45 protein-coding genes (2 of these 45 running past the window's edge) are annotated in these 57,671 nt (G+C 66.6%); 21 read left to right on the top strand and 24 right to left on the bottom strand.

All coding sequences use genetic code 11. The annotated features are described in order from the left end of the window. Together CEY09_RS17700 and CEY09_RS17705 are read right to left on the bottom strand one after the other, a co-directional pair. Positions 1-927, bottom strand: partial view of an NAD(P)/FAD-dependent oxidoreductase gene (locus CEY09_RS17700; RefSeq protein ID WP_158218677.1) — the 5' portion only. The gene continues 429 nt to the left of window position 1, outside the view; the window shows 927 of its 1,356 coding nt (coding positions 1-927); it begins with the start codon at positions 925-927; its stop codon lies off the left edge, out of view. Then, positions 914-1,327 carry a Rid family hydrolase gene (locus tag CEY09_RS17705; protein ID WP_158218678.1) on the bottom strand — a complete coding sequence of 138 codons (414 nt, stop codon included), beginning with the start codon at positions 1,325-1,327 and terminating at the stop codon, positions 914-916. The genes CEY09_RS17700 and CEY09_RS17705 overlap by 14 nt, the downstream gene beginning before the upstream one ends. A gap of 347 nt (positions 1,328-1,674) precedes the next feature. Here CEY09_RS17705 and CEY09_RS17710 point away from each other — a divergent pair, with 347 nt between their 5' ends. The 7 genes from CEY09_RS17710 (at position 1,675) to CEY09_RS17740 (ending at position 10,046) form a co-directional block, all read left to right on the top strand. After that, entirely contained in the window at positions 1,675-2,802 is a 1,128-nt protein-coding gene (locus tag CEY09_RS17710; RefSeq protein ID WP_208625068.1) for an NAD(P)/FAD-dependent oxidoreductase, read from the top strand. Between the two features lie 47 nt (positions 2,803-2,849). Then, positions 2,850-4,493, top strand: coding sequence for a peptide ABC transporter substrate-binding protein (locus tag CEY09_RS17715; protein ID WP_088589670.1), 1,644 nt, complete (start codon positions 2,850-2,852; stop codon positions 4,491-4,493). Positions 4,494-4,510: 17 nt separating this feature from the next. After that, positions 4,511-5,461 carry an ABC transporter permease gene (locus CEY09_RS17720; protein ID WP_088589915.1) on the top strand — a complete coding sequence of 317 codons (951 nt, stop codon included), beginning with the start codon at positions 4,511-4,513 and terminating at the stop codon, positions 5,459-5,461. Positions 5,462-5,463: 2 nt separating this feature from the next. Beyond that, positions 5,464-6,360, top strand: coding sequence for an ABC transporter permease (locus CEY09_RS17725; protein WP_208625069.1), 897 nt, complete (start codon positions 5,464-5,466; stop codon positions 6,358-6,360). 73 nt (positions 6,361-6,433) lie between these two features. Then, the gene (locus tag CEY09_RS17730; protein ID WP_088589671.1) at positions 6,434-7,330 is read left to right on the top strand and encodes a LysR substrate-binding domain-containing protein; all 897 of its coding nucleotides are present in this window, start codon (positions 6,434-6,436) and stop codon (positions 7,328-7,330) included. A gap of 213 nt (positions 7,331-7,543) precedes the next feature. Beyond that, the gene (locus CEY09_RS17735; RefSeq protein WP_088589672.1) at positions 7,544-9,628 is read left to right on the top strand and encodes a putative bifunctional diguanylate cyclase/phosphodiesterase; all 2,085 of its coding nucleotides are present in this window, start codon (positions 7,544-7,546) and stop codon (positions 9,626-9,628) included. A 205-nt stretch (positions 9,629-9,833) separates the two neighbouring features. Next, on the top strand, positions 9,834-10,046 hold the full coding sequence (locus CEY09_RS17740; protein WP_006226768.1) for a DUF1059 domain-containing protein: 213 nt from the start codon (positions 9,834-9,836) through the stop codon (positions 10,044-10,046). Between the two features lie 11 nt (positions 10,047-10,057). Here the strand turns inward: CEY09_RS17740 and CEY09_RS17745 are convergent, their stop codons facing one another. The 3 genes from CEY09_RS17745 to CEY09_RS17755 form a co-directional block, all read right to left on the bottom strand. After that, positions 10,058-11,938, bottom strand: a complete 1,881-nt coding sequence (locus CEY09_RS17745; protein WP_113914602.1) for a hypothetical protein — start codon at positions 11,936-11,938, stop codon at positions 10,058-10,060. A gap of 36 nt (positions 11,939-11,974) precedes the next feature. Continuing rightward, a complete protein-coding gene (locus CEY09_RS17750; protein ID WP_088589674.1) occupies positions 11,975-13,465 on the bottom strand; it encodes an EAL domain-containing protein in 1,491 nt (496 codons plus the stop codon). A 175-nt stretch (positions 13,466-13,640) separates the two neighbouring features. After that, the gene (locus CEY09_RS17755) at positions 13,641-14,693 is read right to left on the bottom strand and encodes an ornithine cyclodeaminase (protein WP_088589675.1); all 1,053 of its coding nucleotides are present in this window, start codon (positions 14,691-14,693) and stop codon (positions 13,641-13,643) included. A 124-nt stretch (positions 14,694-14,817) separates the two neighbouring features. Here CEY09_RS17755 and CEY09_RS17760 point away from each other — a divergent pair, with 124 nt between their 5' ends. The 3 genes from CEY09_RS17760 (at position 14,818) to CEY09_RS17770 (ending at position 18,019) form a co-directional block, all read left to right on the top strand. Continuing rightward, positions 14,818-15,243 carry an Lrp/AsnC family transcriptional regulator gene (locus CEY09_RS17760; protein WP_006226764.1) on the top strand — a complete coding sequence of 142 codons (426 nt, stop codon included), beginning with the start codon at positions 14,818-14,820 and terminating at the stop codon, positions 15,241-15,243. A gap of 289 nt (positions 15,244-15,532) precedes the next feature. Next, positions 15,533-17,002 (top strand): dihydropyrimidinase, encoded by a 1,470-nt coding sequence (gene hydA, locus CEY09_RS17765; protein WP_088589676.1) that lies wholly within the window; start codon positions 15,533-15,535, stop codon positions 17,000-17,002. Positions 17,003-17,086: 84 nt separating this feature from the next. Next, positions 17,087-18,019: an N-carbamoyl-D-amino-acid hydrolase gene (locus tag CEY09_RS17770; RefSeq protein ID WP_006226762.1), complete on the top strand. Its 933-nt coding sequence runs from the start codon at positions 17,087-17,089 to the stop codon at positions 18,017-18,019. Here CEY09_RS17770 and CEY09_RS17775 read toward each other — a convergent pair. Further along, the gene (locus CEY09_RS17775; protein ID WP_088589677.1) at positions 18,016-18,972 is read right to left on the bottom strand and encodes a LysR family transcriptional regulator; all 957 of its coding nucleotides are present in this window, start codon (positions 18,970-18,972) and stop codon (positions 18,016-18,018) included. The genes CEY09_RS17770 and CEY09_RS17775 overlap by 4 nt on opposite strands. Positions 18,973-19,050: 78 nt before the next feature. Here CEY09_RS17775 and CEY09_RS17780 point away from each other — a divergent pair, with 78 nt between their 5' ends. Then, complete coding sequence (locus tag CEY09_RS17780; protein ID WP_167390109.1) at positions 19,051-19,707, top strand: aspartate/glutamate racemase family protein; 657 nt, start codon at positions 19,051-19,053, stop codon at positions 19,705-19,707. 81 nt (positions 19,708-19,788) lie between these two features. Here CEY09_RS17780 and CEY09_RS17785 read toward each other — a convergent pair whose 3' ends face one another. The 5 genes from CEY09_RS17785 to CEY09_RS17805 all read right to left on the bottom strand — a co-directional run bounded on the left by CEY09_RS17785 (position 19,789) and on the right by CEY09_RS17805 (position 26,552). Continuing rightward, complete coding sequence (locus CEY09_RS17785; RefSeq protein WP_088589679.1) at positions 19,789-21,549, bottom strand: ABC transporter ATP-binding protein; 1,761 nt, start codon at positions 21,547-21,549, stop codon at positions 19,789-19,791. A gap of 12 nt (positions 21,550-21,561) precedes the next feature. Beyond that, positions 21,562-23,016: an amidohydrolase family protein gene (locus CEY09_RS17790; protein WP_088589680.1), complete on the bottom strand. Its 1,455-nt coding sequence runs from the start codon at positions 23,014-23,016 to the stop codon at positions 21,562-21,564. A 71-nt stretch (positions 23,017-23,087) separates the two neighbouring features. After that, a complete protein-coding gene (locus CEY09_RS17795) occupies positions 23,088-24,665 on the bottom strand; it encodes an ABC transporter substrate-binding protein (RefSeq protein WP_088589681.1) in 1,578 nt (525 codons plus the stop codon). 46 nt (positions 24,666-24,711) lie between these two features. Continuing rightward, positions 24,712-25,617, bottom strand: coding sequence for an ABC transporter permease (locus tag CEY09_RS17800; protein WP_234704841.1), 906 nt, complete (start codon positions 25,615-25,617; stop codon positions 24,712-24,714). Continuing rightward, a complete protein-coding gene (locus CEY09_RS17805) occupies positions 25,614-26,552 on the bottom strand; it encodes an ABC transporter permease (protein WP_006226754.1) in 939 nt (312 codons plus the stop codon). Before CEY09_RS17805 ends, CEY09_RS17800 begins: the two co-directional genes overlap by 4 nt. Before the next feature lie 402 nt (positions 26,553-26,954). On the opposite strand from CEY09_RS17805, the gene lhpI reads away from it, so the two are divergent. Next, positions 26,955-27,911 carry a bifunctional Delta(1)-pyrroline-2-carboxylate/Delta(1)-piperideine-2-carboxylate reductase gene (gene lhpI / locus CEY09_RS17810; protein WP_088589682.1) on the top strand — a complete coding sequence of 319 codons (957 nt, stop codon included), beginning with the start codon at positions 26,955-26,957 and terminating at the stop codon, positions 27,909-27,911. A 208-nt stretch (positions 27,912-28,119) separates the two neighbouring features. Here lhpI and CEY09_RS17815 read toward each other — a convergent pair whose 3' ends face one another. Both CEY09_RS17815 and CEY09_RS17820 read right to left on the bottom strand, forming a co-directional pair. Then, the gene (locus CEY09_RS17815; RefSeq protein WP_088589683.1) at positions 28,120-28,794 is read right to left on the bottom strand and encodes a hypothetical protein; all 675 of its coding nucleotides are present in this window, start codon (positions 28,792-28,794) and stop codon (positions 28,120-28,122) included. Between the two features lie 21 nt (positions 28,795-28,815). After that, positions 28,816-29,751: a LysR family transcriptional regulator gene (locus CEY09_RS17820; RefSeq protein WP_088589684.1), complete on the bottom strand. Its 936-nt coding sequence runs from the start codon at positions 29,749-29,751 to the stop codon at positions 28,816-28,818. A 97-nt stretch (positions 29,752-29,848) separates the two neighbouring features. Here CEY09_RS17820 and CEY09_RS17825 point away from each other — a divergent pair, with 97 nt between their 5' ends. Beyond that, entirely contained in the window at positions 29,849-31,069 is a 1,221-nt protein-coding gene (locus CEY09_RS17825) for an MFS transporter (protein WP_088589685.1), read from the top strand. 30 nt (positions 31,070-31,099) lie between these two features. Here CEY09_RS17825 and CEY09_RS17830 read toward each other — a convergent pair whose 3' ends face one another. Together CEY09_RS17830 and CEY09_RS17835 are read right to left on the bottom strand one after the other, a co-directional pair. After that, complete coding sequence (locus CEY09_RS17830; RefSeq protein ID WP_088589686.1) at positions 31,100-31,993, bottom strand: DUF4261 domain-containing protein; 894 nt, start codon at positions 31,991-31,993, stop codon at positions 31,100-31,102. Between the two features lie 84 nt (positions 31,994-32,077). Then, positions 32,078-32,992 (bottom strand): LysR substrate-binding domain-containing protein, encoded by a 915-nt coding sequence (locus CEY09_RS17835; RefSeq protein ID WP_035213910.1) that lies wholly within the window; start codon positions 32,990-32,992, stop codon positions 32,078-32,080. A gap of 123 nt (positions 32,993-33,115) precedes the next feature. Between CEY09_RS17835 and dkgB the strand changes: the two genes are divergently transcribed. The 6 genes from dkgB (at position 33,116) to CEY09_RS17865 (ending at position 40,646) form a co-directional block, all read left to right on the top strand. After that, positions 33,116-33,919: a 2,5-didehydrogluconate reductase DkgB gene (dkgB, locus tag CEY09_RS17840; RefSeq protein WP_088589687.1), complete on the top strand. Its 804-nt coding sequence runs from the start codon at positions 33,116-33,118 to the stop codon at positions 33,917-33,919. Positions 33,920-33,931: 12 nt separating this feature from the next. Continuing rightward, entirely contained in the window at positions 33,932-34,900 is a 969-nt protein-coding gene (locus tag CEY09_RS17845) for a TIGR03571 family LLM class oxidoreductase (RefSeq protein WP_088589688.1), read from the top strand. Continuing rightward, complete coding sequence (locus CEY09_RS17850; protein WP_088589689.1) at positions 34,875-35,999, top strand: alkene reductase; 1,125 nt, start codon at positions 34,875-34,877, stop codon at positions 35,997-35,999. The genes CEY09_RS17845 and CEY09_RS17850 overlap by 26 nt, the downstream gene beginning before the upstream one ends. Then, the gene (locus CEY09_RS17855; RefSeq protein WP_088589690.1) at positions 35,996-36,889 is read left to right on the top strand and encodes an NAD-dependent epimerase/dehydratase family protein; all 894 of its coding nucleotides are present in this window, start codon (positions 35,996-35,998) and stop codon (positions 36,887-36,889) included. The genes CEY09_RS17850 and CEY09_RS17855 overlap by 4 nt, the downstream gene beginning before the upstream one ends. 171 nt (positions 36,890-37,060) lie before the next feature. After that, entirely contained in the window at positions 37,061-38,368 is a 1,308-nt protein-coding gene (locus CEY09_RS17860) for a chloride channel protein (protein WP_088589691.1), read from the top strand. A gap of 7 nt (positions 38,369-38,375) precedes the next feature. Next, complete coding sequence (locus CEY09_RS17865; protein ID WP_088589917.1) at positions 38,376-40,646, top strand: FdhF/YdeP family oxidoreductase; 2,271 nt, start codon at positions 38,376-38,378, stop codon at positions 40,644-40,646. Positions 40,647-40,665: 19 nt separating this feature from the next. Here CEY09_RS17865 and CEY09_RS17870 read toward each other — a convergent pair whose 3' ends face one another. Next, positions 40,666-41,442 (bottom strand): fused MFS/spermidine synthase, encoded by a 777-nt coding sequence (locus tag CEY09_RS17870; RefSeq protein ID WP_088589692.1) that lies wholly within the window; start codon positions 41,440-41,442, stop codon positions 40,666-40,668. A 185-nt stretch (positions 41,443-41,627) separates the two neighbouring features. On the opposite strand from CEY09_RS17870, the gene CEY09_RS17875 reads away from it, so the two are divergent. Continuing rightward, positions 41,628-47,801 carry an autotransporter outer membrane beta-barrel domain-containing protein gene (locus CEY09_RS17875; protein ID WP_088589693.1) on the top strand — a complete coding sequence of 2,058 codons (6,174 nt, stop codon included), beginning with the start codon at positions 41,628-41,630 and terminating at the stop codon, positions 47,799-47,801. A 23-nt stretch (positions 47,802-47,824) separates the two neighbouring features. Here the strand turns inward: CEY09_RS17875 and CEY09_RS17880 are convergent, their stop codons facing one another. From CEY09_RS17880 to CEY09_RS17905, 6 genes are all read right to left on the bottom strand, one after another. Beyond that, positions 47,825-49,345, bottom strand: coding sequence for a serine hydrolase (locus CEY09_RS17880; protein WP_234818337.1), 1,521 nt, complete (start codon positions 49,343-49,345; stop codon positions 47,825-47,827). 64 nt (positions 49,346-49,409) lie between these two features. Beyond that, a complete protein-coding gene (locus tag CEY09_RS17885) occupies positions 49,410-50,579 on the bottom strand; it encodes a hypothetical protein (RefSeq protein ID WP_088589695.1) in 1,170 nt (389 codons plus the stop codon). Positions 50,580-50,602: 23 nt separating this feature from the next. Beyond that, a complete protein-coding gene (ampH, locus tag CEY09_RS17890; RefSeq protein WP_088589696.1) occupies positions 50,603-51,748 on the bottom strand; it encodes a D-alanyl-D-alanine-carboxypeptidase/endopeptidase AmpH in 1,146 nt (381 codons plus the stop codon). 140 nt (positions 51,749-51,888) lie between these two features. Beyond that, positions 51,889-52,806, bottom strand: a complete 918-nt coding sequence (locus tag CEY09_RS17895) for a GAF domain-containing DNA-binding protein (protein ID WP_234818338.1) — start codon at positions 52,804-52,806, stop codon at positions 51,889-51,891. A gap of 220 nt (positions 52,807-53,026) precedes the next feature. After that, a complete protein-coding gene (locus CEY09_RS17900) occupies positions 53,027-53,494 on the bottom strand; it encodes a bleomycin resistance protein (RefSeq protein WP_088589698.1) in 468 nt (155 codons plus the stop codon). Positions 53,495-53,520: 26 nt separating this feature from the next. Further along, the gene (locus CEY09_RS17905) at positions 53,521-54,477 is read right to left on the bottom strand and encodes an AraC family transcriptional regulator (protein ID WP_088589699.1); all 957 of its coding nucleotides are present in this window, start codon (positions 54,475-54,477) and stop codon (positions 53,521-53,523) included. 101 nt (positions 54,478-54,578) lie between these two features. Here CEY09_RS17905 and CEY09_RS17910 point away from each other — a divergent pair, with 101 nt between their 5' ends. Further along, positions 54,579-55,829, top strand: coding sequence for an MFS transporter (locus tag CEY09_RS17910; protein WP_088589700.1), 1,251 nt, complete (start codon positions 54,579-54,581; stop codon positions 55,827-55,829). 18 nt (positions 55,830-55,847) lie between these two features. Here CEY09_RS17910 and CEY09_RS17915 read toward each other — a convergent pair whose 3' ends face one another. Further along, on the bottom strand, positions 55,848-57,038 hold the full coding sequence (locus tag CEY09_RS17915) for a pectate lyase family protein (RefSeq protein ID WP_377785556.1): 1,191 nt from the start codon (positions 57,036-57,038) through the stop codon (positions 55,848-55,850). Between the two features lie 28 nt (positions 57,039-57,066). Beyond that, positions 57,067-57,671: the final stretch of a tetratricopeptide repeat protein gene (locus tag CEY09_RS17920; protein ID WP_088589702.1), read on the bottom strand. It continues 1,297 nt past the right edge of the window; only the last 605 of its 1,902 coding nucleotides appear in the window; its start codon lies off the right edge, out of view; its stop codon occupies positions 57,067-57,069.

The raw sequence follows: 57,671 nt of genomic DNA on the forward strand, positions 1-57,671 counted from the left end.
GCGGTTGCGGACCACTTCGCGCACGAAATACCGCGACGCGCGCAGGGAATCCAGCGTCAGGTCGATGTCCGTACCAGCATCGGTGGCGATGATGCAGGAACCATCGGGACGCTGGCGCAGGCCCAGCCCGTAGCCGACAAAACAAGGCAGGCCCATGGGAGGCAGGGGCGCAGTCAGCGATACCGTGCTGCGCACGACCTTTTGCGGCAATTGCACATCCAGGCCCTGCAACAGGCGGAAGGTTTGCGCGCCGGCCGCGCAGATGACGATGGGCGCGCGTACCGGGCCGTGCTCGGTCTGCACGCCGCGAATGCTGCCGCCCGCGACGTCCAGCGCGCTGACGCCGCAATCCTCCAGCACCACCGCGCCGGCGCCGACGGCCGCACGGGCGAACGCCAAGGTCGCCAGCGTGGGTTCGGCCTGCCCGTCCGATTCAGCGATGATGCCGCCTTCCGTGCGCGGCGACACCAGCGGAAACCTGGCCGCCACCTCGTCGGCGCTCAGCATCCGCGTGTCGCTGACGCGGCCGCCTGCCTCGGCCAGCCATGCCTGGTAGGAACGGCGCTCGGCCTCGTCCGCACACAGGAACAGGCAACCGCTGCGCCGCCAGCCTGTCTCGTGGCCCAGCTCTGCCCGCAGTCCGGGCCACAGCGACAGGGCCTGGGCAGCCAAGGCAAGCTCAGCGGGATCGCGGTACAGCGAGCGCACGAACCCCCAATTGCGTCCCGACTGCTGCGAGGCGATCCGGTTTTTTTCCAGCAGCACCACTTTCAAGTTGGCGCGGGACAGATACCAGGCGGCGCTGCAGCCCATGATGCCGCCGCCGATGATGACGACATCGGCGCTCGCGGGCAGCGGCTCGGTCCTGTCCAGCAGGCGCGACACCGCGTCCGCCGGCGCATGGCGCAACAGGTTAAGCGGCGGCATCGACGATGGCGTCCATATCGATCTCGACCCGGATTGCGGGATCGAACAACCCCGCCTGCACGGTCGTGCACGCGGGATCCACTCCACGGAACGCTTCCGCGTACACATCCATGACGGCGTCGTAGTCTTCGGCCCGGGCGATATAGATGCGCACCCGCACCACATCGCGCAGCGACGCGCCCGCCTGCTGGAACGCCGACTGGGCGTTGCGGAAGATCTGCTCGGTCTGCGCGCGGGCGCCGTCGGCCAGCACGTCGGCGACATAGTCGTAGCCCGTCGTCCCGGACAGGCGGACGTGGCCATTCAGCGCGACGGCGCGCGCATAGCTGTAAGTGCGTTCATACTCGCTACCCGAGTAGATGGCTTGCCGGCCGCCGCGTTGGCGCGTGTTGTCGTTCATGTCGGTTTTCATCCAGGAGTGCTTCATTGGCAGGCAGGATCGCGCAAAAGGCACGGCCCCGTCGATGTCAAAAAATCGAGGGCTGGATGCAATTAATAGAACGACTGATGGCCAGCGGTCGGGTGCGTCACAAGGAATTCCTCGCGGCCGATCATGGTTTTCCCGTAGCGCATTTCGCCGCGCCCAAGCGAACTCCGACACGGTGCAGATTATTGCGGTTTCGATTCCATTTATTCGACTCGACACTGCCGAACGCGTTGGGATTCAATCGGGTCATTCCGGGAACAGCCCGGCGCCGCGTCACAGAACCGGCGGCCTTCCAGATGACAGGGGAACACAGGATGCACGTGGATTTTGCAATCGTCGGCGGCGGAATTTCAGGCGCGGCGGCCGCCTACTTTCTTTCCCAGGCCGGAAAAGTGGCGTTGATCGAACAAGAGCCGCATTTCGGATTCCATAGCTCGGGCCGCACGGCGGGCCAGTTCACCGTCGGCATTTCCGCCGACCAGATGCGCGCCATGGCTGCGGCCAGCCGGGCGTTCTTCCAGGCGCCGCCGGCGGGTTTCGCCGAACTGCCCCTGATCGAGCAGCGCGGCAGCCTGACGCTCGGCCGCCATAGCCAGAAGGCCGTGCTGGACAAGCTGCACGAACGCATCGGGCAAGCGGGCGGCGCCGCCGAATGGGTGGATCGCGAACAGGCCATGGCCCTGTTCCCCGCGCTGCTGGCCGACAAATTCGACCTGGGCGTCCACGAGACCGACGCCCAGGACATCGACGTCAACACCTTGCTTCAGGCCTACCTCAAGGGCGCCAAGCGAAACGGCGTGGTGCTGGCGACAAATACGCCAGTGCTGGCCATCGAACGGCAGGAAGGCAAATGGCGCATCCGCACCCAGGACGAGGACTACACCGCCAGCGTGATGGTCAACGCCTCGGGCGGCTGGGCCGACGCCGTCGCCCACATGGCGGGCGTGGCGCCCATCGGCATCACGCCGTACAAGCGCACCGCCTTCACCTTCCCGTTGCTGCCAGGCGCCGAAGGCGCCCGCTGGCCGCATGTGTGCAATGCGGATTACCAGTGGTATGTGAAACCGGAACATGGTTGCTTCATGGGTTCGCCCGCCGATGCGCAGCCGGTTGCGCCCGGCGAGGTTTATCCGGACGAGCTGGATGTGGCCCAGGGTATCTACAACATCGAACAGGAAACGACGTTGCGAGTTCCGCGGCCCATCAGTGTCTGGGCCGGCGTGCGCAGCTACGTGCGTGACCGCAATCCGGTCTGCGGCGCGCGCAGCGACAGCCCCGATTTCATCTGGTACGCGGCGCTGGGCGGCTGCGGCGTGCTGACCTCGCCCGCGATGGGGCAGGCCGTGGCGGCATTGGCCCAGCGCAAGGCGCTGCCCGATGCGTTGCGCGCGCAGGGCTTGACGCCCGAGGCCTTGTCGCCAGACCGCGCCACGCTCAGATCCGCCTGATTGCCGCAACGAACAAGCAAGCAAACCATAACGGGGAAACGGACGCCATGATCCACCATAAGCTCTCCAAACGGGATTTCCTGAAACTGTCGGCCACCGCCGGCACGCTGCTGGTCGCGCCAGCGTGGGCGCAACCGGCGCCGACGCCGCCCGCCGCCCCGCGCGGCCAGGTGATCGCCGGCATTTCGCAGGAACCCACGGTATTCAACCCGCTGATGCCGGGCAGCGAAGTCGACCAGGGCGTCTGGTGGCAACTGTTCAGCACCCTGTGGTTCATCGACGCGCAGGGCAATACCGTGGCGGACCTGGCGCGCGAGGTGCCGTCGGTCGCCAATGGCGGGCTGTCGGCGGACGGCCTGACCTGGAAGGTGAAGCTGAAGACGAACGCCACGTGGCACGACGGCAAGCCGTTCACGGCGCGCGACGTCAAGTACACGCTGGAACTGATCAACAACCCGGCGTTCCGGGCCCGCAACCGCGTGGGCCATGCGCTGGTGCGCGACATCACCGTGGTGGCGGACGACGAGATCCACTGGCGCATGGAAAGCAGCTTCACGCCCTACATGTCGGTGCTGTCCCAGACCTTCATGGTCCCCGAGCACCTGCTTGCCACGGCCGCCGACCCCAACACCGCGCCCTACAACCAGGCCCCGGTCGGGACCGGCCCCTTCCGCTGGGGCGCCCGCCGCGCCGGCGACCACATCCAGCTGGAACGCAACCCGGCCTACCACGGCCAGGGCCCCTATCTGCTGCGCGTCATCTTCAAGTACATCCCCGACCAGACCATGCTGTACACGCAGTTCCGCAGCGGTCAGATCGATTACCTGGGGCTGTCGGGCATCCAGCCCAGTTTCGAGCAGGAAGCCGCCAAGCTGCGCGGTGCGCGCATCATGCCCGTGCCCACCCCCTTTATCGAACACGTGGCGCTGAACCTGGGTTTCGCCCCCTTCGCAGACAAGTCCGTGCGCGAAGCGTTGTATCTGGGCATGAACAAGGAAGCCCGCATCCAGGCCATCTATCAGGGCCGTCCGCTACCGACCGAGTCTTATGTCCCCAAAGGCCATTGGGCGTACAACGATGCGCTGCCGGCGCACCGGTATGACCCGCAGGCCGCGCGCGCCCTGCTGGACGCGGCGGGTTGGGTGCCGGGCAGCGACGGCATACGCGTGAAGAACGGCCAGCGCCTGGCGTTCTCCAATTCCACGACGGCGGGCGCGCAAGCGCGCGAGCAGTCCCAGCAGCTGTTGATGCAGGACTGGCGGCAGATTGGGGTGGAGATGACCATCGAGAACATGCCGGCGGCCGTCATCTGGGGCAATTTCTGGCAGAAGTCGCAATACCAGTCGGTGATGGTGGCCTCCAACTTCCTCCAGGGCAGCGACCCCGACGTGACCGCGCGTTTTTCCAGCGCGTCGATTCCCGCCAAGGGCGGCAGCGGCCTGAATACCTACCAGTACCAGAACCCCGAAATGGATCAGCTTCTGGTGCAGGGCACCCGGGAATTCAACCTGGATGAGCGCAAGCGCATCTATCATCGGATCCAGGAAATCGTCCGAACCGACCTGGTGCTGTTGCCCGTGTCCCAGACCGTCATCATCGAAGCCGTGAAGGAAAAGCTCGTCGGCTACGAAAACAACATCAACAGCTCGTCCAACTGCTGGAACATGCGCAGTTGGTATTGGGCAAGCTGACGGGCCGGAGCCTCCTGATGACCCAGTATCTGCTCAAGCGCGGCGGCCAGTCCCTGGTGCTGCTGTTGCTGGTTTCCCTGATCGGATTCGGCATCCTCTACCTGTCGCCGGGCGGCCCGCTGTCCCAGCTGGCGCAGTCGTCGAACATGGCGCAAGAGGATATCGACCGCTTGACCCGCAGCATGGGCCTGGACCGCCCGTTCCTCATCCAATACGGAGACTGGCTACTGCGCATGGTGCGCGGTGACTGGGGCGCATCCTACCGTGACGGCATCGGCGTGCTGGCCACCATCGGTTCGCATATCGGGGCGACCTTGTCGCTGATGGCCGTGTCCACCGTCATCGCCGCGCTGCTGGGCGGCATGATCGGCATCTGGGGCGCGGTCCGCCGGCATTCGCTGATGGACGCGCTGTCGTCGGTGGGCGCGATGATCGCGCTGTCCATCCCGACCTTCTGGTTCGGGCTGATGGCGATCTACCTGTTCTCCATCAAGCTGGGCTGGCTGCCCGCGGGCAACCAGCAGACGTTCGGCGACGGCTCGTTCCTGGATCTGGCGCACCACATGATCGCGCCGGTCATGGTGCTGGCGCTGGTCGAGACCGCGGTGTGGGCGCGCTTCATGCGGTCGTCCATGATCGAGACCCTGGAGCAGGACTACATCCGCACCGCGCGCGCCAAGGGCGCGGGCGGGCGCGCCATCATCCTGTCGCATGCGCTGCGCAATGCGCTGCTGCCCATGATCACCCTCGTGGGCCTGCAGTTCCCGACCTTGCTGGGCGGCGCGCTGATCACCGAGACGGTCTTCAGCTGGCCCGGCATGGGCCGCTTGTTCTTCGATTCGCTGGAGTACCGCGACTACCCCGTAGTCATGGGCATTCTGATGCTGTCCGCCATCATGGTGATGCTGGGCTCGCTGTTGGCCGATGTGCTGTACGCCATCGCCGATCCTCGTATTCGGATGGACTGAGCATGATGAAAGCTCCTGGAATCTCTGATCCGGCCACGGCCGCCGGTCCGTACTGTCCGCCCGGCCCGCTGCGTGCCGGCTGGCGCCGCCTGACCCGCAACAAGCTGGCGACCGCCGGCGTCGTGACCATCGCGCTGATGGTGCTTCTGTGCTTTGCGGGGCCGCTGGTCTTGCGCCTGGACGCCAGCTATATCGACGTGCTGAACCGTTTTGCGCCCCCGCTGACCGGCGGCCACCTGCTGGGCACGGACGAACTGGGCCGCGACGTGCTGGCCCGTCTGATGGCCGGCGGGCGGATTTCGCTGACGATCGGTTTCGCAGCGATGCTGATATCGGTAGTGATCGGCACCATCGTGGGCATGATCGCCGGCTACCGGCGCGGCTTCGTGGGCGCCCTGCTGATGCGCTTCGTCGACGCCATGCTGGCGTTCCCGACCATCTTCCTGATCCTGGCCCTGGCCATGCTGGTCAAGCCGGGCATCGTGTCGACCACCATCCTGATCTCGGCCACCTGCTGGATGGAAGTCGCGCGCCTGGTCGAAGGCCAGTACCGGTCGCTGCGCAACACCGAGTATGTCGCAGCGGCGCGGACGGCCGGCGCCTCCGGGCTGCGCATCATGGTCGTCGAACTGCTGCCCAACGCCATGGGGCCCATCATCATCGTCGCCACGCTGAACGTGGCCCGCGCCATCCTGCTTGAATCCTATGTCAGCTACCTGGGCTACGGCATCCAGCCGCCGGTGGCCAGCCTGGGCAATATGCTGAACAACGCGCAGATCTACCTGACGTCTGCGCCGTGGCTGGCCATCGTGCCCGGCGTCGCCATTGCGCTGACCGTGACCAGCGTGAATTTCATCGGCGAAGGGCTGCGCAATATACTCGAGCCGCGCAGCCAGTGAATGATCCCGCCGGCGCGCCCGCCGGTGCCCCTTGATCCGAGCCGAGCCTAACCCCAACGCCCTGGAGAACGGGATGCAACGACGCCTGCCCTCGCTGAACGCGCTACGCTGCTTTGAAGTCGTGGCGGCCCACACCAGCGTCAAGAAGGCCGCGCAGATCCTGAACGTCAGCGAAAGCGCGGTCAGCCGCCAGGTCCGCATCCTGGAGGAGCAACTGGGGCAGACGCTGTTCCTGCGCACCCACAGCGGCCTGGAGATCACCGAGGCCGGGCGCAAGCTGGCCACGACCGTCAAGGAAGCGTTCGACCATATCGCCAACGCTCTCGACCCCACGCACACCGACCAGGACATCGTCACGCTGCGGGTGATTCCCACCTTCGCGCTGCGTTGGCTTTTCCCCCGGCTGCGGCGCTTCCATGAGCAATACCCCATGATCAAGGTCGTGGTCCGCACGCGGCTCAACGACATGACGGCCGACGAGACCGACTCCGACCTGGGCATCCGCTACGCGCTGGGCAATTTTTCGCACGAAGACGCCACCGAGCTCTACGCCGAGTGGATCGTCCCGGTGTGCGCACCGGGCCATATCGATGCAACCGACCCCGAACGCGGCCTGCGCGAGTCCACGCTGCTGCACCCCTTGCCGGACCATCAGGACTGGATCACGTGGTCAGAGAAGACCGGCATCGAACTCTTCACCCGGGGCGGCCTCGATTTCGACGCGCTGGACATGGCCTTGAGCGCCGCCGAGGCCGGCCTGGGCGTGGCCATCGCGGACGTCGTGCTGGCCGATCAGGCCATCCAGGATGGCCGGGTCGTCGTCCCGCTGCGCCGGGCAGTGCCTACCGGCGTGTCGTATTACCTGGTGCGCCGTCCCGCTCTGCGCCACCGCCGGCAGGTCAAGCTGGTGGAAGACTGGATCGTCAGCGAACTGGTGGAATCCAAGGCGATCATCGCGTCCTACGCCTAGCCTGAAGGCGGTGCAAATCGGGGCGGCGGCGGGCTCCGCAGTGCAACGAAATGAGTTTCTGCGACAACATTCGCAAGATTCGCGTTTTTTGCGCTGACGCGTTAAATATTGCGAACCGTCCGACGTAAAGCCGTATATCCACAGCCTTTTCCGCGGGACTGCCCTCGCGCGCGCTCACATGCATGCGGCGGGCACGCCTGCCCGCCACATCCAATGATCATCGACAACTCCGACGTCATGTACCGGCACCTTGTGCAGGGTGTCGTCGACTATGCCATTTATATGCTTCATCCGGATGGCACGGTCGCCAACTGGAATGCCGGCGCGCAGCGCGCCAAGGGTTACTCGCAGGAAGAAATCGTAGGCCGGCACTTCTCGTGCTTCTACACGCCCGGCGACCAGGACGCGGGGCTGCCGCAGCGGGGGCTGGCCCGCGCCCGCGAACAGGGTCGCTTCGAAGCCGAGGGATGGCGCGTGCGCAAGGACGGCACGCTGTTCTGGGCGCACGTGGTGATCGACGCGATCCATGACGACCAGGGCGACCTGATCGGCTTCGCGAAAGTCACGCGCGACAACACCGAGCGGCGCGAACGCGAACAGCAGGTGCTGCGCGCCAAGGAACTGGCCGAACACTACAACACCGAACTGACCTCGCTATCGAGCTTCCTGGACGCCGTGGTGTCGCACATCCCGTCTTGCGTGCTGGTGCAGGACGCCGTGTCGCGCACCATCCTGCTGGCCAACCGGCAGGCCGAAGCGACCTTCGGCGCCGACCGCACCGCCATGATCGGCAAGACCGCGCAGCAATGCCTGCCGGCGGCCGTCTGCGAATTCTTCGACCGCCTGACCAACGAGGCGCTGCGCTCGGACGGCGCCCTGCGCGAAGCGGAAGAGGAACTGGCCACGGCGCGCGGCACGCGCACCTTGCGCACCAAGACCCTGGTTTTCCACAGCAACGATCCGCGGTCGCGCTACGTGCTGCTGATCTCGGATGACGTCACGGACGAAAACGCGGCCCATGCGCAGGTGCGCTACATGGCGCATCACGACACCCTGACCGGCATGCCCAACCGGCGGCTGTTCCGCGAACAGCTGCTCAAGGCGCTGAACAGCCGCAGTGCCGACCGCACAGCGGCGGTGCTGTGCCTGGACCTGGATAACTTCAAGAGCGTGAACGACACGCTGGGCCACCCGTACGGCGACGAACTGCTGCGCCTGCTGGCCAAGCGCCTGCCCAAAAGCCTGCGCGAGCAGGACACCCTGGCCCGGCTGGGCGGCGATGAATTCGCCATCGTGCTGCCCAATATCGGCCAACAGGAAGACGTACGCAGGATGGCGGAACGCCTGCTCGAAACCGTGCGCCAACCCTTCGAGATCGACGGCCATACCGTGCCCATCAGCGTCAGCATCGGCATCGCGCTGGCAGATACGCCCGACTGCTCGGCCGACCACCTGCTGCGCTACGCCGACATGGCCCTGTACGAGGCCAAGCGCAACGGTCGCAATTGCCTGGCCTTCTTCAAGCCGGAAATGGAGACTGCGGCGCTCAAGCGCCATGAAGTCGAGATGGACCTGCGCCAGGCCATCATGGGGCAGCAGCTGCAACTGCACTACCAGCCCATCATGGATGTCAGCCACGTGCGCGTGGTGGGCCGCGAGGCCCTGATGCGCTGGCAGCATCCGGTCAAGGGCCTGATCATGCCCAACGACTTCATCCCCATTGCCGAAGAGACCGGACTGATCCATGAACTGGGCGCCTTCACCTTGCACGAAGCGTGCGCGGAGGCCATGCGCTGGGACGACCACGAGACCGTGGCCGTCAACCTGTCGGCCAGCCAGTTCACCAACAGCGCGCTGGTGTCGCTGGTGGAATCCGCCTTGTCCAAGTCGGGGCTGCCGGCGCGGCGGCTGGAGCTGGAGATCACGGAATCGGTGCTGCTGGCAAATTCGGCCGCCAACCTGAATACGCTGAACCAGTTGAAAGCGCTGGGCGTGAAAGTGGCGCTGGACGATTTCGGCACCGGCTATTCCTCGCTGGGCTATCTGCGCTCGTTCGAATTCGACAAGATCAAGATCGACAAGTCATTCACGCAAGACGTCGAATCCAGCAAGGAAGCGCTTGCCATCATCCGCGCCATCAACGGCATCGGGCGCAGCCTGGACATTCCCACCACCGCCGAAGGGGTGGAGACCGCGGCGCAGCTGGACCGTCTGACCGAAGAAGGGTGCTCGCACTTCCAGGGCTATCTGCTGGGGCGGCCGGTGTCGCACGAGACGCCTGCAGACGGCGCCGAATAGCCACCATCAATAGCCATCTTCCACAGACGCTTTCAAACAGGGGCCGACCCCGCATTCCAGGCCCCGTTCCTGCCCGCGCAGACCTATACTTTCTGCATCATCGGGTGCGCTGCGACGCGCCACCGGACCCGATGCCTTCCGCCCCGCGCGTCGAAGGTTCCATCACGCCAGCCGCCCCCAAAGCGCGCGGCGCAGGGAGAACGCCATGACCCGTAAATACATCGATTGCCGCGAATACCCGAGCGAGATGAATTGCTCGGTGGCGTTGGCGGCGGACACTGACGACGAACTGCTGGAAGCCGCCGTGCAGCACGCCACCACGGTGCACAAGCACACGGACTCGCCGGAGCTGCGCACGCAGCTCAAGGGCATGTTCCATGACGGCTCGCCGCCGGCGGAGGCGCCGCCTCGGGCGTGAGGGCGCAGCCACTACCAGGCCAGCGTCTGCGCGAATTGCGCTGCGCCCGAAGCCGCCCCATTGGCCGGCAACGGGGCGCGCAGGATGGTCCGGCTGTTGCCGCGGTCCACCACCCAGAACACCATCTGGGCGGGCGGCGCGGCGGCCGGGCCACCCAGGTCGATCGTGCGGCCGTCGTCCGGCTTGGCCTCGACCCGGAATGTCCACTTGCGCCCTTGCGGTTCGCCGTTCATGCCCGCCTGCGCAACGGGAGAAAACGCCTCCGTCTCCAGGTCCAGAATGCGCAGCCCCAGCTTGTCTGCGATGAATGCCCGCATGGATGCCTCTAGCGTTTCGTCCGGCAGCGCGGCGTTCTGGTCCACCGCCAGACCCAGCTGTTCGCCGGTCTTCAGATTGCGGTAGTAGAAGCGATTCGGGTCGATGGGTTCCAGGCGGAAATCGCCCAAGCGCAGCGGCAACGACATGCCGGACTCGGCATTACGCAGCGCCGCGCCGTCCGCCGGCATCGACCAGGCCGGCCCGAGGCTGCCCACCCAATCCACGAACTGCCGGCTCAACGCCACCGCGTCCTGCGTGCGGCCGTGGCGGTAGGCGATGTCGGCCGCGACATCCAGCGCCGTCTGGTACAGCGTTTCGTCGTGATACGCCTTGCCGGCGTGCGCCCAGGCGGCCAGCGCCACATCCAGATCGCGGCGCGCGGTCGCCAGGTCATCGCGCCCGTAGGCCGCGCGGCCCGTCACGGTGTTCAACCGGGCGATCTCCAGCGGGAACGCCGCATCCGGCAGCGCGGCCTGTGCAAGCTTGGCCGCTTGCGGCCAGTCGCGCGCCATCGACCAATAGGACTCGATCTCGCGGCTTTGCTCGGCCATGGGCTTGTCGCGGAACAGGCGCACATCGCGATCCCACGCCATGGCGTCGAACAACGCGCGCAACTGCGCGACGGCCTCAGCCTGCTTGTCCTTCGCGAACGACGCCCGCACCTCCACTTGCCAGTCGCCACGCACCGCGATCCACTGCGCTTCGACGCCCACGCCGCGCGGATACTCTGCCTGCTGCGCGCGCTTGGACGCGATCGCGTCCTTGAATGGCAGATCCGGCAACGCGGGTTCCACGTCCGGCGCGGGCGTCTGGTCGCCGTCCGGCGTCTCCATCCGTTTGGCCAGGGCCTCGCGCCGCGCTGGCGCGTCCTTGGCGCGCAGGTCTTCGCGATAGGCGATCCACACGCGGGCGGTCACCGCGCGCCCGTCATCCAGCGTCTGCACGTAGTCCAGTTGCGCGCGCTCGCCGCGCTGGTCCGCCGGCCTGAAACTGACCAGCGCCCAGCGGCCTACCGTCAGGGGCAGTCTCATGCCGGCCAGCGCATAGTCCAGCCGGTGCGCGTCGGCCTCGCGCGTCCACTGCCCGGGGTAGGCGTTGCCTTGCGCATAGACCCTTTCCTGCAAGCGCGCCACATCGGCGGCTTCGCCCGCTGCCGCGCCCTCGCGAATGGCCATGACCAGCAACTGCGAGATCGCATCCTGGCTGGCGTCGCGTTTGTCGAAGATGGCAATCTGCGCTTCGGCGGCGCGGCGCGCCTCGGCATAGCGCTGCTGCCGGCGCAGCAGGCTGACCACGGTGGCGACCGCATCAAATTCTTCATAGCTGTTCGCGTTCGCCCGGGCGGCCTCCAGTGCGTGGCCTGCCGCGACATCGGCGGCGGGCCAGTCCTTTTCCGCCATCAGGCGGTGCGCTTCCTGCATGTGGTGCAGGAACGGCGAGAGGGTTTCGGGGGAGGTTTCGGCAGGGGCTTCGGCTGCGGCGGCGGGCGTGGCCGCGACGCCCGTGGCGGGCCATAAGGCGGCCGTAGCAGACAGCAGCGAAACAGCCAGCAAAGTACGGGTCAGTGGCTTCATGGCGCCAGTATACGGGGCCGGATTGGCACCCCGCTGTCACGCCAAGGGGATGTCTTCCGCCCGCACCGCCCGCCCCAGCAGCCATCCCTGACCCACGGCGGCGGGCTGGCGCGACGTCAGGTATTGCGCCTGGTCTTCGGTTTCGATGCCTTCGACGATCAGCCCCACGCCCAGCGCGCGCGAGATATCGATGACGTGGTCGATGATGAGCGTGCCCGCCGGTTCCGCGCCGATGGCCTGCGTGAATCGGCGGTCCAGCTTGATGGTGTCGGCCTGCATTTCAGCCAGGTAGTTCAGATTGGAATTGCCCGTGCCGAAATCGTCGATCAGGATCCGGAACCCCTGGGTGCGCAACGTGCGGATGATGCCGCGCACGTGGCCGTCCGACAGCGGCGAGCCTTCGGTGATCTCCAGCGCCACGCGCGGCGGCGCAATGCCCTGCTCGTTCACCGTGCGCAGCAGGAAGTCGGGGTAGGCGTCGTCCTGAAGATCTTCCGCCGACACGTTGATGCTGACGTAGAAACCGGTGGCGTCGCGCAGCCGGCCCGCCAGATCGTGCAGGGCGATCTGCGTCACCACGCGGGACAATTCGCGGCCCAGCCCCATCTCTTCGGCCAGCGGCACGAACAGCGCCGGCGGCACCGCCGACCCGTCGCGCCCGCGCCAGCGCGCCAGGGCCTCGACACCGACCAGGCGGCGCGTGGACAGCTCCCGCAGCGGCTGGTAGCGGACCTGCACGCCGCCGCGGCGGATGGCTTTGCGCAACGCGGCCCGCTCGCTCTTGGATTGCTGGTGCCACAGCACGCACAGGCCCGCCAGCAGGCCGCCCACGAGCGCGCCCGTGCCTGCCAGGATCAGCGCCGGCAGCGTGAACCAGTCATGCGAGCTGACGCGCGACACCGCGCAGATGTCGGGCGCCGTGGGCGGGGCGCATTCCGCCACCAGGCGCTCGGCCCGCAGATTGTTCTCGGAAGGGCTGGCGCCCTCGTAAAACACCAGGCCGTCCGTGCGGCCGAAACGGCGGAAGACGTGCGCGCCATCGCGGGTTACCAGTTGGGAATCGATGCCTGAACCAGGTTCTGGAAACCCGTCGAAGGCCCCCGGCGCGGTGAACACCACCACGTTGTTGCGCGCCGCCATGTCGCCGATGATCCGGCGATCGATGATGTTGGCCGCCCCCACCCACAAGGTGGTGCCATGGCGCGTCGTGAAGGAGGCGGGCGGCAGGGGGTGGGGAAACGCCAGCACGCCCCAGGCCGCGGAACACACCAGCATGCCGTCGCGCAGGCGGCCGATGTCACGCAGGAACGTGGCGTTGAACAACAGCACCCGCAACGTGGCGACGTCGGATTCCGAGCACAGGTCGGTGCTGTGCGTGGCGGCCTGGATCAAACGCTGGCTTTCCTGCGACACGCGCACGGCTTGCGCCAGCAAGCGGCTGTTGTGCCGGGAAAGCCTGTCGTCGACCTGGTTGACTTCGATCAGCCGACCCGCCGCCAGTCCCGCCAGGAGACCCAGCGTCGACATCGACAGGACTACAGCCGCAATTCGGAAACGTGACATCGGGGGCAAGAGGCTGGCTGCGCCTGCCGAGGAGAGGTCGGCGCGTAAGGCAATGTAACCGCAACCCTGCCTTCCGCCCAAAAGAAAAAACGCCCATCCTTCGGAATGGGCGTCTTTTTTTGGCGAAAACCGCGCGAGCCTATCCCTGCACCAGGGCGGACTGGCCGCTACGGGCCGTGCGCACCACGTTGAACAGGTTCTTGGGGTCCTGCAATTGCGGCGCCACTTCGATGCGGGTGCCGACGCCGTGCCGGGCCGCGCTGTCGCGCAACCAACGCAGGGCCGAGAAATCTTCCAGCGCGAAACCGACCGAGTCGAAGATGGTCACTTCCGCGGCGCTTTGACGGCCGCCGTTCTGGCCCGTCAGGACGCGCCACAGTTCCGTTACGGCGAAATCGGCCGGCATCTGCTGCAGGTCGCCTTCGATCCGCGTCTGCGGCTCGTATTCCACGAAGACCGGGCCCATGCGCAACACGTCGGCATGCAATTCCGTCTTGCCCGGGCAGTCGCCGCCCAGCGCATTGATGTGCATGCCCGGCTCGACCATGTCGGCGGTCAGGATGGTGGCGTAGGCCTTGTCGGCCGTGACCGTGGTGACGATGTCCACGCCCTTGACGGCCTGGGCCGTGCTTTCGAAACGCACGATGCGCAAGGACGGGGCCACGGTGGCCAGATTGCTTTCCAGCTTGCGGGTGGCGTCGGGGTCCACGTCATAGACGTGCAGCGTGTCGATGCCCAGCACGTAGTGGAAGGCCAGCGCCTGGAATTCGGCTTGGGCGCCGTTGCCGATCAGCGCCATGGTGCGCGAATCCGGCCGGGCCAGGGCGCGCGCGGCCAGGGCAGAGGTCACGGCGGTGCGCAGGGCGGTGGTCAGGGTCAGTTCGCTGATCAGCAGCGGTTCGCCCGTGCTGACTTGCGCCAGGGCGCCGAAAGCCATCACGGTGGACAGGCCGGCCTGCGGGTTGTCCGGGTGGCCGTTCACGAACTTGAAGCTGTAGAGCTCGTTGTCGGCGGTGGGCATCAGTTCGATGACGCCGGTGGCGGAATGGCTGGCTACGCGTGCGCACTTGTCGAATTCCTGCCATCGCAGAAAGTCGGCCAGCACATAGTCCAGCAGGTCGGTAAAGACCTTGCGCGGGCCTTCCAAGGCCACGATATTGGCTACGTCCGAAGTCGTCAGCAGTGTCGTCAAAATTTTCTCCCCGAGTTATGGAACAGAAATTCTGGCGGACGGCCAAACCAATTCATAGTGACAACATTCAACACGAAACGCTAAGATTCTGGCATTACGACAGTCACAATTAGCATTTTTCACAATGGATACGCTAGATCAGAGCCTGCTGGGCCTGTTGCGCGCCAATGCCCGCTTGTCTGTCGCCACGCTGGCGAAGAAGCTGGATGTCTCGCGCGGCACCATCGACAACCGCATCCGCAAGCTGGAAGAGCGGGGCATCATCGTCGGCTACACCGTGCGGCTGCGCCCCGAAGTCGAAACCGAAGACATCGTGGCCTGGATGAGCATCGCCGTCGAAGGCCATGAAACCCGCAAGATCGTGAACCTGCTGATGGGCGAACCCAGCGTGGCCGGCCTGCACGACACCAACGGCCGCTGGGACCTGCTGGCCGAATTGCGCGTGCCCACCATCGAACAGCTGTCCGAAGTGCTGGACCGGCTGCGCACGCTCAAGGGCATCTCGGCCACCGAAACCAGCATCCACTTGAAGACGTTCAAAGCGTTCTGAGGCGCTTGCCGTCTGGGGAGCCCGCGCCGCAAAGCGCGGGGAAACCCGATATAAAAGTTTGCATAGCGTCCATGATCCAGCGTTATGCGTGGGGTCCAGCGCCGATGCCGACGCCTCCTGAATCCTCAATCCAATCAGTGTCTTAGCGGAAATTCCCGTGCGTACCGCCGCCTGCCGCGGCGCGCCGTCGCGCGGTATCGGATTTCCGCCGGCGCATGCATGCTTGCACCTTCAGCCGCGCCCGCCGTCAGGCGCCTCGCGGCAAGCAACCCTTGCGTCCAGACACCCCATGACCGACTTCGACCTGACTCTGCACAACGGCCGCATCGTCACCGCGGATGCCGATTTCATTGGCGACATCGGCATCGTCGACGGCGTCATCGCCGCCATCTCGACCCGGCTTCCCGCCGGCAAGCGCGCCATCGACGCGACCGGCAGGCTGGTGATGCCGGGCGGCATCGACAGCCATTGCCACGTCGAACAGCTCTCCAGCATGGGCGTGCTGTGCGCCGACGACTGGTACAGCGCGTCCGTGTCCGCGGCCCATGGCGGCAACACCACCATCGTGCCGTTCGCCGCGCAGCACCGCGGGCAATCGCTGCGCCAGGTGGCGGACGAGTACGCTGCCTCCGCCGCGGCGAAATCGGTCATCGACTTCAGCTATCACCTGATCATCTCGGACCCTACGCCGCAGACGCTGAACCACGACTTGCCCGAGCTGATCCGCGCCGGCATCACGTCGTTCAAGGTTTTCATGACCTACGACAAGCTCAAGCTGGACGACAAGCAGCTACTGGACGTGTTTGCGATCGCCGCGCGCGAGGGCGCGCTGCCCATGGTGCACGCCGAAAACAACGACGTGATCAGCTGGATCGCGCGCCATCTGCTGGCCGCCGGCCACACCGCGCCGAAATACCACGCCGTCAGCCACGACCCCATCGCCGAAAACGAAGCCACGCAGCGCGCCATCAGCCTGGCGTCCGTGCTGGAGGTGCCGGTGCTGATCGTGCACGTGTCCACGCAGGGCGGCGCACAGGCCATCCACGCCGCGCAGACGCTGGGCGCGCCCGTCTATGGCGAGACGTGCCCGCACTACCTGTTGCTCACGGCCGAAGACATCGACATTCCCGGCGTTGAAGGCGCCAAGTTCTGCTGCAGCCCGCCGCCGCGCGACCCGGTGTCGCAACAGGCCCTGTGGCAGAGCCTGGACAGCGGCACGCTGGCGCTGCTGTCGTCCGACCACGCACCGTACCGCTACGACGAATCCGGCAAGCTGCCCGCGGGCGACGCCACCACGTTCAAGCAGATCGCCAATGGCCTGCCCGGCCTGGAAGTGCGCATGCCGCTGCTGTTCTCGGAAGGCGTGCGCAGCGGCCGCCTGACGCTGCAGCAATTCGTGGCGCTGACGTCCACCAATCACGCCCGCATGTACGGCCTGTACCCGAAGAAGGGCACGATTTCCGTGGGCGCGGACGCCGACATCGCCATCTGGGACCCCGAACGCGTCGTGACGCTGTCGGCCACCACGCTGCACGACAACGTCGGCTACACGCCCTACGAAGGTCGCCAGGTCACGGGTTGGCCCACCACGGTAGTGAGCCGCGGCGAGGTCATCGTCGACGAGGGCGCGCTGCAGGCTGCGCGCGGCCGCGGCCGTTTCATCGCCCGCGGCCTGCCCGCCCCGCTGCAGAAGACGCGCGAGATCTCGCCGCGCGCCGCCTTGCTGCGCAAAATTTTCCCGAACGTGATCGAGCCGTGACCCCGCGGCGCCTTGCACTTGAACCCCGTTCGATAAGAACACCTGGAGATTGATATCGTGAGCAACGCAACCCCCTCCCGCAAAATGGGCCTGGCGGTCGCCCAGATGGGCGCCGTGAACCTGGCCGACACCCGCGCGGTAGTCGTGCGCCGCCTGGTCGAGATGATGCGCGAGGCCGCCGCCCGCAAGGCGGAATTCGTCGTGTTCCCGGAACTGGCGCTGACGACGTTCTTCCCGCGCTACTGGATGGAAGACGCGGAAGCCGTCGACCGCTACTTCGAAAAGACCATGCCGAACGCCGACGTGCAGCCGCTGTTCGACACGGCGCGCGAACTGGGCATCGGCTTCTACCTGGGATACGCCGAACTGACGCCGGAAGGCCGCCAGTTCAACACGGCCATCCTGGTGGACCGCAGCGCCAAGATCATCGGCAAATACCGCAAGATCCACTTGCCCGGCCACTCGGACCACAAAGTCGACGCGCCGTTCCAGCATCTGGAGAAGAAGTTCTTCGAAGTGGGCGACCTGGGCTTCGGCGTGTGGGACACCAACGACGTCAAGATCGGCATGTGCCTGTGCAACGACCGCCGCTGGCCCGAGACGTATCGCGTGATGTCGCTGCAAAGCGCCGAACTGATCGTGCTGGGCTACAACACGCCGTCCCTGAACATCCACTGGGACGAGCCCGCGCACTGGCGCACGACCACGCACGAGATCGTGCTGCAAGCCAGCGCCTACCAGAACGCGGTGTGGGTCGGCGCCGCCGCCAAGTGCGGCCATGAAGACGGCCACCACATGATCGGCAGCTCGATGATCGTGGCGCCGTCCGGCGAGATCGTGGCGCGTTCCAGCGGCGAAGAAGACGAAGTGATCACCGCGAAGATCGACCTGGGCATGGGCCAGACCTTCCGCGACCACGTCTTCAACTTCGCCAAGCACCGCAGCCCGCACCACTACAAGCTGATCACTGAACGCACCGGCGCCGGCGAACCGCTGCCCGTGCCGGAAGTGGTCTAAGCCCGGCTGATGATTGCCTGCGTCATCGCAGGCAATTCTTTCTTCACGATCTGGGAAAACTGGGTCAGGAACGCCTTGGCGATGGATGGCGGAGGTTCGATCCGGGAATGGGACACGTGCACCGACAACGAAATCGCTGGCTCGATACGACGCACCACGATGCCGTGCATCAGCGCATCCGTCAGGCCGTACGAGTCCACCAGGGCCACACCGACGCCTTGGCGCACGAACGAGCAGGCCGTCTGGGACGAACGCACCTCGATGGCCGGGGCGACCGCCTGCCCCAGAGGCTCGAGGTAGTTGAACAGGGTTTCGCCCAGCGGCGTGTCGCGCCCATAGCCCACCAGCATCTCGCCGGCCAGCATCGCCGGTTCGATGACGCTCTCGCGCGCCAGCCGGTGGCCGGCGGGCAGCACGCAGACGATCTCGCCCTGCGCGAGCTCGCTGGTGATCAGGTTGGGGTGTTCGGGCTTGAACGTGGAAATCGCGATGTCCGCGTGTCCCAGCAGCAACTGGGGCAGCAACGCATCCATGCCCAGCGGCCGGTAGCGGATGCGCACGCCGGGGTTGCGGGCGCAGAACTTCGCCGTGGCCGCCGGGATCAGCCATTCGCCGAAGCTGGGGCTGGACACCACGCTGACCAGGCCGCCGCCATGGCCCGCCAGGCCAGCCGCCATATCGTTCAGCCGGTTGACGCCCGCCTGAATGGATTCCACTTCCTGGAAAAGTTTGCGCGCTTCCTTGGTGGGATGCAGGCGGCCCTTGAACCGTTCAAACAGCGCATAGCCCAAGCGCAATTCTATCGACGCCAGCACCCGGCTGATGGCGGGCTGCGTCACATGCAGCAGCCGCCCGGCGGCGCTGAGCGAACCCGTGATCATGATGGCGTGAAACACCTCGATCTGCCGCAGGTTCAACGGGCCAGACCGGACCTTCCCGGGTAATTCCGACATGCTGCTTTTCTTTCCTCTTGACCTGGGCGCTGCGCGCACTGCGCGTGTCCGCCTCTTTTGCAGGGATTCTACTCAATCGTGCCCAACGCCCGCATCACCCTCGTAAACCCGAACTCGCTGACCAAGGTCACGGACGCCATCGCCCGCGCGGTCGCGCCGTTCGAGCGCCTGCCGCTGACGTTCCGCTGCCTCACCTCCACCGGCGGGCCGGCCGGCATCCAGACCCAGGCCGAAGCCGACGCCAGCATCGCGCCGATGGCGCAGCTGTTCCTGCAGGAAGCGGCCGAGACCGACGCCTTTATCGTGGCGTGCTTCAGCGACCCCGGGCTGCATGGCCTGCGCGACCTGGTGGCGGCGCCCGTGCTGGGCATCGGTGAGTGCTCGGTGCTGACGGCCATGAGCATGGCGACGCGCATTGGCGTGATCGCCATCGCGGGCGCATCCGTCCCGCGCCACCTGCGCTACTTCCGCCAGATGGGCGTGGCCGACCGCATTTGCGCGGAACTGGCGCTGGATATGAAAGTCAGCGACCTGGCCGACGCCGACCTGGCGTTTGCGCGCATGGCGACCGTCGGCAAGACCTTGCGCGACGCGCATGGCGCCGAGGTGCTGATCATGGGATGCGCCGGCATGGCCGACCTGCGCGACCGGCTGGAAGACGCTTGCGGGCTGCCGGTAGTGGAACCGACGCAGGCCGCCGTGGCGATGGCGGCGGGGCGGCTGTTCGGTCGGTAGAAGACGGATGGGTCTTCCGTAGGAGGGGTGCAGCGCGCAGGGCGTCGGGCAAAAACCCCGCCGCCCAACGCGCGTGACCCATCATGCCGCCTGTTGCACGAAATGCCCCGCGCCAACCTGCACCAATTGCGGCACCTGCGGGTTGTCACCCACCTTGCGGATGGGGCTGGGGATATCGCGCGCGGCGCGCACGGTGCGCTGATGACGGCGTGCCGGGTCGGGGATCGGCACCGCAGACAACAGGCGCTGCGTGTACGGATGGCGCGGCCGATGCAGCACTTCCTGCGTGGGTCCGATCTCGACGATCTGCCCCATCACCATCACGGCCACGCGGTGGCTGACCTTCTCCACCACCGCCATGTCGTGCGAAATGAACAGGTACGACAAGCCCATCTCGGCCTGCAGTTCCTTCATCAGTTCGATCACGCGCGCCTGCACCGACACGTCCAGCGCGGACACGGGCTCGTCCGCCACGATGATCTTGGGGTTCACCGACAGCGCACGCGCGATGCACAGGCGCTGGCGCTGCCCGCCCGAGAACTGGTGCGCATAGCGGTCCAGGAATTCGCGCGGCAGGTTGACGCGCTCGAGCAGTTGCGCGGCGCGTTCACGGCGCTGTTCGCGCGTGAACCCGCCGTGAACCTTGAGCGGTTCGCTGACCAGGTCCCACGCGTGCAGGCGCGGGTTCAGTGACGCGTACGGATCCTGGAAGATCATCTGGATGTGCCGCCGCATGTCGCGCATCTTGTCGGGCGACATGTGCGTGACGTCCTGGCCCACCAGCCGGATCGCGCCCTCCGTGGGCTGCACGAGTTTCATCAGGAGGCGGCCCGTGGTCGACTTGCCCGAGCCGGATTCCCCCACCAGCGCCAGCGTTTCGCCGGCGCGCAGGGTGAAGGACACGCCTTCGACCGCATGCACATTGGCCACCACCTTGCCGAACGCGCCCGCCTTCACGGGGAAACGCTTGGCCAGGCCCGTCACTTCCAGCACATTGGGCCGATCCTGCACCACGGCCTCGTCGGGCGAACCATCGCCCAGTTTGGGCACGGCGGCCAGCAGGTCACGCGTGTAGGGCTGCTGCGGGGCGTCAAAGAGCGCCACGGTGGCGTTCTCCTCGACCTTGTCGCCATGGCGCATCACCACCACGCGGTCGGCAATCTCGGCCACCACGCCCATGTCGTGCGTGATGAACAGCACGGCCATGCCGACTTCGCGCTGCAGGTCCCGGATCAGGTCGATGATCTCGGCCTGGACGGTGACGTCCAGCGCGGTCGTGGGCTCATCGGCGATCAGCAGCTGCGGGCGGCACGCCAGGGCCATGGCGATCATCACGCGCTGGCGCATGCCGCCGGACAAATCGCCAGGGTATTGCGTCATGCGGCGGTGGGGTTCCGACATCTTCACGGCCACCAGCATGGCCTCGGCCTTCGTCCAGGCCTCCTCGCGCGAGATGTCCTGGTGCAGCAGATAGACTTCGGCCAATTGCTCGCCCACTGTCATCACCGGGTTCAGCGACGTCATGGGCTCCTGGAAGATCATCGAGATCTCGTTGCCGCGGATGCGGCGCAGATCTGACTCGGGCAGCTTGAAGAGATCCACTTCCCGGCCGTCGCGCGGCACGAAGCGGGCGGCACCCGTGGCGATGCGGCCGCCGGCACGTTCGATCAGGCGCAGGATGGACAGCGCCGTCACCGATTTGCCCGAGCCCGATTCGCCCACCAGCGCCACCGTTTCACCGCGGCCAATGGTGAAGTCCAGCGACTTCACCGCGCGGTACGGTTTGGCGCGGGCGCCGAACTCCACGCTCAGGCCTTCAACCGCCAGTAGTGTCTCGTTCATCAAGGCTCTCCGTTACGCGCGGCTGGGGAACACGCGCGGCGACATCGCGTCGATGCTGCGGCCCGCGTAGTCGCGCTGCGACACCGTCGCGATCGTCTGCGCTTGAGCGCGTTCGACCTCCTGCATGCAGCGTTCGATATCGATGGTCAGCAGTTGTCCATTCTTGACGACCTGTTCACCGTCCACGTACACGTCGCGGATGGCGCGATCGCCGGCCGAATAGATCAGGCTGCGCAGCGGCTCGCGGCCGGGGCGCATGTAGGGATGCGACAGGTCGACCAGCGAGAAGTCGGCCTTGCCGCCGACCGCGATGCGACCGATGTCTTCGCGGCCCAGCATCTTGGCGCCGTTCACCGTGGCGGCGTTGAACACTTCCTCGGTGGAGGCGGCGCGGAAGTGGCCGGCCTGCAACCGGGCCACGTAGCAGGCCAGGCGCATCTCGTCGAGCATGTTGTGCGGGAAGGTGTCTGTGCCGATGCCCACATTGATGCCGGCGCGCAAATAGCGGCCCAGGAAGCTCAGCGCGATGCCGCGACGCACGAACACCGTGGGACAGTGCGCCACGTGCGAGCCCGACCGCTGCAACAGACCGAAGTCGTCGGCATGCGGCCAGTACAGCGCGCGGTGGTCGTTCAGGAAGATGCCGTGGCCGATGATCAGGTCCGGGTCCAGCAGCCCTTGGTCATCCAGCCATTCGATGGGCGTGCGGCCGTGGCGGCGCGTCATCTCGGAGAATTCCACCACGCTTTGCGCGGCATGGATCTGCATCGGGATGCCCAGCCGGCGCGCAGCCGCCTGCGCTTCCTTCAGCAGTTCGGGCGAGCACGTGTCCACCTGCGACGGGCACAGCATGGCGCTCAGGCGGCCGCTGGGATGGTGGATGGCGCTGTCCACCACGTCCAGCGCGGCTTCAAACGATTTGACGGCGCCGGCTTCGTCCCAGGTGTATTCCACCGAATGGCCGTCGGTCGTGCGCCAGGCGGCAGAACGGAACATGGGGCCCAGCACGCCGCGGATGCCGGTGCCGGCCACCACATCGGCCCAGCCCGGGCGCGGCAAGGACATGTCTACGAAGGTCGTCACGCCGGACAACAGCATCTCGGATACGGCGACCTGGTTGGCGTACTGCGCGGTTTCGATGCCCATGCGAAAGACGGGCATGTATTCGTACAGCGAGCTCTGGCCCAGCTTGTCGCTGCCCAGCTCTTCCAGCAAGCCGCGATTGCCGGGTTCTGACGACGGATGGGTGTGCACGTTGACCAGCCCCGGCATCGCCATCAGGCCGTTGCCCGGCACGACGCTGTCGGCGGGCCCCGCATAACCGGTGCCTGCGTGGATGACGGTGTTGCCGCGCATCACCAGGTCGGCGTTTTCGATGTAGACGTGCGAACCCAGTTCGGCGTCCCATGCCACCAGCGTGGACAGGTTCTTGAAATGGGTGATGCGGGCTTGATTGGTGTCGCTCACGGAAGACTCTCTGTACGGCGTGAAAGGGGTGTAGCGGTGGCGCGGCAGGGGCCGCACCACCTTGTCGTGGCTTACTTGAAGGCGATGTCCAGGCCCTTGTAGGCCGCTGCGCCGAAGATGCCGTGCGCGCGGAACGGCTTCATGCGCGGACCGCCCACCAGGTAGAGCGAGTCGTGGTACAGCGGAATCCACGCGGCGCCGTCCGAAATCTTGGTCAGGGCCTTGGACAGGATGGCGTCGCCCGCCGCGGCGTCCAGCGCCTCGCTGCCTTCGGCCAGCCATTGGTCGGTTTCGGCGTCCCTCCAGTTCATGCGGTTGGGCGTGGGCACGCTGTTGGACAGGAAGTAGCTGTTGAGCGCTTCGCCCGTGCTCATGTAGCCGAAGCTCATGCTGAATTCATCGAATTCCTGCGTGGCCAGCTTGCCCCAGGCGGACGTCGAATCGAACAGCTGCACGCGCAGGTCGACGCCGACCTTCTTCATGTCGCCCTGCACGGCTTCCATGATGTCTTTCCAGTAGCCGGTGATGCCGTAGTGCAGTAGCGACAGCTTCTGGCCGTCCTTGTAGCGGTAGCCGTCGGATTGCTTCTTCCAGCCGGCGTCGTCCAGCAGCTTGTTGGCGGCGGCGGGGTCGTAGCGGAAGGCGTCATTGCTGCCGGCGGGCGTGGCTGTGGCCAGCATGCTGGTGGCGGGCTGCGCTTCGCCGAAGGTGATGGCTTCGGTCAACGCCTTGCGGTTGATGGCCAGGTTGATGGCGCGACGCACGTTCACGTCGGTCAGCATGGGCTTGTCGATCTTGAAGCCCAGGAAGAACGTCCAGTAGAAAGGATCGGCGCGGCTGACGAACAGGCGCTTGTCGCCCTTCAGGTCCTTGATGGCCCATTGCGGCAGGTAGCGCGACAGGTCAGCCTGGCCGCTTTGCAGCGCGGTCAGGCGCGTGCTTTCCTCGGGCACGATCTTCCAGACGATCTTGTCGACCTTGGGCGTGGGGTCCTTGTAGATGGACGGGCCCCAGTTGTAGCCGGCGTGGCGGGTCAAGACCACTTCATTGCGCGGCGACCAGCTCTGGAAGCAGTACGGGCCCGTGCCGTCAAAGGCCTTCACGCCGTAGTCCGGGCCCAGTTCCTTGACCTGGTCGATGTTGATGACCGAGTGCATGTAGTGCGCCATCTGCTGCAGCAACTCGTTGTAGGGCTTTTTCAGCTTGTAGACCACGGTGACGTCGTCGGGCGCGGTGATGCTGTCCACCGGCCCCGCGCGCCAGCGCTCCAGGCCCTTGGTTTCCGGATTCAGCCAACGCTCGTAGCTGGCCACCACATCCTTGGCCGTCATCTTCTTGCCGCTGCAGAACGAGACGTTGTCGCGCAGCGCGAAGGTGTAGGTCAGGCCGTCGGGCGACACCGTCCAGCTCTTGGCCAGCGCCGGCACCGGCGTCTTCATGTCGTAGTCCAGGCCCACCATGGTGTCGGCGGCCATGAACAGCACTTCCGCCGCGCCGCGCGCGGTGGTGCGGTGCGGATCGTACTTGTCGGTGTCCAGCTCGCGCAGGATCAGCACCGTCTTGTCGGATTGGGCGACGGCGTGCGTGGGCGCGGCCAGCAGGCAGGTCAGCGCCAGGGGCGCGAGGGCCAGGCCTTTGATGAGCGTCATGGTGGTGGTTTCCCCGTTGTGGTGTGTTGTGGTGGTCAGGCGCGATTCAGAAACGCAGCTTGGGATCCAGCGCATCGCGCAGGCTGTCGCCCAGCAGATTGAAGGCCAGCACGATGAAGAAGATCGTCATCGTGGGTATGGTGGAAATGTGCGGGAAGATCTGCAGGAACTTGCGGCCGTCGGCGGCCATGCTGCCCAGCTCGGCAAACGGCGGCTGCGGGCCCAGGCCCAGGAACGACAGCACCGAACCCAGCAGGATCGTGTGGCCCAGCTGCAGGGTCGCGTAGATCATCAGCATGGACGAGCAGTTCGGCAGCAGGTAGCGCGTGATCAGGTAGAAGTTGCCGAAGCCCATGGCATGGCCCGCTTCCATGTATTCCTGCTTCATCACCACCATGGCGGAACCGCGCGCGATGCGCGCCATGCCCGGGATGGCCGACACGCCCAGCGCCAGCACCATCGACAAGGTGCCGGGCCCCAGCAGCGCCGACAGGCTCAGGCCGAACAGGATGGCCGGAAACGACAGCAGCACGTCCACGACGCGCATGATCACGCCTTCCAGCGGCCGGTAATACGCCGCCAGGATGCCCAGGACGGCGCCGATGCCCGAGCCGCCGATCACCGCCAGCACGCTCAGCATCAGGGTCGCGCGGATGCCGTAGATGATGCGCGACAGGATGTCGCGGCCTTGCACGTCGGTGCCCAGCAGATAGGTGATGCCGTCGGACGACATCCAGCCCGGGAGCTTGCGTGCGATGGCCATGTTGGTGGCGTACGGGTCGTGCGGCGCCAGCCAGGGCGCGAACAGCGCGGTCAGCACGATGGCGATCACCGCCAGCAGCGACAGCAGCAGAATGGGATCGCGGCGCAGCCGTTCGGCGATGCGCGCCAGCGGCGTGGCCATGGCCTGGGGCGGCAATGCGCCCATGGAGGAGGTCGAGCCTGCGCTCATGATTTTTGTCCCCGCGGATCCAGGTAGCCGTAGAGCAGATCCACGATCAGGTTGATGAAGATGAAGCCCAGCGCCGTCACCAGGATCGCGCCCTGGGCCAGCGGGAAGTCGCCGGCGAAGATGGCGCCCACCGCCATGCGGCCCACGCCGGGCCACGAATAGATCTGTTCGGTCACCACTGCGCCGCCCAGCAGGTTGCCCACTTGCAGGCCCACCAGCGTCACGATCGGCAGCAGCGCGTTGCGCAGCGCATGGCGCAGCACCACGCGGGGTTCGCCCGCCCCTTTGGCGCGTGCGGTGCGCACGTAGTCGCCGCTAAGCGTTTCGATGACCGCGGTGCGCGTGATGCGCGCCACCGGCCCGATCAGCACCGACCCCAGCGTCAGCGCGGGCAGGGCGATGGACTCCAGCCCGGCCAGCGTCCACAAGGGGCCGTTGCGGCCGATGTAGGGCAGGATGCCGGCGCCGCCCACGTGCTGAACCAGCAGCAGGCCCACCCAGAACACGGGTAGCGACACGCCGACGACGGACAGGGTCATGACGAAGCGGTCGATCAGCTTGCCGCGGCGGTAGGCGGCCAGCGTGCCCAGCAGGATCGCCAGCGGAATCGACCAGATCACGCTGGCCAGCATCAATTCGACCGTGGCCCCGATGGTGCCGCCGATCTCGTCGATCACGGGCACGTTCGAGATCATCGAGCGGCCCAGGTCCAGATGCGCCAGGCGCCACATGTAGCCGGTCAACTGCACCAGCAGCGGCTTGTCCAGGCCCAGCTCCTGGCGCACCTGTGCCAGCTCGTCGGCGGTGGCGGTCGGACCGGCGATGACGGCAGCGGGATCAGCGGGGGCCACTTGCAGCAGCACAAAGCACACCACGATCACGCCCAACAGAACCGGCAAGGAAATGGTGAGGCGGTTGAGCAGTTGCCGGATCATGCGACGCAGGCTCCGGTCGCGGGATTCGGCCTGCCGGCGCGGCTGCCCGGTGCGGGCTGTGCGTGGGCAGGGGGAACGGATCTCGGCATAAAACAACCTCTCTTGGTGCGCCCGGGGGCTTACGGTGGTCGAAGAATGCCAGTGCGCCCGGGCCGCGTGGACCCAGGGAAATCCACTATGGAGCCATTTGGACGCAGCGCGACCGAAGCCCCGCAAGCGGTTGATTTCTAATGAATTTCCGGAATTTCCGGCGCCACCGGAAAGCGCATCCGATAACGGGGTGTTATGACGCCTGCGCAAAGATTGATAGCCGGGGAGCGGCCGCCCGGGACGGCCCCGCGAGTGCGCTGCTAGACTGCCTGCGGCCCTACGATTGATTGAACCCTTTCAGGCAGTGATCCCATGCGCTTCATCGACACGGAACAGACCCGGGACGCCCTGTCCTTCGACGCCGTTATCCCCGCCCTGCGCGACGCCTTCCGCGAGGGCGCCACGGTGCCCGGGCGGCACGTCCACGCCATCCAGTCCGGCACCGCCCACGGCACCTCGCTGATCATGCCGGCCTGGAGCGACCGCGGCTATTTCGGCGTGAAGATCATCAACATCTTTCCCGAGAACACCCACCTGGGCCTGCCCGGCCTGCACGCCACGTACAACCTGTACAGCGCCAAGACCGGCGTGCCGATTGCCCAGGTGGACGGCGACATCGTCACCGTCTACCGCACCGCCGGCGCCGCGGCGCTGGGTGCGGACTACCTGGCCCGCCAGGACGCCAGCACGCTTTTGATCGTGGGCTCGGGCCGCATCGCCGGCCTGGTCGCGCAGGCCATGCGCACCGTACGCCCGATCCAGCGCGTGCTGGTGTGGAACGTGCGGGCGGCGGGCGCCGAATCGCTGGCGGCAAGCTTGCGCGAACAAGGCTTTGACGCCCAGGCCACGACCGACCTGGAAGCGGCCACGCGCCAGGCGGACATCATCAGCTGCGCCACCTTGTCCACCGTGCCCCTGATCCACGGCGCCTGGCTGCGTCCCGGCACTCACCTGGACCTGATCGGCAGCTTCAAGCCGGAAATGCGCGAGACGGATGCCGCCTGTTTCGACGGCACGACGGTCTATGTGGACACCGACGAAGCGCCCACCAAGTCCGGCGACCTGCTGGCCGCCTTCGAGGCCGGCGTGCTGACGCGCGAAGCCATCCAGGGTGATTTGCACCAGCTGACGACGGGCCAACGCCCGGGCCGCCGCAATGCGCAGGGAATCACCGTGTTCAAGGCGGTAGGCAGCGCGCTGGAAGACCTGACGCTGGCCACGCTGGTCTATGAAGCGGTGCACGATTCGGACAGTACCGAAGCATCGTAGGATGGGTGAAGCGCGAGAGTCCAGGCGCAAGAACGCTGACGTGCAACGCGCGCAACCCATCAGGCAGCGCTGCCGTTCTAAACGGCTTCAGTCATGGTATCGCCGCTGCTTGATGGGTTGCGCGCGCTTGGCGTCTTGTCTTTGCGTTGAACCTCTCGCGCTCCACCCATCCTACGACCGGCCTCGCAGACGCGGCTCACGTTCGGAATCAGGGCTGGCGGTCCGGGTGTTGATCCAGGTTCACGCCCATCATCATGCCGCCCCCGCCACCCTGCCCCCCCCCTTCGCCGCCCCCGCCTGATTTCGCGCCGCCGCCGCCGTCGCCTTTGCCGCGCGCGGTCGAAGATGGCCGCGCGGGGCCCTGCTTGGGGATCTCAAGCGTTGCGGATACCGGTTCCAGGTCCAGGACCTGGCGGATGAAATCGCGCAGCGACACCACCAGTTCGGCCGTGTGCACGGGGCGCCCCGCTACCAGGTCGGCTGCCGCCTTGGCCGCCAGCCGCACCTGCTCTTCCGTGCCCAGCAGGATGATGTCGGACAGTGCCGCTTCGGCTGCGTCGCGCATGCGGCGCGCGCGTTCGCCGCTGGGCCAGTCGGGCTCGGCGTCGCCCCCCGCCTGTGGCTCTCCCGCCGCCTGCCGTTTCACATCGCGCAGATGCCGGGGGTCTACCGCCAGGTTGCCAGTGAAAGACCCGCCCAGCGTCTTGTAGGCCGCGATCAAGGTGCGCAGCCGTTCGTTGATCTGTCGGTTCTCGCGCGCGCGGCGTTGCTGGATGGTCTGCATCACCAGCAAGCGGATGCCCACGCCGATCAGCGTGATCAGCGCCAAGCCCAGCAGTGTCGACAGCAGGCCCTGCCAGGAACTGAAATCCAGATTACGCATGCGATGGGCTCCCGGGTCGCGTCAACCGCCGGCCAATCCCACCGGCAGGTGTTCGCGCATGATCTCGATGAATCGGCGCAGCCGCGCCGGCTGGAAACGCGACGGCGCATAGACCAGGGACACCGGCAGCGGATCCGCCTGCCACTGCGGCGCCAGATGCACCAGCCGGCCCGCGGCCAGGTCGTCCTGCATCGCCCAGGCCGACCCCAGCGCCACGCCCAGCCCCAGCACCGCGGCCTTGCGCAGCGCATGCAAACCGTCGGTGGACAGGCGGGGCTGGATGCCGAATCGTTCAGACTCGCCTGAACCGCAATGCGTCAGGCTCACTTCGGTTCGGTAGAAGGTGCGCAGCGCCAGCCAGGGCAGGCGCGCCAGTTCGGCGGGCTGCTGCGGCACCGGCGCGCCTTGCAGCAAGTCAGGTGACGCAATCACGATGCGCGGGACGTGGCCCAGTTTCACGGCGATCACCGAGGGATCCGTCACCGGCCCCACGCGGATCGCGCAATCGACGTTCTCGGCGATCAGGTCGGGCATGCGGTCATGCAGCAGCCATTCCACCCGCATGTTCGGATACTGCTGCAGGTACTTCGCCAACGGCTCGACGAACTGGTCCTGCCCGAACGCATGCGGCGCCACCACGCGCAAGGTGCCGATGGGCTCGTCGCCCGCGCCGCGCACCTCGCTTTCGAACGATTGCCACGTAGCGATCAGTTCCTTCGCGCGTTCATAGCAGCGCTGGCCGTCTTCCGTGAGCCGGATCGCGTGGGTGGACCGTTGCAGCAGCCGCACGCCCATCGTGCGTTCCAGCAATTGCAGGCGCCGGCTGACGGTGGGCTGCGTGCCGCCCATCTGCGCGGCGGCGGCCGACAAGCTGCCGGCCTCGACGATGCGTACGAACGTTTCGATCAAAAGGAGGCGGTCCGTGCCGGCCGCGGCGTTCAGGGCGGGGGTGCTCATACGTCTATCGTATAACGGATGTACCTCGGGATCGGCTACCAAAACCGCGGTGCGGCGCCCAGAATCTGCCCCGTACCTGATCCACCGGATAGCCATCATGTCATCTCGAACTTCCTCCACCACCCTGTCGCGCGGCCTGGTCCTGCTGCTTGCCGTCGGCGCAGGCCTGTCGGTTGCGTCCCTGTATTACAGCCAGCCCATGCTGGGCGTGCTGGGCGCCGACATCCACGCCAGCGCCGAAACGCTGGGCTGGATTCCCACCCTGACGCAGCTGGGCTATGCCTTCGGCATCCTGATGCTGGCGCCGCTGGGCGACCGCCACGACAGAAAACGCATCATCCTGATCAAGGCCGCCGTGCTGAGCCTGGCCCTGCTGTCGGCCGCCGTGTCGCCGTCCATCGGCGTGCTGCTGGCGGCCAGCTTCGTGGTGGGCCTGTCGGCCACGCTGGCGCAAGACATCGTGCCGGCGGCCGCCCATCTGGCGCCTGCTGAAGCCCGTGGCAAGATCGTCGGCACGGTCATGACCGGCCTGCTGCTGGGCATCCTGCTGTCGCGCGTGGTCAGCGGTTTCGTGGCCGAACAGTTCGGCTGGCGAGCGATGTTCGTGGCGGCTGCCGTAACCATCGTGGCGCTGGGTGTCGCGCTTTCGCGGGGCCTGCCAAGTTTCGTGCCCTCGACGCAACTGGCGTACCGCGCCCTGCTGGGATCGCTGGCGACCTTGTGGCGCCAGCATCCCGGGCTGCGCCGCGCCGCCATGGCGCAAGGCCTGCTGTCCCTGGGCTTCAGCGCATTCTGGTCGACCCTGGCCGTGATGCTGCACGGCGCGCCCTTCCATCTGGGTGCGGGCGCGGCTGGCGCGTTTGGCCTGGCCGGTGCAGCCGGCGCCCTGGCCGCGCCACTGGCCGGACGCGTGGCGGACACCCGTGGCCCGATGGCCGTCGCCAGCCTGGGCGCAGGGCTGACGATGGTGTCGTTTGCCGCCATGCTGTTTTTGCCGCTGCTGTCGCCGCATGCCGCACTGTGGTTGATCGCGGGCAGCGCCGTCGGCTTCGACCTGGGCATCCAGACCTCGCTGATCGCGCACCAGAGCATCGTCTACGGCATCGACCCCGCTGCCCGCAGCCGGCTCAACGCCATCCTGATGACGGGCGTGTTCATCGGCATGGCCGCCGGCGGCGCGCTGGGCAGCCTGGCGCTGGCGCACTGGGGATGGACCGGCGTCACGCTGGTCGCAGCCAGCGCGGCGGCCGTGGCGCTGGCCCTGCGGTTGCGCCCCGGCGTCACCCGCAACGGCCACCCCAGCCGCTACGCGGCGTAGGGCCTAGGCCAGCCCGCGACGCGTTGGCCGTTATTCCGGCTTGTTGATCTCGTCGGCCGTGATGATCTCGGCCACCAGCACCTGGCCGGGGCCGTCCAGGTAATACTCTTCCTTGGCAGGATCGCGCAGCTTCATGAAGGCGTTTTCGCCGATCTGCATCGTGTGGCCGGCAGCCAGCTCGGCACCGCTCTCACGCAGGTATCCCATGATGTTGTTGAACATGTTCGAGTAGGTCTCGCCTTCGTGGTGGCCGCGGGCCAACGCCGCGAAGTCGGGCAGGCCGAACGCGTCGCCGCCGTACGTGCGCATCCAAACGCCGTCCACGCCTTCGACCTCATATTTCACCAAGCCGCAATACAGCATGTTCAGCGGCAGCGTGCGCAAGAGATCAAGGCTTTCTTCGCCCAGCGATTCGGCGTCGAACACGCCGGCGGGCAGCGAGGTGTGCGCATGCTCGTTCAGCACGGCCATCGCCCCGAAGCCCGTCAACGCGCCCGCCACGGCGGCCAGCGCCACATATTGCTCCAGCGGGTCTTCTTCAAAGCCGGCGTAGTACAGGATGATGTGGCTGGCGTGGCCGCGGATCTCGTCTTTCACCGTGCCCGGGTAATGCGCGGGCGCCACGCAGGCTTCCAGCGAGTCGTTGGGATAGGGTGCGTTAAAGCCCACCATCCGCACGACATGCTTGTCCCAACCGACCAGGCCCAGGAACTCCGGCATGTCGGGCGCGATCTCGGCGCGCGCCTGGCCCATCGACGGGTGATAGGCGCGCAGCGCCGCCGTCAACGTGTCTTCGGCGATCGCCAGCGGCGCGGCGAACAGCACCTGCAAGCTCAGGGGATTCTCGATGGCGGGGTTGGCGGACAGCGCGCGGGCGTCAGCGGTTTCTTCGTTGCGGCCAAAGAAACGGGAGAAGATGCTCATGATTCGGGACCTGGAAAATAAACGGGGGCAGTATACGGTTGCCCCTTCGGTCCGCCGCGCCACTGTCGCCAATGGACACATCTCTCACCGCGCGGCCGGCTCCAGGAAGCCATCCTTGCCGATGGTCTCCACCACGTAGTCGATGAAGGATTTGATGCGCGATGAGATCGCCGTATTGCGGTAGTACACCGCATTGATCGGCTGCCTGACGTCCTGCGTCTGCTTGACCAGCACCTGCTGCAGCGCGCCGCTGGCGCGGTCGCCACGCGTCATGAAATCCGACAGGCACACCACGCCGCCATCGTTCAACGCCAACTGCCGCAACGTTTCGCCGCTGAAGGCGCGCACGCCCGGTTTCACGTGCAAAGGCTGGCCATCGATATCCAGCAACGGCCATTCGTTCAGCGATTCCAGCTGCGAGAAACCCAGCAGCGTATGCGAAGCCAGGTCCGCCACGCGCTTGGGCGTGCCGCGCGCGGCCAGATACGCCGGGCTGGCCAGGACGCGCACCCGGCTTGCGCCCAGCGGCACCGCATGCAGCGACGAATCCTTCAGCCGCCCGATGCGGATGGCCAGGTCCGTGCGGCGTTCCAGCAGGTCGATGTTGCCTTCGTTGCTGTTGAGCTCCAGCTCCACCTGCGGATAGCGCTTGCGGTAGCCGGGCACCAGCGGCGCAATCACATGCAGCATGAAGGGCGACGCCGCGTCCACCCGCAGCAGCCCGGCGGGCTGGTTGCGGCGCACGTTCATCAGTTCTTCGGTTTCCTCCACCGACGCCACGATCCGCCGCACCTGCTCCAGGTACGTCTTGCCCTCTTCGGTCAGCTCCAGCCGGCGCGTCGTGCGGCGCATCAGCGTGGTCTGCAGCTTCTCTTCCAGCCGGCTCATCGTGCGGCTGGTGGCGGAAATGGTCTGCCCCAGCACGTCGGCGGCGGCGGTGATGGACCCGCTGTCGACCACGGCGATAAAGACCTGCATTTCGTCGAGTGTGGTTTTCATAATTGACGTTATATCAAAAGTCTTTCGCCAATACAGGGCTTTTTCCGCAAGTATCGCGCGGGCACACTAGCTGCATTCCCGGGCAACATCGTCCGGCCCCGCATACCCACCATGGAGTTTTACATGAGCATTCCCGCATTTGGCGTCGGCACGTTCCGCCTGCAAGGCCAGGTCGTCATCGATTCGGTGCGCAACGCGCTGGACATCGGCTACCGCGCCATCGACACCGCGCAGATCTACGAGAACGAAGCCGAGGTCGGCCAAGCCATCGCCGAGTCCGGCGTGGCCCGCGAAGACCTGTTCGTCACCACCAAGATCTGGGTGCCCAACTATGCCCAGGGCAAGCTCGTGCCCAGCCTGCAAGACAGCCTGGCCAAGCTGCGTACCGACTACGTCGACCTGACCCTGATTCACTGGCCGGCACCGGGCAATGGCGTGACCGTTGCGGAATTCATGACCGCGCTGGGGCAAGCCAAGGCCCAGGGCCTGACCCGGCAGATCGGCATTTCCAATTTCCCCATCGCCGAAACCCGCGCCGCCATCGCCGCCGTGGGTCGCGACGCGATCGCCACCAACCAGATCGAACTCAGCCCTTACCTGCAGAACGCCGCGCTGACCGCCTTCCTGAAAGAGCAGGGCATCCACGTCACGTCCTACATGACGCTGGCCTACGGCAAGGTGCTGAAAGACCCCGTGATCAGCCAGATCGCCGAACGCCATGACGCCACGCCTGCGCAAGTCGCGCTGGCCTGGGCGCTGCAACTGGGCTATTCCGTGATCCCGTCGTCGACCAAACGCGAGAACCTGGCCAGCAACCTGCTTGCCCAGCAACTGCGGCTGACGGCGGATGACATGGCCGCGATCGCCGCGCTGGAACGCAACGGCCGCGAAGTCAGCCCGGAAGGCCTGGCCGCCGCCTGGGACTAAGAGGAAATCGCCATGACGACCGCATTGGACACCTTGACGGCGGGCGGCTTCAGCATCGGTCTTGAAGCCCCGCTGGACCATGACTGGACCCCCGCCGGCGAGGCGTCCCGGCGGCAGTCTGGCCGCCTGCCCGGCGAGCCGGATCTGCAGCAGCATGCGGATCTGGCGCGCCTGGCCGACCAGCTGGGCTTTCGCGCGCTGTGGGTGCGCGATGTGCCCGTGTACGACCCCAACTTCGGCGATGCCGCCCAGGTCTTCGAAATCTTCAGCTACCTGGGGTATTTGGCAGGCATCACGCGCGACATCCTGCTGGGCACGGCGGCCGTGGTGCTGCCGCTGCGCGAACCGTTGCTGACGCTCAAGTCTGCCTCCACCCTCCAGCACCTGAGCGGCAACCGCCTGCTGCTGGGGGTAGCCAGCGGCGACCGTCCGGTGGAGTACCCGCTGTTCGGCCGCGACTTCGCGTCGCGCGGCGCGGCGTTCCGCGAGCAGATCGCCTTGCTGCGCGACAACGCGCGCGCACAATTGCCGCCCGGCCTGGCCATGCTGCCCCGCCCGCCGTCCCCGCTGCCGCTGCTGGTGGCCGGGCTGGCGCAACAGACGCCGGACTGGATCGGCGCCCACCTGGACGGCTGCCTGGCGTACCCCGGCGCGCCGGACGACCATCTGCACCGCGCCGCGGCCTGGCGCCGCGTGGCCGGCGACAAGCCCTACATCAGCTTCATCCATCTGGACCTCGTTGAGGACGCCAACGCGCCGCTGCGCCGGTTCCGTTTCGGCGCACAGGCCGGCCGCCGCGCATTGATCGAAGAACTACGCGCGCTGCATGCCTCGGGCGTGCACCACATTGGCCTGCACCTGCGCCGCAACACCCGGCCGCTCGCCGAAACGCTGCGCGAAATCGCAGAAGAAGTCCTGCCCCATTTCCGTACCGAATCCCCCGAAGAGAGCCTCCATGAAGACACGCGATCCCTTGTTTGAGCCGCTGACGTTGGGTGGCCTGACGCTACCCAACCGCGTCGTGATGCCGCCTATGACGCGCTCGCGCGCCACCCAGCCGGGCGACGAAGCCAACGCGCTGATGGCGCACTACTACGCCCAGCGCGCCGGCGCCGGGCTGATCGTCAGCGAAGGCACCTATATCTCGCCCATGGGCAAGGGTTATGCGGGCACGCCGGGTCTTTGCACCCCGGCGCAGGTGGCCGGCTGGCGCTGCGTGACCGACGCTGTGCATGCCGCCGGCGGCCGCATCTTCGCGCAGCTGTGGCACGTGGGGCGCCTGAGCCACACCAGCCTGCTGGGCGGCCGCGCGCCCGTGTCCTCGTCCGCAATCCAGGCCGATGGCGTCAACGTCTTCGTCGAGAACGCCGATGGCAGCCCGAACTTTGTGCAGGCCTCCGTGCCGCGCGCGCTGTCCAAGGCCGAAATCCGCGCCATCGTCGAGGAATACGCCCAAGCCGCGCGCAACGCCATCGTTGCCGGTTTCGACGGCGTGGAACTGCATGCCGCCAACGGCTACCTGGTCAACCAGTTCCTGGATTCGCACGCCAATGCGCGCACTGACGAGTACGGCGGTTCGCTGGAGAACCGCATCCGGTTCCTGGACGAGGTGGCGCGCGCCCTGATCGACGCCGTGGGCGATCCGTCCCGCGTCGGCATCCGGCTGGCGCCGCTGACCACCCTGAACGGCTGCGTGGATGCCGACCCGGTGGCCACCTATACGGCCGCGGCAAAGCGCCTGGGCGAGATCGGCGTGGGCTACATCCACATCGCCGAGGCCGACTGGGACGATGCGCCGGACATGCCGGCGGCCTTCAAGCAGGCACTGCGCCGCGCTTACCCCGGCGTGCTGATTTACGCCGGCAAGTACACCGCCCTGCGTGCCCGCGATGCGCTGCAAGCAGGCTGGGCAGATCTGATCGCGTTTGGCCGACCTTTCGTGGCCAACCCCGATCTGCCGGAACGGCTGCGCAACGACGAACCGCTGGCCGAGCATGACCGCGCGACCCTCTTCGGCGGCGACGCCCGGGGGCTGACTGACTATCCGGCCTACCCGCACAACCAGGAGCAACCCTCATGAATATCTTCATCACTGGCGCCAGCGGCTTCATCGGCGGCGCGGTCGCGGCCACGCTGGCAAAGGCCGGCCACGCGGTCAGGGGACTGATCCGCGATCCGTCGCGCGCGGACGAGCTACACGCCTTCGGCATCGAACCCGTTGTTGGCACGCTGGACGATTCGGCGCTGCTGCAGGAAGAATCCCGTGCGGCCGATGCCGTCATCAATGCCGCCGACAGCGACCACGGCGGCGCGGTCGACGCCATGCTTGAAGCGTTGCGCGGCAGCGGCAAGCGCTTTATCCACACCAGCGGCTCCAGCCTGGTCGCCGACAACGCCTTGGGCGAACCCTCAGAGGCGCGCTTTGACGAGACCACACCCATCACGCCGGTCCCGGAAAAGGCGGCCCGCATCGCGATCAACGACCGCATCCTGGCCGCAGCACCCGGCGTGCACGGCGTGGTGCTGTGCCATAGCCTGATCTACGGCAACGCGCTGGGACCGCGCGCGCAAAGCGTGCAGATCCCGCCGCTGGTCGCGCAGGCGCAAGCCAGCGGCATCGCGCGTCACGTGGGCCGTGGCCTGAACCGCTGGTCGAACGTGCATATCGCAGACGTTGCGGCGCTCTATGTCTTGGCGCTGTCTGAGGCGCCGGCCGGCAGTTTCTACTTTGTCGAGAACGGCGAGGCGTCGTTCAGCGACCTCGTCGGCGCCATCGCCGACCGGCTTGGCCTGGGCGCGGCACAGCCCTGGCCTGCCGCCGACGCGATCGCGTGCTGGGGCAAAGACCTGGGCGCCTACGCCCTGGGTTCCAACAGCCGCGTCAGCGCCGACAAGGCGCGCAAGGAACTGGGCTGGGCGCCGCAGCACGCCAGCGTACTCGACTGGATCGAGTGCGAGATGCGGCTCTGAGCCGCCCTCGGACCGTCTGTAAACGGGGCCGGACCATTCCGCCCCCGTCTGTCTGCGTACACGACGCCAACCGGCCCAATCACGTTTCGTTGACAATCTCCTGCATACACTGCCTGCTATAAGACGCCTGCAAGCCTTTGCCGGCGCGGGCCGGACAGGAGTGGTCGAGTGATGAATGAGGGTTCGGCGGACGATCCGCCACGATGGCGTGCGAGATTGTTTATTGCGGTCCTGCTGACCGGCCTCGTGGCCGGCCTGGGCGGCATGTTGCTGGGCATGCTGCTGCACGCGGTGCAGCACCTGGCCTACGGCTACAGCCTGGATCGCATCGTCAGCCACGAGTCCTTTCTGGAGGGCGTCGAAGCCGCTGATGGCAAGCGGCGCCTGCTGGTGCTGATCGTGTGCGGGTTGATCGCTGGCATTGGCTGGTGGCTGATCTACCGCTACGGGCGCCCGCTGGTCAGCGTGACCGAGGCCGTGCGGGATCCCGCTGCCCGCATGCCCGCCAAGACGACGTTGGCGCACGCGACCCTGCAGATCGTCACCGTAGCGCTGGGCTCGCCACTGGGCCGCGAAGTCGCGCCCCGCGAAGTGGGCGCGCTGGCGGCCAGCCGGCTGTCGACGCTGCTGTGCCTGCCGCCCGATCAGCATCCCCTGATTGTGGCCTGCGGCGCGGGCGCGGGCCTGGCCGCCGTCTACAACGTGCCGCTGGGCGCCGCGCTCTTCGTGCTGGAAGTGCTGCTCGGCACTTTCGCGTGGCCCGCCGCCACCGCCGCGCTGGCTGCCAGCTGCATTGGCGCCGTCGTGGCCTGGATCGGCCTGGGCGACGAGATCCAGTACGCCCTGCCCGCCATAACGGTCAACGCGGGGCTTATCGCTTGGTCGGTGCTGGCGGGCCCGGTATTCGGCCTTGCGGCCTATGGCTTCGTCCGGCTGACGTCGGCCGCCCGGCGCCATGCCGCGCGCGGCTGGCGCCTGCCCGTGGCGGCGCTCATCAACTTCACCCTAATCGGCTGCCTGGCCATCGCGCTGCCGGCGCTGCTGGGCAACGGCAAGGGCGCCGCCCAATTGGGCTTCAGCAATGAACTGACCATCGGGATGGCGGCCACGCTGCTGGTATTGAAAGTCGCCATCACCAGCAGCTCGCTGCGCGCCGGGGCCTCGGGCGGGCTGCTGACGCCGGGCATCGCCATCGGCGCGCTGCTGGCCGTCGTCCTGGGCGGGCTGTGGAGCCTGGCCTGGCCGGGCGCGCCGCTCGGCGCCTACGCCGTCGTCGGTGCGGCGGCGTTCCTCGCGTCCTCCATGAGCATGCCGCTGACGGCCATCGTGCTGATCGCCGAATTCACGCGTGTCGATCAGGGTTTTCTGGTGCCGATCATCCTGGCTGTGGCAGGCTCTACGGCAGCGCACCATTTTTTATCGTCCCGCGCCGCCCGATCCCCGGCGGCCGCCCAGCGGACAACGCGCAGCACCCCTTAAGAGATTAATCATGAAATCACGCAACCTGACCGGTATCCATCGTTACGACGCGCCCGCAGGCGGCTGGGGCGCGCTCAAGGCGACCGCCCAGGCGGTGGCCGACCAGATGCGCCTGGCCGAAGCGCCCGTGCTGCTGTTGCGCACCAACAAGCCCGACGGCTTCGATTGCCCCGGCTGCGCGTGGCCCGACAAGGCCCACACGTCCACCTTCCAGTTCTGTGAGAACGGCGCGAAAGCGGTCACGTGGGAAGCCACCAAAAAGCGCGTCACGCCGGAATTCTTCGCCGCGCATACGGTGACCGAGTTGCAGACCTGGTCGGACCACGACCTGGAAGACGCCGGCCGCCTGACGCACCCGCTGATCTACGACGCCGCCAGCGACACCTACCGGCCCATCGAATGGGACGCCGCGTTCGCGCGCATCGGCAGCGCCATGGCCAGCGTGCCCGAACCCGACATGGTCGAGTTCTACACGTCGGGCCGCGCCTCGAACGAAGCGGCCTTCCTGTTCAGCCTGTACGCGCGCGAATTCGGCACCAACAACTTCCCGGACTGCTCGAACATGTGCCACGAGGCCACGAGCGTCGGGTTGCCGCAGACGATCGGCATCGGCAAGGGCACGGTGTCGCTGGACGACTTCGACGCCTGCGACCTGATCATTTCGATGGGACACAACCCCGGCACCAACCATCCGCGCATGATGGGCACCTTGCACGAATGCGCGCGCCGCGGCGTGCCCATCATCGTGTTCAACCCCTTGCGCGAACGGGCGCTCGAGCGTTTCGCCGACCCGCAGAACGCCATTGAAATGGGCACCCTGGGTTCCACGCGCATCGCGTCCACCTATTACCAGGTGAGGGTCGGCGGCGACGCGGCCGCGCTCAAAGGCATCATGAAAGCGCTGCTGGCGGCCGACCGCCGCGCGCCCGGCGCCATTGACCACGCGTTCATCGCCGAACACACGAACGGCTTTGACGCCTACATCGAAGACCTGGACAACACCGCATGGGCCGACATCGAACAGGCCTGCGGCCTGACGCAGGCCGACCTTGAACAGGTTGCCGCGGCCTACGCCAGGTCCAAGGCCGCCATCGTCACCTATGGCATGGGCATCACCCAACATGCGCGCGGCACGCAGAACGTGCAGCAGATCGCCGCGCTGCTGCTGATGCGCGGCAATTTCGGCCGGCCCGGCGCCGGCATCTGCCCCCTGCGCGGGCACTCCAACGTGCAAGGCAACCGGACCGTCGGCATTACCGAGAAGATCGATCCGGTGATGTTCGACAACATCGAAAAGACCTTCGGCTTCCGCCCGCCCGAACGCCACGGGCACGACGCGGTCGACGCCATGAAAGCGATGGTCAGCGGCTACACCCGCGTGCTGATCTGCCTGGGCGGCAACCTGGCGATGGCCTTGTCCGACACCGAGCAATGCGAAGCCGGCATGCGCCGGCTGGAACTTGCGGTGCACATGAACACCAAGCTGAACCGGTCGCACCTGATGATCGGGCGCGACGCGATCATCCTGCCGGTGCTGGGCCGCACCGAAAGCGACGTCCAGGCCACCGGCGCCCAGTCGGTCACGGTGGAGGACTCCATGTCCATGGTGCATGCTTCGCGCGGCAAGCTGGCGCCGGCCTCCGAACACCTGCGCTCGGAGCCCGCCATCATCGCGGGCATGGCCGCCGCCACGCTGCCCAACACGCGCGTCCAATGGCATTACCTGGTCGAAGACTACGGCCGCATCCGCGACCTGATCGAAAAGGTCTATCCCGATTTCCAGGGATACAACGAACGCATCCTGAAGCCGGGTGGTTTCCGCCTGCCCTTGCCGCCCACCGAACGCATCTGGAAAACGAAGTCGGGCAAGGCCGAATTCCTGCCCTTCAAGGGGTTGCAGGAAGACCCCGGCGCCGTCGAATCGGGCAGCCTGAAACTGACGACGCTGCGCAGCCACGACCAGTACAACACCACCATCTATGGCCTGGACGACCGCTACCGCGGCGTGTTCGGCCGGCGCGACGTGCTGTTCATGAATGCCGCCGACCTGGCGCGGCACGGCCTGGAGCATGGCGATGCGGTCGACATCAGCACCGGCCTGCCCGGCGAATCCCATCGCCGCCTGCGGCTCACCGCCATTGCCTACGACATCGCTCCTGGATCGGTCGGCGCGTACTACCCCGAGGCCAACAATCTTTGCCCGCTGGACTATCAGGACAAGCAAAGCGGCACGCCCAGCTACAAGTCCATCCCGGTCGTGATCAGGAAGGCCGCCTAGCGCGCGCGGAGCTCGGGGATTACCTGAGCTCCAGCGTCGCCCCGATCACGCGCAAGGTCGGCATCAGTTGCCGCCAGGCGTCCTTGCCGATGGCGGCGGGGCGCTTGAGCTCGGCGGCGGCCGGGTCGTTCAGCAAATCGCCCTTGCAGGCGAAGACGATGCTGTTGGTCATGTCGTCGTCCACCACTTCGAACATCGCAGACCCGAAGGCCGCGCGCACGCGGTCCAGGTAGTCATGGTGCATCGGGTGATTGACGTGGAAGTTGATGACCAGGATGCCGTCATCGCGCAACGCCCGGTGGCAATCTGCATAGAACGCCTCGGAGCACAGCGCATCGGGAATGCCACCCACGCCGAAGCCGTCCAGGAAGATCACGTCGGCGTGGTCCGACAGGCCACGCAGATGCGCCGCCGCATCGGCCTGGATCACCGAAAATCGTGCATCGTCCTGCGGCACCATGAAGGTGTCGCGCAACGCGATGACCGCCGGATCGATCTCGACCACTTCGATCGCCGCCCGGGGCAGATGCCGATAGCAGAACTTCGGCAGCGATCCGCCGCCCAGGCCCACCATCAGGATGCGGCCAGGCTCGGGGTTGAACAGCACGAAGCCCATCATCATCCGCGTGTACTCCAGCTCCAGCGCATCGGGATTGAGCACGGACATGCTGCTCTGGATTTCCTTCTGCGTGAAATGCAGCGTGCGGCGGGTGCCGTGGTTCTGGACGAATGGCCTGTGGATGGCCGCCGGCGCGTCTGGGTGCTGGGCGTCGGCGGAATGCGAAGTATCGGACATGGGCAGGGCGGGTAGAGAAAACAGGCACAAGATACCACCCGGTGCGGGGCAGGGGTCCAGCACGCGTGACAGGCGGCCGGCCGGCACTCGTCATACAGGATGGTTGATTCGTCATCTTGGCCTTGTCCGGCAAGCGCCGAACGGCGATTTTCTTATCTGCCCCGTTTCCACGTCGACGCGCCGCCATGACCTCGCTGCAAGATCTCCCGAAGCCGGGCCGCCACGGCCTCCGGTTCCCCTGGCTTGCCGTCCTGTTGCAGGCCGGACTATCGACGCTATATGTGTTCGGCCGGCCGGGCTACGCCCAGTCGGAGCCGCTGTCCTACGTCAACCGCGGCGCGGACGGCACCTGCTGCTCTAGCGGCGGTTACCCGAACAACGGCCACGACGGCCAATGGGCCCCCTCGGACTTCGTCCACCAGGACAGCAACCAGCGCATCAACGCGACGGCGCCCGGCCAGACCGGCATCCTTATCGATGTCAGCGGCGGCCGTGGCGGCAACGGACGGGATTCCGACCCGAATCATTGGGGCGGCAACGGCGGTGGCGGGCGGATCATCGATTACACCCTGGCGACCAGTTCCGTCACCGCCACCGGCCGCGGCATCGACCTGTATTCGGCCGGCGGCAGCGGCGGCCTGTGGGGCAATGCCGACGGGCCGAACGGCGGCTATGGCATCGGCGGCGACGGCCACCGCGCTGGGGTCACGCTGAACAACGCCACCGTCATCGGCACCGGCTTCGGCGTCGCCGTCCAATCCTGGGGCGGCGCGGGGTCCGACAGCGGGATCGTCGGCGGGTTCGGCGGCGCGGACAACGCCGGCCACGGCGGCAGCGCGGGCGACGCGTACGTGACCTTGCAGGGCAGCACATCGATCACCGCACGCGGCCCCGGGCCCGACGACGTCAGCGCGGCCGTCGGCCTGATCTCGTCGGGCGGCAGCGGTGGCACCGGTTCGCGCAGCGGCGACTTCGGGGGGCACGTCAATGCCGGACGGGGCGGGGACGCGTCGACCATCACGTTCGTATCGTCGGCGGGGTCATCGGTCACCGGCCAGGGCGATGGCGTGTATGGCGTGATCGCCCGTTCCATCGGCGGCAATGCGTCGACTGCGAACGAGGTCAATACGCAAGCCGCGGCGGGCGGCAACGCCGGCCAGGTCAACATCACCAACGGCGGCACGATCACCACGACCGGCAACCGCGGAATCGGCGTCTACGCGCTGACGCAAGGCGGCAATGGCGGCAACGGCGGTGACGGATCGTGGGCAGGCGGCCACAACGGCGCCGCGGGCGGCACGCCTGGCGCCATCACCATCACCAATACCGGAACGATCACAACGGGCGCGACCGGCACCGTCGGTGCAAAAGGCATCGTGGCCAGCGTGCTGGGCGGCGAGGGCGGGCCTGGCGGTGCCAGCGGCACCTTCGGCCCGGGCGGCAACGGCGGCGCAGGCGCTGTCGCCGGCCAGGCGATCACCATCGCCAACGCGGGGACCATCAGCACCTTCGGCAACGACGCCGCGGCCGTCGTCGCCAATAGCGCGGGCGGCGGCGGCGGGATGGCGTCGTCCAGCAACGGCATCATCGGCGTGGGCGGTGGCCATGGCGGGGCGGGCGGCGCTGGCGGCGGCGTGGCAATGACGAATACCGGTGACATCGACACGTCCGGCGACCACAGCGCCGCCGTGATCCTGCAGAGCATCGGCGGCGGCGGCGGCATTGGCGGTGACGCCAACGCCACCGGCGTCATCGCCACCGTCGCGATCGGCGGCACGGGCGGCGCAGCCGGCAACGGCGGCCTGATCCAGTTCTCGTCGCAAGGCAAGATCCTGACGCGCGCGGCCAATGCCGCCGGCGTCGTCCTCCAGAGCATCGGTGGCGGCGGCGGCAGCGGCGGGTCGGCCAATGCCGTGGGCGTAGGCGTCGGGCTGAACGTGACGGTGGCGACCGGCGGCCAGGGCGGCAATGGCGGTTCTGCGGGCACCGTGTCGTTCACGCAGGCAAGCCAGGGCGCCATCACGACGCTGGGCGCGCAGAGCAACGGCGTGCTGGCACAAAGCATCGGTGGTGGCGGCGGCAACGGCGGGGTGGCCAACTCCCGCGCCATCACGATCGCACCGCAGGTGGGCGACAACCCCAGCGGCACCGTCACGCTGACGGTCTCCAACGGTGGCGCAGGGCAAGGAGCGGGCAACGGCGGCACGGTCGTCTTCGCCAACGATGGGACGATCAGCACAGCCGCCGCGCAGAGCAACGGCGTGGTGGCGCAAAGCATCGGCGGCAGCGGCGGCAACGGCGGCGGCGTCCTGGCGCCCGTCAAGACACCGACCATCGGCAACTCGCTGATCGACCTGCAGTTAAGCGTGCGGCATGGCGCCCAAGGCGGCAAGGGCGGCAATGGCGGCTGGGTGAATGCGGGCAATTCCGGCACCGGCACCCTCTCCACGCTGGGCACGGGCTCAGCCGGCATCGTGGCGCAGAGCATTGGCGGTGGCGGCGGCAACGGCGGCATCGTCCAGGCACAAGACGCCAATTCCTTCAACGACATCCTGGGTTCGCCCGCCAACCTGGCCGGCCTGCTGGACAAGGCGGCCAGCTGGCTGGAAAGCGGTCCGCAAGTGGCGTTCAGCAAAGCCGTCAGCCTGTCCGTGGGCGTGACGACCGGCGGCAATGGCGGCGACGGCGGGGCGGCAAACGCCTTCACCGTCCGCAATGACGGCGCCATTACGACGAAGGGCGATCATGCGCCCGGCATCCTTGCGCAGAGTATCGGCGGCGGCGGCGGCAACGCCGGCATGATCGATTCGGCCGGGGCATCCAGCCTGCTATCCAGTATCGACGCCCTGATCAAAGCCGCCGAATCGGGTGTGCAGAACGTCTTCACCGTTGCGCTCCCGCAAACCAATATCACCCACCAAACCGGCGGCAGCGGCGGCGTCGGTGGCTCGGGCGGCGGCTCGGCGTCCAGCCCGAGCCTCGTCGTGAACACCGGAACGGTCGCCACGCAAGGCAAGGGGTCAGCGGGCATCGTGGCGCAGAGCATCGGCGGCGGCGGTGGCCGCAGCACGGCCAGCGGACAGGACCTGCAAGCGGTCGTCTCCGCCGCGGCTGGCGACACCAGCCCCGAGATCATCGACAAGATCACGCGCATCATCAATATCCTGGGCACCAAAGGCGGCTCCCTGCTGGGCTCCCTCATCAATGTGCGCAATGGCGGCCTGGACGGCGCGAACGGCGCGGGCGGCGTGGTCACGGTCGACGCCAGCGCCTCGACCAGCCGGATCACCACGCAAGGCGTCCAGGCGCCCGGCATCCTGGCCCAGAGCGTGGGCGGGGGTGGCGGCCTATCAGTCGTCGACCAGCCGCTTTTCCTGTCCAGCGCCACCACCGCGACGATGGCGTTGGGGGTGGCGGGCGACCAAGGCCAAGGCGCCCAGCTGAGCATGGGCGGCGCCGTCAACGTCATCCATGGCGGCACGCTGGGCACCAACGCGGCGGGCTCCGCCGGGATCATCGCGCAAAGTGTCGGCGGCGGCGGCGGCCTGGGCGCACTTTCCCTGCGCAATGCCAGTCAGGCCGTGATGACGCAGACCGCCACGCTGGCGATCACGCTTGGCAGCGAGCATCCGACGAACGGCTTCGGAGGATCGAACTTCTCGCTGGTGCCGGGCGGCGCCGTGAACGTCGCCAACAACACCGGCCGCATCGTGACCCAAGGGGCGTTCTCGCCGGGGATACTGGCGCAAAGCGTGGGCGGCGGCGGCGGGGTGGCCACGGTGTCGTCCGGCGCGTCGCTCGGCAGTGTCGACATTCAGCTGGGCAGCATCGCGACCAATACCTTCGGCCCCACGCCTACCACGGTCACCGGTGATGGCGGCAACGTCACCGTCGCCAACACCGGGGGCAGCATCGCCACCTACGGTGCCCTGTCCTTCGGCGTGCTGGCGCAGAGCATCGGCGGCGGCGGCGGCCTGGTCACGATCGACAACGGCGTCACGCCAGTGGCAAACGCCGCGAACGTCACCTTCGGCGCAAACTCGCCGATGCGTGGCGCCGCCGGCACGGTCACCGTCACGCAAGACGTCGGCGGCAGCCTGTTCACGGCCGGCACGAATTCGCACGGCATCGTGGCGCAAAGCGTGGGCGGCGGCGGCGGCATCGCTGGGTTGGCCACCCAGCCCGGTCTGACGACGCTAAAGCCTGTGGCGTCTTCCACCGAAGACGGCGACGGCAACACCGTCAACCTGAGCATCCAAGGCACTGTCGCAACGTCGGGCAATGGCGCCGCCGGCATTCTGGCGCAAAGCGTGGGTGGCGGCGGCGGCTTGGCCGGCGACCAGTCCTCGGCGCTTTACACGACCAGCCTCATCCAGAGCGCCGGACTCACTGGCGGCATCGGCGTCGGCAGTGCCGTCAACGTGACCATCGGCACAGGAGGCACCGTCCAGACCGCCGGCGCCAACGCACCCGCGATCCTGGCCATGAGCGTGGGCGGCGGCGGCGTCTTCAAGGACGGCACGCTCTACCAATACAGCACGCCCAACAACGCCGTGACGTACGGCGGACCGGTAACCATCGATATCGGCCAGGCCGCGCACGTGATCACGACAGGCGCCAATTCGCCCGCCATCGTGGCCATCAGCAATGGCGCAAACGGCGGCGGCCGCCCGATTGCGGTCAACGTGGGTCCGAGCGCGCTGCTCAGCGCCAACAGCACGTCCGGGACGGCCATTCTTGCCGTCGCCCCGTTGGCCAGCACCAGCATCACCAATGCCGGCACCATCCAGGCCAAGACCGCTATCGACACCTCGGGCCAGACCACCGTCAACAACACGGGAACCGTGGCGGGCGATGTGGTGATGGGCAGCGGCAGCACGTTCAACAACCAGGCCGGCGCCAGCCTGTACAGCGGCGCGCGCTTGCAGGGCGACTTGAACAACGCCGGCATCCTGAACCCGGGCGGGCCGGGCACCTATACCGCGACACGCCTAACCGGCACGCTGAACAACACGGGCACCTACCGGCCAGACCTGGACTTTGGCGACCACAACAGCGATTTCATTTCCGTGTCGGGCGCATCGACCTTCGCAGGCATCGTCAAGCCGGTGTTGCGCAACCCCGTGAAGAACGTCTGGCTGGGCATCGGCCATTTCGATGCGCCGCAAACCAGCATCCCGGCCACCGCCAGCGACAGCCCGCTGTTCCAGTATGCAATCAAGAACAACGGCGCCGGCGCCTTGCGTGACCCGCTGATTTCCGTCGACGCCAATTTCACGCCGTCGGCGCTGCCGATCAGCGCAGACCGCATCAGCATCGCGAACTCGCTGCAAGGGCTGTGGAACCAGGGCAATAGAAGCACCGCGTCCCTGTTCGACAAATTCACCGGCATCCAGACGGCCGAACAATACCGCGACGCGCTGAACGGCGTCGCGCACGACGGGCAATTCGCCCGCGCCTCCAATCAGATGCATGCGTCGTACGCCTCGATGAACCGCATGATGAGCTGCCCGGGCTTTGTCGGCGAAAGCACGATCCTGCGCGAAGGCAATTGCGTGTGGTCACGCCTGGACACGAACTGGACGCAACGCGAAGGCACGTCGAATGACCAGGGGTACCGCATCCGGCAGACGGCACTGACCCTTGGCGCACAGCGCGAGGTCGCCACCAACTGGTTCCTGGGGGGATCGCTCAGCTATACCTACGGCAAGACCACGTCGTCCTCCGACCTGTCCGGCAACAGCGACACCTTTGCCGGCGGCTTGGCCCTGAAGTACAACAACGCGCCGTGGCAGATCGCGCTTGCCGTGCATGGCGGCGTCGAGAAAAGCAGAATGTCGCGCGGTACGCTGGACGGCGTGGCCAAGAGCAAGCCCGATTCGTCCTTTCTTGCGGCGCGGTGGCGCACTGCCTATGAATTCAGCCAGCCGTCCTGGTACCTGCGCCCGTACGTGGATGTGGACGTAAACCACATTCGCCAGGACGGCTATCGGGAACAAGGCCCCAGCGTATTCAACCTGAAGGTACGCGGCAACGACACGACGTCGCTCATGGTCTCACCCATGATCGAAATCGGCGGGCGCCATGACCTGGACAACGGCGCGACCTTGCGATCCTATGCGGCCGCCGGGATGAGCTTTTTGAGTGGCGGCGACGTGGTGACGACCATGCAGCTAAGCGGGTTCAACACGACGCCGTTCTCGTTGAAGTCCGGCATGCCGAAAACCTACGGCAACCTGTCGGCCGGCCTGGAATACGTCACGCCCAAGGGCATGGAACTGAAGACGGAATACGCGCTGCGCGGCAACGGGCAATACCGTGACCAGTCGCTGACGCTGCGCGCCGCCTACCGCTTTTGAGCGGACGGCAGGCGGGGCCGCAGCTACTTTCGGGTCCAGCGCCCCAAGCCATTGTCGTCGTAGAACTTGATGTCGAACCCGCTGGCCTTGCCCTGATCCGTCTTGAAGACGATGGACGCCAGCGAGTCGACCAGATCCGCCTCGCCTGCCGGCGCGAAGGCGAAGGTATCGCCATCCCAGTGCTTGACCGGAAAACGCATGCCCTTGGGGCCCAGCACCAGGACCAGGCCGCCATCGGCTTGCTGGATGTCGGCGGCGCCGTAGTACGGGTTTTCGAAGCGGCCCACGTACGCCGTCAATACCTTCGCCGGCGCAGGCTTGGCGGGCCTGGCCTGCGCGGAAAGATCCGCTTGCGGTTCGAAGAAACCCTTCATCGCGCCGTTATAGGCCGCGAACCAGTCGCGCGTCGGCTTGCCGTACAACGCCGTGTCGATGAACGACGCCGCCACGGACTCGGCCGCGCCCACGGGCGCGCCGTTCGTCAGCACCACGATGCCGATGCCGGCGGACGGCACGATCCTGAACGTCGTGCCCGTGCCCATCAGGAAGGCGCCCGAATGCCCCATGGACGGCCTCCCGCCCAACTCGGTATTGACGTTGAAGCCATAGCCGTAAAAACCGGAACGCGAATTCAGGTCGTGCGCCCGCGCGGAAAACGCCTGGGCGGTCAGCGCGGGCAGCAGGGCGCCGGCGGCGATCATCGGCTTGCCTTGATACTGGCCATCGGCAAGCAGCAGCTTGATCCATTGCGCCATATCGACCACCGTCGATGACGCGCCGCCGGCGGGCGCCTGTTGATCTGCGTCGCGCTGCCCCAGGGGCACGAACACGCCCTTCTGGTAGCCGTGCAGCACTGCGCGGTTGTCGCGCGCCATGAAATCGCTGAACCGATAGCTCGTCGCCGTCATCCCCAGCGGTTTGAACAGCAAATCATCGGCCAGTCCGTCCCAGGGGCGGCCCGCGGCGCGTGCCACGGCCTCGGCGCCGATCGTCGTGCTGAAGTTCGCGTAGTGATAGGACGTCCGGAAGGCGTCCAGCGGCAACAGGCGCAGGCGGGCAATGACGTCGCTGCGCGTAAAGCCCAGGTCTTCAAGGTCGTCGCCGGCCGTGCCCGGCAAACCGGATCGATGCGCGAAGAAATCCCCGATGGTGGCGTGCTCCGACACATAGGCATTGCTCAGCCTGAAGTCCGGCAGATACCGCGCGACCGGGGCGTCCCAGGCCACGGTGCCTTTGGACACTTCAATCGCCGCCACCGTCGCCGACAGCGACTTGGAGATCGAGGCGATCTGGAACACGGTCTGCGCATCCACGGGCGCATCCTTGCCCGCCTCGCGCGTGCCGTAGCCTTGCGCCAGCACCGTCTTGCCGTCGATGACCACGGCGACGGCCAGGCCGGGCACCTGGCTGCGCTTCATGATGTCTTCGACGATGCGCGGCAGGTCTTCGACCGCGCGCTCCTTGCTGCCCTTCGGGATCGCGACGGCGTCGGCCGGCGGATTGGGCGCGCTTTCAATGGCCACCGGCTGCGACCACGCCGTCATGGATGCGCCAAGCGCCAGAACGCATGCGCCGGCAATAAGTGATGGTTTGCTTGTCATGGTTCCCTCAGAATCCCGCTTGATAAGCGATGCGAAAAACACCCTGGTTGATGCGTGTGGTCTGGTCGCGCTGATGCGTCAACCCCGCCTGCACGATGAAGCCGATCGGCGTCACGTAGGTGACCGCGCCTGAAAGCGCCCAATCCACGTCATCCTTGAGCCCGAACTGCGCCAGCTTCTGTTCGCTGCCCGATAGCTTGCGCACGGCGGCGGTCGCGGTCAGCTGCCAGCGGTCGCGCGAAAACGACAGCGACGTCACGCCATTGCCGTTGGACACCGGCGCGCCCCGGAAGGCGCTGGAAAACGTCGCCTCGTTGAACCAGCCGAGGTTCCACGAATTGCCCAGGGGCGCGTCGTAGCGCAGCCGTGCAGACACCGTGTTGGCGCTTTCGCCCTGGTTCGGGTCGAGGTGCAGGCGGCCGGCATCTACCCCGCCCGACAAGCGCTCCAGCCCGGGCAGATCACGAAAATCGTATGACAGGATGAACGACTTCATCTGGTCGCTGAACGCGGGCGGCTGGTCCGGCCGGATGAAACCATCGTCCAGGCTCAGCCGGTGGTTCAAGCCGGTGTCGTCGCGCTTGAACAGCACTGCGGCGACCGAGTGCGTTCCCTGGCCTGCCGTATCGAAGGTGTAGCGTCCGCCCACGCCGATCGATCCGCGGAACTCCGAGTTCTCGTTGAAGCCGCTATACAGGCCATCAATGACGTGCCAGGCGTCGCCGAAGCCCAGGTCCATCTTCCCGCCATACAGCGCGTAGTTGTCGGCGGTGTAGGCGGCAAACAGGTTGTCCAGGTCCGCGCCCAGGTCGGAAAACGCGTTGTCTTTCGTTTCGTTGGTCGACGAGTTGAACGTCGCCTTCGTGCGGATCGAGAATTCGCGCGTCAGCTGCAAGACCAGCGCGGCTTCCGCCGTCGGCTGCACGCTGCTCCAATGCGAGCGCGGAATCTGCCCGTTGTCGTCCTTGATCCCGAAGAAACCGGTATACCCCGTCATCAGCAGAAAACGGCCGTTCAAACGGGGATACGTGTCTTGCCCGTCGCCCAATTCGCTATAGGGAGTAAGGAAGATCTCCGTCTTGAAAATGTCCCTGGCCTCTTGCGCCGACGCGCCCTGCACGACGCATGCCGCCAAGATCGCAGCGCTGCAGAGCGATAGTCCGATACGCTTGCCCATGGCCGTCCACAAGCCTGACCCGATCACCGCGCCAGCTCGGCCGCCAGTTCGCGTACCTGGGAATGGATGTTGCCGAACATCGCAAAGTTCACGCGGCTGGCCACGACAAACACGCCCAGGTCACGGTTCGGCGACAACACGGCATAGCTCATGAAGCCGCCCAGCCCGCCGCTCTTGCCCAGCAGCAGCGGCGAGCCGTTGCGCGGCAGCGTCACCACCCAGCCCAGTCCCATGCCGTCGGCGTCCGTCACTTCGGTGCCCACGACGGACTTCAGCCCGTCATACGGCAGCCACATCACGTGGTCCAGCGCGAACGCCTCCTGCGCCTGCTTGGCGCCGTCCAGATGCCAACGCATCCAGCGCGCCATGTCCGAGGCTGTGGAATAGATGCCCGCGCTCGCGTACATCACGTCGGGCACCGTGGCGTTCGGGTCCGGCTTGCCGAACGGGTCCAGGCCCGTCATCAGCCGCTTCTTTTGCGCGTCGTTCAGCACATTGGTGGTATCGGCCAGGCCCGCAGGCTTGATGACCTCGTTGGCCAGCACCGTCGAATAGTCTGCTCCCCCCGCCTTCGCCAGCGCATCGCCCAGCAGGCCAAAGCCCAGGTTCGAATAGAGCGTGGTGGTGCCGGGCACGTAGGCCGGCTTATTGCCGCCGATCCATTTCCAGTAATAGGCGCGATCGAAGGCAGCGAAAGGGTTGTCGGACGGCTTGGCGTCCGGGTCGGGCAATTCGCGCGGCAGGCCGGCCGAATGCGTGGCCAGGTCCAGCAGCGTGATCGGGCGGCCATTCGTCTCGACGCGGGCATTGTCGGGCGCGTATTTCGCCAGCGGATCGGTCAGCTTCAGCTTGCCCTTGGCGGCCAGCGAGGCCAGCACGTCTGCGGCGAAGACCTTCGACACCGACGCGATCCTGAAGATGGAATTCGCGTTCGGTTCGACGCCATTGCCAGGCGCCGTCTCGCCATACCCCTGGATCACGATCTGGTCGCCGCGCACCACGGCGATGATCACGGCGGGTGCGCCCGAGTTCAGGTAAAGCTGCATGCCGGCCATGGACACGGCGTCCTGCAGGGCCAGGTCGGTCGCCCGCGCCGGGGACGCGCCCAGCATGCAGGCAGCCGACAACGCCAGAAGGGTAAAGCGGGAAAAAAGGCGGGACGCCAGCATGCCGGTTCTCTCAGGGTGGCTCGCGGAACGGGGATTGCGCCGCATGCGAGATGATCCCAAGAACTTGACGAACGGTCGCGCCCGCCAGGACGAAACAACATGCCGGCATGACGAATGACATGAAAGGGAGACCGCCGCCCTCAGATCCCCATGCGCTCGCGCAGCAGCTTGCGGTACGACCGCGACACCGGCCAGTTGCTGTCCACCGCGCGCATCCGGATCAGCCATTTGTCCACGCTGCGGCGGTCCACATCCATGACATGCAATGCGTTTGCAATGGCGGTCCGGTGCACGCGGAAGAACGTCTTCTCGGGCAGCAGGGTCGACCACATGCCCAGCGCGCGGGAGTCCAGCACCATCGACCCGTCCTCAAGCCAGATCTCGCTGTAGTTTCCCGCCGAGCGCACGCCCACGATCGCCTCGGGCTGCACGCCTCGCACCACGCCGCGCATGCTCAGATAGATGACCGCCGTCGACCGTTCATAGTGCGCCGTCCGGCTGTGGTCCCGGCTGTTTGCGTACTTGGCCTGGCCGATCAGGTTGGCGCATTGGAACAGGGCCTGGACCTCGTCGGGCGACCAGGTCCTGTGCTTGACGGTGGTGTCGAAACCGATGATCCCGTAGAGCTTCTTCTCATGGAAGACGGGCACGCTCAGCACACTCTTGTTGCCCTGGCGCTGGAACTCCACCTGGATCGCCCGCGCGGTCCGCGGCAGGTCATTCACGTCGTGGATGGCCACGGCCTGGCCTTTCATCATGAACCGGTGCAGCCAGGCGATCAGCGTCGTCGGCACGTCCTGAAGCTCGGCCACGAACGGCTGCGTCTGGCCGCGGCACCACTCATGGGTATTGCGCAGGCGCAGCAGGTCGGGCCGGTATTCGATCATCCAGGACCGGTCCACGTCCGAGGTCTCGCCCATGAACGCCAGCAACTCCGATATCGCATCATCGGCCGGGCATTTCAGCAGGCTCATCGCGCAGTGGTACACCCAGTCCGACGACGGACTGGGTTCAAGTACGGTTGCGTCGTGCGTCTTGTACTGACCAGCATCCTTCACGTGCAATTCCCCCGGCGGCCGGATCGAGCATCGTCCAGGCGCTGGCTGCGCCGCGCGCCAAGCGGGGATTTTCCTCCCGGTAACGGGGAATGACAAGAACACTGGAAAGTCCTGCCCGACCAAGGGGGCCGAGGTTACAAACTATCGTTTGTAAAACGCGAATACAGCCTGGCATTTGTACACCGGGCCGACCCCTCACGCCGCCCCGTCGACGCCGGTGTCACAGGGCAACGGGCTCCGGCGCCCCATCCGCCGCAAACCGCAGCAGATAGCCGTCCGGATCCTGCACCAGGAACTCCTTGCACGACGACCAGCCCGCGCCGACCCGGTAGCGCTTTTCCTCGATGGGGCGAAAGAGCGGCCACTGGGCTTCGGTCAGCGCTTGCACGATGGGTTCCACGCGGTCCACCTGCATCTGGAAATTGATGCCGCGCCCGAAAGGGCGTTCAAGGGGGGCCGTGTCCCATTCATGGTTGAGTTCGCAGAGCATGATCTGAAGCGGACCGCGCTCCAGATACGCGAAACCGGCCTCGCGCCGCGCATAGGCGATCTCGAAGCCAAGCAGCCCGCACCAGAAATCAAGGCTGGTTTCCAGACGAGTGACGTCCAGTTCCGGCACCATGGCCGCGAAGCCGCCCGCGGGAGCACGTCCTTCGGAAGATGCGCCGTTGCGTTCTTGTTGATCCATTTCGCATGTCCTGTTTTGTTGGCAGGTCACCGCAGCTGTCGACTTGCGCCAGGCGGCAGACCGGTAATGCGCTTGAAAGCGCGGCTGAAGGCCGCTTGGGACGTATAGCCCAGTTGCTGGGCCACGACTTCGATCGAAAGCCTGTCTTGGGTAAGCCACTGGCTGGCAAGGCGCATCCTCAGCTCCGTGGCGTATCGTAAGGGCGGCGTGCCGATCGTTGCCTGGAAGCGGTCCGCAAAGACGGACCGCGAGATATGGCATTCCTCTGCCAGCTCTGCCACCGTCCAATCGCGTCCTGGCTGCCGATGCAGCGCCAGGATGGCCCGGGCCAGCCGGGGGTCGCGCAAGGCGGCCACCAGACCCGAAGCATTGTCACAGCCACACTCGACCCAACCGCGCACGATCATGGCGGCCACCACTTCGGCCAGGCGGGCCAGAATGCCCGCGAACCCCACCCGCCCGGAGCAGATTTCCCCTTTCATGGAAGCCAGGATGGGCATCAGGCCGGGATAGCGCTCGCCGGCCGCATCCACCTGCATGACACCGGGCATCAGCTTGCCAAGACCCTGCATGCCGCCCAGGTCGAATTCCATGCAGCCGTAAAACAGGATGACGCTGGGAATGGGATGGGTGCTGGGACACGCATCCACGGCGCTGACCGCATCCCCAAGAGGCGCCGCCACGAAGCTGTCGATATCCTGGACCGGCACGTCCGGCCCGGATAACAGTTGATGCGCGCCACCTTGAGGAATGAACACGGCATTGCCGGCCGACAACTCGTGCAAGCTGCCGTCGGCGGTGCGTAGCACGGCGGTGCCGACCGCCAGGTAATGGAAATAGCCATGGCCGGGCTTGGCCTCGAAGCTCAGTCCGAAGGCCGGCCCGGCCTGGATACGGCGGTACTGGACGCCGCGCAGACGCATGCCGGTCAACAGTTCGCTGATGAGGTCCGAAGAAAGGGAAAAATTGTCCGACGCATCCATTCCAGGAGTTTCGATCAAATATTCAAGACGTACCATCATAGATCATCCTGAAATTCAAACCTAGACTCTGGGCTGAGATTGTTTTACTGGGAAGGAATGTGATGAGTAACTGTATCTGTGACCCCTTGGCCAATACCCCGCGGGGCCATGCGGGCGACGCCGCGCCGACCTCCGCGGCCTGGATGGCGGTGTTCTCGTTGGCGATGGGGGTGTTCGGCCTGTTGACGGCGGAGTACCTCCCGGCCAGCCTGCTGACACCGATGGCCGCCGCCCTGAGCGTGTCGGAAGCCTTAGCGGGACAGGCAGTGACCGTGACGGCCGTCGTGGCGTTGTTTGCCGGATTACTGGTGCCGGGGCTGACGCGGGGCATTGACCGGCGCGTGGTCCTGCTTGGCTTTTCCACGCTGATGATCGCCTCCAACCTGTTGGTCGCCTTGTCCTCCAGCATGTGGGTGCTGCTCACGATGCGGGTGCTGCTGGGCATCGCGCTGGGGGGATTCTGGAGCATGGCCGCTGCCGTCGCGATGCGGCTGGTGCCGCCCGCGCTGCTGCCACGCGCCCTGTCGATCATTTTCAGCGGCATCGCGGTAGGCACCGTGGTGGCCGTGCCCCTTGGCAGTTACCTGGGCGGGAGGTATGGCTGGCGCAGCGCTTTCGTCGCGGCAGCCGCAGTTGGACTGATTACGTTGGCCTTCCAGTGGTTCACGCTCCCGCGGATGGCGCCGCGCCAGCCGGCACGGCTTAGAACGGTTCTGGATGTACTGCTGCGCCCGGGAATCGCCATCGGAATGTTGGGGTGTGTGCTTGCCCATACCGGCCATTTCGCACTCTTCACCTACATCCGGCCGTTCCTGGAAAGCACGACGGGCGTCGGCACGGACGGCCTCGCGTTGATGTTGCTGGGTTTCGGTATCGCGAATTTCGCCGGCACGATGCTGGCCGGGTGGCTGATGCAGCGCAGCCTGCACATGACGTTGGCAGTAATGCCTGCGCTGGTGGGCGTGGCCGGGTTGGCCCTGGTGTTGATGCCGGCTTCGTTGGGGGGACAGGCGCTACTGGTGGCGTTCTGGGGCCTGGCCTTCGGCGGCGTGCCCGTGGCATGGTCGAACTGGGTGGCGCGCGCCGTGCCGGATCAGGCGGAAAGCGCGGGCGGAATGGTCGTGGCCTCGGTGCAATCCTCGATCGCAGCAGGTGCGGCTGCGGGCGGCGCGATGTTCAGCTTCAGCGGCATCGCGGGCGTATTCCTCGCTGGCGGCATCTTGATGCTGCTTGCTGCGCTACTGATCGCACTACGGGTCAGCGTCCGGCCCGCGCCGTCCGGGGCCGGGGCAAGCCCGGCACTGCATCTTTGAAGCCAACGCACCCGGCGCTCAGCAGCCCGATCCCACCTTTGTCGCAGGCAACGGCGTATCGCCCGCCGTGTTGCCGGCGAACTTGCGGATTTTCTCGGCCAGTTCCGGCGTGGCGCGCTCATAGCCGTAGCAATATGGCGGCGTCGGCGCCGCCTCGGGCCGGTAGTCCTGCAATACCGGCTTCGCGTCGCCCAGGTACAGGTTGTCTTTCAAGCGCAAGAACGCCTTGTAGTCGCGCGTATAGCCATGCTGCGCCTTCAGTTTTTCGTAGGCGCCGCGGTCGGATTCGCCGTTGTCCAGCGCGCTGCGCTTGGACGCAACGGGAATATAGCGGCAGTAATTCACGTTGATGCCTTCCACCGTGGGGAAGAATGCGGGCTCCACACATTTGCGCTGCGCATCGTTGCTGAAGATGTTCCCTTCGACAAACGCCTTGGCCTCCAGGCTGAAGCTCATGCCATAGAAATCCCAATTCTCCAGCAGGTTGTTGAACAGGTGGAACGTGCCGAATTGCCCTCTTGGGTTGCGCTGCACGGTGTTGAAGAAATAGTTGTGGTGCAACGTCACGCGCGCGATCGAATCGCGGTCGTAGTTCTCGAACAGGTTTTTCGAGGTGATGTTGTTCAACAGCATCACCTTGTTCGAGTTATGGAACTTCGTCCATGACACCGTGACGTCGGTCGAGCCGTTCTTCACATTGAGCAGGCGGTCGGACATGCGCGACAGGTCAAGGTGGTCGACCCATACGTCGCTGCTGCCGTTGGCCACATTCACGGCCTGGGTCAGCCGCGTCAGGCGCCCGTCGATCGTCAGATGCGTCAGGATGACGTTCTTGCTGCCATACACGCCCAGCCCGTCGTCGATCAACGTGACCTGCTTGCCGCGTCCGTCGATCGTGACGTTCGACGGCACACGCAATTGCGAGTTCAGCAGGATCGTCATGTCGGACGCAAAGCGGATCCACGTCGGCCCTTTCTTGGCTTGCTCCAGCGCGGCGCGCAGCGTTCCCGGGCCCGTGTCTTTATCGGACGTGACCTCGACAAACCGGCCTCCCAATCCGCCGGTGGCGCGAGCGCCGTAGCCCTCGCGCTGGGAAAGCAGCGACGCGATGGACGGGCAGCGTTCATCGGGGCTTGCGCACGTTCCATTCGCGGCCGCTGCGCCGCCATGCAATACGGCCAAGGCCAACAGCCAACGCAGCGGCTTCATTCCTGATCTCATCGATGCTTACTCCCTGTCACTGCGCGGACCGGTCCGCGGACTGCACGTGGCGCCAGATTCCCCCGCTCAGGCGCAGGTTCTCCGGCGGGCCGGCCAGGTGTTCGCGAAGCCGTTCGAAATACGCCTTCTGCCAGCGCAGCGAATAGGCCTCGGCGTCCTCGCCCGGCTCCACGGCAGGCAACATTTCCAGCGTATACGTCACGTGGCCGTTCTCCCAGCGCGGCGCGTAGAACACCGAGGGCACGCGAAGGCGATGCGCCAGGTGCGACGCGAAACTGGAGTACGTGACTTCCTGCCCTTCGAAGGTCGTCCGCGGCGCAGCCGGATTCGCCGCGCCGTCGATCGCCAGACAAAGCACGTAGCCCGATCCGATCGCACGCATGCAGGCCTTTGCGACCTGCGCCTCGGTCTGGTCGGCCGTGGAGATCAAGGCCGCGGCATAACTGCTCTGGGCAATGCTGGGTGCCGTCGCAAGCCAGCGCGACGGAATGCCCAGCAACTCCAACGCCATGAGCCCGGCATACATGGGGCCGACGTGCGCGGTGGCCACCACCACGCCGCGGCCCGCCGCCAGCAGCGGCGCGAAAAAGCGCTCACCCGTGTCCAGCTCGCCCAACACCT

The sequence above is a fragment of the Achromobacter marplatensis genome, assembly GCF_002209535.1.
Taxonomy (GTDB): domain Bacteria; phylum Pseudomonadota; class Gammaproteobacteria; order Burkholderiales; family Burkholderiaceae_B; genus Achromobacter; species Achromobacter marplatensis.

Bases quoted from the DNA above. Each gene is read 5' to 3' on its own strand.
- CEY09_RS17705 (WP_158218678.1), bottom strand. From the start codon at position 1,327: ATGAACGACAACACGCGCCAACGCGGCGGCCGGCAAGCCATCTACTCG.
- CEY09_RS17715 (WP_088589670.1), top strand. From the start codon at position 2,850: ATGATCCACCATAAGCTCTCCAAACGGGATTTCCTGAAACTGTCGGCC.
- CEY09_RS17720 (WP_088589915.1), top strand. From the start codon at position 4,511: ATGACCCAGTATCTGCTCAAGCGCGGCGGCCAGTCCCTGGTGCTGCTG.
- CEY09_RS17725 (WP_208625069.1), top strand. From the start codon at position 5,464: ATGATGAAAGCTCCTGGAATCTCTGATCCGGCCACGGCCGCCGGTCCG.
- CEY09_RS17730 (WP_088589671.1), top strand. From the start codon at position 6,434: ATGCAACGACGCCTGCCCTCGCTGAACGCGCTACGCTGCTTTGAAGTC.
- CEY09_RS17735 (WP_088589672.1), top strand. From the start codon at position 7,544: ATGATCATCGACAACTCCGACGTCATGTACCGGCACCTTGTGCAGGGT.
- CEY09_RS17740 (WP_006226768.1), top strand. From the start codon at position 9,834: ATGACCCGTAAATACATCGATTGCCGCGAATACCCGAGCGAGATGAAT.
- CEY09_RS17745 (WP_113914602.1), bottom strand. From the start codon at position 11,938: ATGAAGCCACTGACCCGTACTTTGCTGGCTGTTTCGCTGCTGTCTGCT.
- CEY09_RS17750 (WP_088589674.1), bottom strand. From the start codon at position 13,465: ATGTCGACGCTGGGTCTCCTGGCGGGACTGGCGGCGGGTCGGCTGATC.
- CEY09_RS17760 (WP_006226764.1), top strand. From the start codon at position 14,818: ATGGATACGCTAGATCAGAGCCTGCTGGGCCTGTTGCGCGCCAATGCC.
- hydA (WP_088589676.1), top strand. From the start codon at position 15,533: ATGACCGACTTCGACCTGACTCTGCACAACGGCCGCATCGTCACCGCG.
- CEY09_RS17770 (WP_006226762.1), top strand. From the start codon at position 17,087: ATGGGCCTGGCGGTCGCCCAGATGGGCGCCGTGAACCTGGCCGACACC.
- CEY09_RS17775 (WP_088589677.1), bottom strand. From the start codon at position 18,972: ATGTCGGAATTACCCGGGAAGGTCCGGTCTGGCCCGTTGAACCTGCGG.
- CEY09_RS17785 (WP_088589679.1), bottom strand. From the start codon at position 21,549: ATGAACGAGACACTACTGGCGGTTGAAGGCCTGAGCGTGGAGTTCGGC.
- CEY09_RS17795 (WP_088589681.1), bottom strand. From the start codon at position 24,665: ATGACGCTCATCAAAGGCCTGGCCCTCGCGCCCCTGGCGCTGACCTGC.
- CEY09_RS17800 (WP_234704841.1), bottom strand. From the start codon at position 25,617: ATGAGCGCAGGCTCGACCTCCTCCATGGGCGCATTGCCGCCCCAGGCC.
- CEY09_RS17805 (WP_006226754.1), bottom strand. From the start codon at position 26,552: ATGATCCGGCAACTGCTCAACCGCCTCACCATTTCCTTGCCGGTTCTG.
- lhpI (WP_088589682.1), top strand. From the start codon at position 26,955: ATGCGCTTCATCGACACGGAACAGACCCGGGACGCCCTGTCCTTCGAC.
- CEY09_RS17815 (WP_088589683.1), bottom strand. From the start codon at position 28,794: ATGCGTAATCTGGATTTCAGTTCCTGGCAGGGCCTGCTGTCGACACTG.
- CEY09_RS17820 (WP_088589684.1), bottom strand. From the start codon at position 29,751: ATGAGCACCCCCGCCCTGAACGCCGCGGCCGGCACGGACCGCCTCCTT.
- CEY09_RS17825 (WP_088589685.1), top strand. From the start codon at position 29,849: ATGTCATCTCGAACTTCCTCCACCACCCTGTCGCGCGGCCTGGTCCTG.
- CEY09_RS17830 (WP_088589686.1), bottom strand. From the start codon at position 31,993: ATGAGCATCTTCTCCCGTTTCTTTGGCCGCAACGAAGAAACCGCTGAC.
- CEY09_RS17835 (WP_035213910.1), bottom strand. From the start codon at position 32,992: ATGAAAACCACACTCGACGAAATGCAGGTCTTTATCGCCGTGGTCGAC.
- dkgB (WP_088589687.1), top strand. From the start codon at position 33,116: ATGAGCATTCCCGCATTTGGCGTCGGCACGTTCCGCCTGCAAGGCCAG.
- CEY09_RS17845 (WP_088589688.1), top strand. From the start codon at position 33,932: ATGACGACCGCATTGGACACCTTGACGGCGGGCGGCTTCAGCATCGGT.
- CEY09_RS17850 (WP_088589689.1), top strand. From the start codon at position 34,875: ATGAAGACACGCGATCCCTTGTTTGAGCCGCTGACGTTGGGTGGCCTG.
- CEY09_RS17855 (WP_088589690.1), top strand. From the start codon at position 35,996: ATGAATATCTTCATCACTGGCGCCAGCGGCTTCATCGGCGGCGCGGTC.
- CEY09_RS17860 (WP_088589691.1), top strand. From the start codon at position 37,061: ATGAATGAGGGTTCGGCGGACGATCCGCCACGATGGCGTGCGAGATTG.
- CEY09_RS17870 (WP_088589692.1), bottom strand. From the start codon at position 41,442: ATGTCCGATACTTCGCATTCCGCCGACGCCCAGCACCCAGACGCGCCG.
- CEY09_RS17875 (WP_088589693.1), top strand. From the start codon at position 41,628: ATGACCTCGCTGCAAGATCTCCCGAAGCCGGGCCGCCACGGCCTCCGG.
- CEY09_RS17880 (WP_234818337.1), bottom strand. From the start codon at position 49,345: ATGACGGCGTGGTCGCAGCCGGTGGCCATTGAAAGCGCGCCCAATCCG.
- CEY09_RS17885 (WP_088589695.1), bottom strand. From the start codon at position 50,579: ATGGGCAAGCGTATCGGACTATCGCTCTGCAGCGCTGCGATCTTGGCG.
- ampH (WP_088589696.1), bottom strand. From the start codon at position 51,748: ATGCTGGCGTCCCGCCTTTTTTCCCGCTTTACCCTTCTGGCGTTGTCG.
- CEY09_RS17900 (WP_088589698.1), bottom strand. From the start codon at position 53,494: ATGGATCAACAAGAACGCAACGGCGCATCTTCCGAAGGACGTGCTCCC.
- CEY09_RS17905 (WP_088589699.1), bottom strand. From the start codon at position 54,477: ATGGATGCGTCGGACAATTTTTCCCTTTCTTCGGACCTCATCAGCGAA.
- CEY09_RS17910 (WP_088589700.1), top strand. From the start codon at position 54,579: ATGAGTAACTGTATCTGTGACCCCTTGGCCAATACCCCGCGGGGCCAT.
- CEY09_RS17915 (WP_377785556.1), bottom strand. From the start codon at position 57,038: ATGAAGCCGCTGCGTTGGCTGTTGGCCTTGGCCGTATTGCATGGCGGC.